Raw genomic sequence first — 41,671 nt, forward strand, 5'->3', positions numbered from 1 at the left:
GGCAAAAGGTGAGGTCGTCATCCTCGACAATCTTGGCAGTCACAAGGGCAAGTCCGCTCGCAATGCGATCCGCGCCACCGGAGCGCACCTGCTCTTCCTGCCGCCCTACAGTCCCGATCTCAATCCGATCGAACAGGTCTTCGCCAAGCTCAAACATCTGATGCGAGCCGCAGAACCGCGCGATGTCGAGGCAACCTGGCGCAAGGTCGGCGAACTCCTCGACCTCTTTTCTGCACAAGAGTGCGCCAACTATCTCAAAAACTCAGGCTATGTTTCCGTATAAAAACAGCGTGCTCTAAGGGCGAGCCTTAGGCCCATCTAATTCGGACAGTGCAGCAAGCACAGTTTCGGTCGTCGCTCCCGTGATGGCGTCCGGCCCGACACACGCTCGACGGATGATCCCTCGTTGGTCAAGGACGTAGGTGGCCGGCATTGGCAACATCCAAAAGGAGAAGCCATAGGGAGCGGAGAGATCAAGGCCGCGCCGCAAGAGACGGCTCTTTATCTCCGCCGGCACCACGGACACCAGGCCGAACGAAAGGCTCACCCCAAGATCTAGGTCGGAGAGGATTTCCAGATCCAGTCGGTGATCGCGTTTGAAATTGCGTGGCAAGTCTCCAGTCTCGGGCGTTATGACAATTGCTCTGGCTCCGGCAGCGCGGATACTGGGGGTGGCCCCGTGAAGAGCGAGTAGTCCAGCTGCGCACAATGGGGACCAGGTCCCGTAAACGAAGGTGACGATCAACGGTGCAGTTTGTCGCAATTCCAAAGATGAAATGAGCTTTCCATTTGCCTCAGCGAGAACGAAATCGGGGGCAGGTTCGTTCGTCTTCAGGGCGCCGTCAGGAACGCCCGCCTCTCGCAGCCATGATGAAAGCAGCCGGTCGGTTCGGATGTCCAGCAAGCGAAAGCCGCTCAAGGTCTCCGCGGAGGCTTCAATCGGCGTACTGGCCGGGCGCCCCTTCGAAGCTTCGTCGTCCATTCTAGCTCTCCCCCAATGGCGCCCCTCGCCGGAATCTGTCCGCGTATGTTTCTTGCATGGTGCCCGTGCGTTCTGCGAAACTAAAATTCAACTTTGGAATGGAAGTCGTTGACGAATTATCTTTAGGAATAGTCAGGCGAGCGCCGATTCAAAGTCCTGTTCCCGCAGTTGTCGGACCCGTCCGCCTCGGCCAATAGATCGGTTCCCGGCAGATTTGAAACACTTCCGGTGTCGATCCGCATGGCATCGTTTCGATAGCCAGAGGTGATTGGACGGCCGACCACCTGGTGCCTACCTTCAATGCTGAACAAAATGGAGTACGGCGAATGGCGACCTACAGGAAAAACCCCGAAGCCGTCTCGAAGTTGACTCCCGAGCAGTACCGCGTCACGCAGACTGCCGGGACCGAGCGCCCCTTCGCCAACGAATACTGGGACAACAAGGAGCCTGGCCTCTACGTCGACGTGGTTTCCGGCGAGCCGCTCTTCGCATCCTTCGACAAGTTCGACAGCGGGACGGGATGGCCGAGTTTCACGCGGCCCCTCGAGGCCGCAAACGTCGTCGAGAACGTTGACAGATCGCACGGCATGGCACGGACGGAGGTTCGCTCCAAGCACGGGGACAGCCACCTTGGCCACGTTTTCCCGGATGGACCGCGCGACAAGGGCGGGTTGAGGTACTGCATGAACTCGGCCTCCTTGAGGTTCATCCACCGCGACCAATTGGAGGGCGAGGGGTACGGCCAGTACGCAAAACTCTTCGCAAAGCAGGAGGCTTGACGATGGCAGCGACTACGGAACGCGCAATCCTGGCAGGGGGTTGCTTTTGGGGAATGCAGCAACTGGTGCGACGCCTGCCCGGTGTCGTCTCAACGCGGGTTGGGTACTCGGGCGGCGACGTCAAGAACGCCACTTACAGGAACCACGGCACGCACGCAGAAGCGATCGAGATCACGTTCGACCCGAGTCAGACGAGCTTCCGTGACCTGCTGGAGTTCTTCTTCCAGATCCACGACCCGACGACGCCTAACCGGCAGGGAAACGACCGAGGCGCAAGCTACAGGTCGGCGATTTTCTACACGAGCGAGGAACAACGCAGCGTTGCCGAGGACACCATCGCCGACGTCGAGGCCTCGGGGCTGTGGCCGGGTAAGGTGGTGACGGCGGTTTCGCCCGCTGGCGACTTCTGGGACGCCGAGCCCGAACACCAGGACTACCTGGAACGCCACCCGAATGGCTACACCTGCCACTTCGTCCGCCCGCAATGGAAGCTTCCGCGCAGAAGCGCCGCCTGAGGGTGGCGGAGGGACGTGGGGACGGCGGCGGACACAGCCTTAATTCGCTTCTGTGAAACGAGGGTTGACGCATCCTTCCAATACCCGCGCTTCCGCGCGGTCGGCGAGTACAACGGCAAAATTCATGTTCGGGCAGTTCGTGCTGCGGGGCGGTGCTTGCGTCACACCGCCGGGACACGTCCGCGCGAGCTACCGGAATTTTTCCCCGGCGCACACGCGTTGGCAAATCGCGGGACTCCGGCTGGGCGGAGTACGCTTAGCTTCGCCCCAGTCGGCGAAACCACAAGGAGAGACGAGATGACCACGAACAAGATCGTCCAGAACATGGAAGTGATCGGCGCGGACGGCGTTCACGTCGGCACCGTCGACGGTGTCGCCAACGGTCGCATCAGGCTCGCCAAGCGAGACAGCGGCGAGGGCCGGCACAAGGACCACACGCATTTCGTCGACCTCGGGCTGGTCGCCGACGTCGAGGGGCAAAGGGTTCGCCTCTCGGCAAACGCTGCGGTAGCGGTGACGTTCGAAGAGGAGCAGTCGGGAACGCCCGTCTGACGAAGGAAGAGCCGACGACCCTGGCCAGCGAGGCATACAAAAGCGCGAACCGACGACAGGAAATCGGTTTCGCAGGCATGGCGCATGCACGGCTTGAGTCAAAATCGAGAGGAAAAGGCCTTGGCGTCGAAGCTGGATCAACTACGCGCAATGACAACGGTGGTCGCCGACACGGGCGATCTTGGTGCGGTGGCGCGTCTCAAGCCGGTAGACTGCACGACGAATCCCGCGATCGTCCTAAAGCTATCGACAATCCCGAGTACAGGGATGTTGTCGAAGAAGCGTTGACATGGGGACGGAAACGGAGCGGCGACGCTGCACGCATCGCCGCCGCAACTGCCGACCGGCTTGCAGTCTCCGTCGGCGTCGAGCTCTTGCGACTTGCGCCAGGCTTTGTGTCCACCGAGGTAGACGCCAACCTGTCGTTCAATTTCGGAGCATTGGTCGCGAGGGCGCGCCAGATTATTGACGCCTACAAGCAGCGCGGCGTCGGACCCGAGCGCCTGCTCATCAAGCTCGCATCGACGTGGGAGGGAATACGCGCTGCAGATATCCTCCAAAGCGAGGGTGTGAAGTGCAACATGACGTTGCTGCTGAACCGGGCGCAGGCGATTGCCAGCGCCGAAGCTGGCGCCTTCCTGATCTCGCCGTTCGTGGGCAGCATCTACGACTGGCACAAGAAATCTGGCGGAAAGGACTTCGCCGCCGCCGAGGATCCAGGGGTCAGGTCCGTGCGGGACATCTACGGATACTACAAGTCGAACGGCATCGAGACGATCGTCATGGGCGCGTCGTTTTGCAACACCGGCCAGATCGAGGCGCTGGCCGGATGCGATCGGCTGGCGATCGCGCCAGCCCTCATGGACGCGCTTGCATCCGAGGGGGGCGAGCTCAAACGCGTCTTGGCGCCGACCACCGCAGAGCCACGCTCCCTTCGGACGGTGGAAGACGGGATCTGCCACTGGTTCGTGAGCGAAGACGCCGTCGACATAAAACACTTGGACCCCGCGGGTCCGATGGACGAAATAACCTTCCGATGGATCATGAACGAGGACGCGATCGCGACCGAGAAGCTGTCCGAGGGCATTCGCGTGCTCGCGAACGACCTGAGGACGCTCCGCCGCAGGACCGCAGAACGCCTCCTGTGAGTCCGCGACGTTGCCACGGCCGACAGCGAACGCAGAGCCGGTGATGATCGTGGTGCACCACCTGAACAACTCGAGGTCTCAACGCGTCCCATGGCTGCTCGAGGAGCTGGGGCTGCAGGTGCGTCAAGCATATCTTTCCGCGGTCGAGCGCGGCCGCGCCGACGCTCTCGCGGAGTGAAGGGCGGCGTCAGGCTGCATCGGATTCCTCGATCGCGTCTTCGGTCGGCGTGGTCGCCATACGACAGACCTATCTCCTTAGCGAAATCTTCGGCAATGCAAACGTTCTTTGCTTCTAGCGTTGCGACCACCGAAACTCTCGAGGGGTCTTACCGAGCAAATGACGGAAATGACGTGCTAGATGACCTTGGTCGAAAAAGCCCACGGCGAACGCAATTTCCGCTAACGGAAGGTCCGTCTGAGCCAACATCTCCTGGGCGCGCTCAACGCGCTTTTGCGTGAGGTAGACATGCGGCGTCACCCCGGCAGATTGCTTAAATTGTCGTGCAAAATGATGTACTGATAGTCCGGCAACTCCAGCTAGCATCGACAGATCGATACTTTCTCCCAAATGCACTTCCACGTATTCCCGCACCCGACGCATTGCGCCCGGCGACAATCCGCCCCATGCTTGCGGTGCTGGCGGCAGGGTCGAAACATCAATCGAGCCCAGGCGCGGCCGCGTGTGCAGGTCATGGCTCGTTGGATTGTTCGAGGCAGTCATAGGGCGATCGGGTGGAGTGACAAGCGCGGGCCGACTATCATTGCTGCCGGCGATCAGTAACCGCACAGAGAAATCGGTCCGGTCCAGGTGCCGGAAAATGTCGACGTTTCGCTCGAAGATCGACCACAAGCTGGTACCTGCTTGGAGACCACGGTCATCGAGCATAAGGGACGTGCGCGCGAACCGGTTTGCGCCCATGATGCGTTGGTTGCCGTCAATCGCCAGCAACATGCCTGGAGCGCCTCCCTCCGGCGGGGCTATCGCGACGATCCACTCTCGACGGAAGTGCTCACGAAAAAATCGCTCTTCTATCGCGCATGCCGATCGCAGTGTGAGCGCACCAGTGAGCGCGTGCGCTCGTTCCGAGAGTTCAGGATCGATGGCAGAGACGTCCAACACTGCTATCAATTGCCCATCAACCCCGAAGACCGGCGCACCAGAGCAGCTCAAGTTAATGTGTCTGGACCTAAAATGCTGGCTTCTGTGGACCGTGACAGGCCGCTCTTCTATGATGCAGGTGCCGATGCCGTTTGTGCCTTCCAACTCCTCGGACCACACCCCACCAAGCCAAGTTCCCCAATATTTGAACTCGCTTGCCCGCGCATCATCACCGCGATGCGCAACTACGACGCCCGAGCTATCACAGAGCAAGATGGCATAACCAGCTTCACGAACCACCTTATATAACTCATCTATCTCCTCTTGGGCACTAAAGGTGAACTTATCGAGCGGTTCGCGACAGTGCTTCAATTCAGTAGGCGTGAGGATGCGCGGCGCCCTGCTATCGACTGGATCGAGTCCGTATTTTTTTGCTGATCTTAGCCAGGAGCTTGATACTACTTCCACCCCGGACGGAGGCGCTGCCCCCTGAGCAACCGAACAAACGTGTTCGACATGTCCAGCGAAAGTGTCGAGCGAGCTTGCAGACCGCTTCGGGAGTCCCATCATCGCACCTGGTTCACGATGGACAGGTTTGTAGTGACGGCGCGCCGTCCATCTTCTGCCCGTGGCAAAGCGCGCTATCGCGGCACAGGGCGCCGCGAGTCCAATAGACACCGCGGACGCCCAAAAAAGCCTCGTCGAAGCGGCATCACGGTATACCACGCGGAGTACCCTCGCAATCGCCGCAGGGGCAGCTGACGGTACTGCTTTCGGCTGTGGAACAGCGAGCCTGACGGTGCGCCGCAAGCCAAAATTCCGCGTAAAAAAGCAAGGGCCTCCGGTCCGGATCAAATTCCTCCAAGAGTGGCTAGATCATTTGTTGGATGCTCAGCCAGCGGACAGACCTTTCGCAGTCTAGTGCTCCGCTCCGAACATCCAAAGGAGAACGCCATGACCGACACTGGACATTTGGACGCCGCGTCGGACAATATGGCTGAAGCGACGCAGCGCATCGCGACGATAGTCGCTAACGCTCGGGCCGCTCGGCACCTTCTGGATCATCGGCCGCCGGACCTAGACGAGGTACGACAAGCGCTCGAGTGCATCGTGAGGGACGCTTATCGAGCCAGTGACGTAATCTACCGGATCCGCGGGCTGCGGCCTCTTCAAGGAGGCACCACCGAAGAAGGAGCGCGTGGAGATCACTGGAGCGATCTGCGACGTGCTCAAGCAGACGCGTGACGAGGTGGCGAAAAACGGCGTATCAGTGCTGACGCACTTCGCAGGGCCCTCGCCGACTGTCCAAGCAGATCGGTGCAACTACAGCAAGTAGTCCTCAATTTGATTATCAACGCTGTGGAGGCAATGAGCGGCATGCGCGAAGAAGCACGCGAGTTGCCGATTTGCACGGAGAAAGAGGAATCAACGGCGCGCCGGTGGCGGTAAGATATTCGGGTCCGGGATTGGATCTGAAGAGTGTGGACCGCCTATTCGAGGCCTTCTATACCACCGTTTGCACAAATACAACATCGAGCAGCAGCATCGCCCGATTGTCTATCAACCGACAGCGGATTGGATTTACGATAGGGACGGGGACACCGTAGTCAGACGTAGGCCGCCGCCTTCATTTCACCGGCGAGTTCATTGTAGCAGACCGTCCATGCCTCACGGACGGCGGGCGTGAGATCTTCTCCAAGCGCCTGTTCGAGGGTCCAGAGCAGCGCTTCCCGCATCGCGTCGTAGTCGGCGAGCTTGACGCCATACTCGACATGACGGATGGCGAGATCACGCAACACAGTCGAAATCTGATCCGGCTCGGGCAAATTGTAGACGACCATAGCGAGCATGCTCATCAGCTTGATGCCCTGAATGCGCATGTTGTTGTTGAACAGCGGCCGGAAACTCGGATTCTTGGTGAGTAGCCGCTCGTAGAACAACGCCCCGGCGACCTCCGGCATCACCGCCAGCCTGGCGAAGGTGGTCTGGACAAGTTCCCGTTGCGCCGTATTCACGATGTATTTCTCCGCCCGTGGGGCCCCTCACTCGTCTATACGCAACGCTACACTCGGCATGGCGGATGCATAATCCCAGCGTACAAGCGTCACATGACCTGGCAGAACGGTTTATCTCCTAGGCCCGCCAATTCCCATGGGCCGCAGCATCATTCACATAGAAGCGGCTGCGAGGTCGTCCCATCTAGCGCCATGAAACGTCTCACTCAGCGCCAAGGGGGATAGCTAGTCAAACGCCGGCCGCCGCCTCATTTCACCGGCGAGTTCATCGTAGTAGACCGTTCACGCCTCGTGGATGGCGGGCGTGAGACTCTTCTCCAAGCGCCTGTTCGAGGGTTCAGAGCAGCGCTTCCCGCAGCGCGACGTAGTCGGCGAGCTCGACGCCATGCTCGACATGACGGACGGCAAAACCACGGCTCGCTGGCACTTACCCGGCTGATGCAAATTGTAAGCGACAGTTGAGAGCATGGACATCAGTCTGCCGACCTGAATGCGAATGCCCTTCTTGAATGGTGGCCGGAAACTCGGGTTGGTGGCGAATAGCCGCTCGTAGAACCAAGCTCTGGCGGCCTGTGGCTCACCGCCGGCCCGGCGAAGGCGGTCTGGACAAGTTCCTGCTGCGCAGCGTTCACGATGTTTCTTGCCCTGTCGTGCGCAGGCCGCTCGCTCGTTCTTGCGAGACCGCGCGTAGCATAGTGGGCGGGCTACCAAACTCGCTTACGAACGCGCGATAAAATGTTGCCATACTGTTGAACCCCCAGCCAAAAGCGATGTCGACCACCGACCGGCCAGTTCCCGTCGCCCCGGCGATCGCTTCGCGGCACCGGAGCAGTCGCTGGCGCGAAACGTATCGGGCGAAACTAACATTGTTCGGCTCGAACAGCCGGTACAACTGGCGCGCCGACATGCCGAGTGCGACGGCGGCGCTGGCGGGCGTCAGGGTGGGATCGGCGAGATGCAGATCGATATAGCGCTTGACTGCCGCGAGCCGCGCCGAGTGGGGCGAATCCCGCCCGCGATTGGTGCCCTCGTCGGAGGCGTTACAGGTCAGTGCCACGAGGCCGCAGAGATTGCGCATCACGGCTTCACTAAGTGCCTCGGGAAGCAGCGGCGCTTGCACCTTCGCCGCCTCGATAGCTGCGCCTAGCAGCAAGCCGAGCGGCGACGCGCCGGGCAGCCGAAAGGGACACTCCAGTCGGCCCCCGGTTATAATCGGCGAGAGCGCGGCCCGCGGGATGATCAGCATGTCGTACGAGGCCGGGCCTTTCGATTCCGCGTCGAATTGCCATTCGGTTGAGCTTATGCAGAAATCGCCGGCTTCATGAATGAGGTCGACCGGCGTGCTGCGCGGGGCGGCCCTCCAGATCACCGGCACTCGAAATCGGCGAACGAAGAACGCTTCGGACTTGTCCTTGGCAACATCGGCCGCTGTGCGTTGGACCCTCTCGAGTTCCGATTTGATATCTAGCAGCGCAAATTCGCCGGCAATCGATCCGCTCGCTTCCGCGCGAAAGGCGCCGGGATCCGGGACCTCGCCCGGCGTTATGCTATGGGCCTGCTTCGCGAAGTAGTCGCACCAGCACCTCACGCGATCGCGCGGCGCTATATGTTCCGTGGAAAAAGAGACTTGCATGACGACACCTATGGAACCGACCGAACGTCCAAGGTTCCCAATCTTAAACTGATCGCATGGGTAAAGCGAGGGTGCGAGACTCCCACTGTCGGAGGCGGTCATCCGACACGGTGTGGTCCCTTCGCGTCTCGGTTTCGGCGGCCGAGATGGCCGCCGCATTCTCCCGTTCGAGGAAGACCCAGATGGCCCACTAAACAGCAACCGAAGTCCGATCGGCGGAGAATGAGACATCGCGCGGCGCTCACTGAGACGACGGCGGTGATGTGCGGCCCTACAGTCATTGAGGTCGAGGTAAGGCCGAGGTTGCAAATTTTCTTGCAGGGAGATCGTGATGACCGATGCCCGCATCAGGAGACCGTCACTGATCGATCTCAGGAGGGAGATCATCGAGGGCAAACTGATCGACACGCTCATGCGCACGGCGATCGAATACGCGGGTGCAGAGCGAGGCCTGTTGATTCTTGCGCGGAATGATGAGTATCGGGTTGAGCCGGAAGTCACGACCAGCGATGATACGGTGACCGTCGGTCAGCGACAACCAAGTGTAACCGCTGCAGGTCTGCCGGAGTCTATCCTACACTACGTGATGCGGACGAAAGAGAGTGTTCTTCTCCACGATGTCGTAGACGGCGATCTCCAAGAACGGGAGGCGAGGATACGGCGGCTGGTTGATTCCAACATCATCGGCATCTTCGTCTGGGATCTTGACGATCGGATCATCGATGCCAATGAGGCTTTTCTCCGCATCGTCGGATACAGCCGCGAAGATCTCGTCTCCGGTCGACTGCGCTGGCGGGATCTGACGCCCACCGAATGGCGCGATGCCGACGACCGACGTGTGGCGGCGCTAGAGGCGACCGGAACCGCGCAACCCTATGAGAAGGAGTATTTCCTGAAAAGCGGCGGGCGCGTGCCGGTGCTGGTCGGGGCAGCGACGTTCGGCGGGCGACACGACCAGGGCATGGCCTTCGTAGTGGACTTAACCGAGCGCAAGCGGGCGGAGGAGGAAATTCGCGAAAGCGAGCGGCGTTTCAGCAAGGTGCAGATGGAGCTCGCGCACGTCAATCGCGTCACAACGATGGGAGAGCTGTCGGGCTCGATTGCCCATGAAGTCATGCAGCCAGTCGCGGCGACAGTTAACAATGCAAAAGCTGCCTTGAACTGGCTAAACGCGCAGCCGCCAAATCTGGAGGAGGCCCGGGAGGCGCTCGGTGAGACCGTCAAGGAATGCAACCGAACCACTGACGTCATATGCCGGATCCGTGCCCTAATCAAGAAGGCACCCCCACGGAAGGATGCCTTGGAGATCAACGGAGCAATCCTTGAGTGCATTGCCTTGACCCGTTGCGAAATAGTGAAGAACGGCGTTTCGGTGGAGACACAACTCGCGGAGGGCTTGCCGGTCATTCAAGGAGATCGAGTCCAACTGCAACAAGTGATCCTCAACTTGATCATCAACGCCGTCGAAGCACTAAGCTCGGTTCGCGAGGGGGCGCGAGAGTTGTTGATCACCACTGGTAAGGGCGAGCCGGACGGCGTGCTCGTCGTAGTGCGGGATTCGGGTCCAGGTCTGAGTTCAGCGGGTCTCGATCGCATCTTTGAGGCCTTCTACACGACAAAGCCCGGCGGCTTGGGGATGGGTCTATCGATCTGCCGCACCATCATTGAAGCGCATGGGGGCCGACTGTGGGCCACCGCCGCCCAACCTGACGGCGCGACTTTTCAATTCATGCTGCCTGCACAGTCAAATCAGGCCGCGTGAATTGAACATCCTGGAGCGGGCCAACAGCGGAGCAGATGGCTACCGACGTTACGAATCTTGATATGTCGCTTGGAGTTTTTCGATTTCAAGCACGCGCCCATCGCCCCCATGACCGATTCGGGGCGACTTCGGCATGTGGCCCATCGCGACATATTGCGCTGCCGCACGAACATGGTCGCTTGAGGGGCAAAGCAGACGTAGCCTCGTCGCATCTGGCTACCGGGGGTACACGGCCTAAAAGCCGCCTTGCCCTGCTCCACACGCAGGTGCCGCAAGAGCTGCCCGGCCAAGGGTACGGATCGCGGCTGGCGCATGGCGTTTTCGAAGCGTTGCGACGCGATGAAAAAGGGTGATCGCGAAGTGCCCTTCATGTCTTCCTGCGCCGCCCGACACCTCGAGTACGGCGCGCCCCTCGATGGCTGATCGAAGACGAACGGGATGCACGCGCGCACAGCGCTTTTGGACGATACCTCACGCCTATCGAATGCATGACCAAAGGTAATTTCTAATTTCATCGGCTGCGTCCGATCTTTGGGTCTGCTGGAGCCGAGCATACGCGGTCGCCTCCACAGGGATTGAAACACCGGTTGAAGGCGTTGTGGCGAGTCACCGTCCCGCGCGTGAGCAGCAAAGGAGCCCCATGAAATTACCGAGGACTGTTGGGCTGGCTGTTGCCGCCTCCCTGCTCGCCACCACTGTGGCGGCGCTAGCGGAGATCAGCGGAGCGGCTCCCATCGGCCCGACCGCGAACGCGTGTCAGGCAAACTGAACTCCGCATGAGGCGACCCGTGCTTCCGCCGCACAGAGCGACGCCTCGCACATGGATGATCACGCGATTATGCCGCGGTGAAAAAGTGGACTGCAACTCCGATGACCAATGACCAAAGCGACAAAATCTTCCATCCGAACCGTCGAGGCTTTCTCGGCGTTGCCGCTGCCACGGGCGCCGCTTCGCTGGCTCCGGGTGTCCTGATAGGAACCGCGGGGCTCGTGGAAGCATCCGAACCGGCCCCCTCCCAATCCGTGGATGCTTCCGCGAGTACTATCGCTGCCAAGTTGCCGTCGCCAGTGCCCGGCTATCTGTCATTCGGGCCGGACGAAGCCAGCCTCGTCGAGGTAATGGTCAACGTGATGTGCCCTGCGGATGCGTTGACACCCGGCGGCGTCGATTGCGGGCTTGCAGCCTACATCGACCGACAACTGGCAGGCGGTTTCGGTAAGGGCGCGCGCCTCTATATGCGCGGCCCCTGGCGCGAGGGTAAGCCTGAACTGGGCTATCAATTGCCGCTCACACCCGAGCAGTTCTTCAAGGCGGGACTCGCCGCCGCGGATGCGGCCTGCCGGAAACACAATGGCAAGGCCTTTAGTGAATTAGATGAGAGTGGCGCCGACCGATTTCTCCATGAAATTGCCGACGGCAAGGTGACGGACGAGCGCGTCCAGCTCGCCTCATGGTTCAACGAGCTCGTCTATCCGTTATTTGAGCAAGCTTGTTTCGCCGATCCCATTTACGGCGGCAATGTCTGCAAGGTGTTTTGGAAGGCGATCGGCTATCCAGGCCTCCCCGCGGTTCATTCCCAGGACATGGTCGATTTCCGTGGCAAGCCCTTCCCGGGTGCCGCCGATCCCAAATCCATCGCCGACTTCGCCTAAGGGAAGAAATCATGGCTACACGCTTGAAACATCGCACCGTCGTTTTCGTTGGCGGCGGATTTACAGCGGCGCTGGCTGCTCGCCAGCTGACAGCCAAGGGCGTCGATGTCGTCATCCTTGAACGTGGAATCGACCGCACCCACACTGCCGCAACAAGCCTGCCATCGCAGCGCGACGAACTGCGCTGGGACGTACATGGTGATCTCTTTCAGGATTGGTCCGTCCAGACCTACACGCTTCGCCATAATGAGGGCGAAACGGCACTGCCGATACGACGTCTCCAGGCCTTCAAACCCGGTGAGGGAATGGGCGGTGCGGCCAATCACTGGAACGGGCAGACCTGGCGCTGGAGCGAGTCTGACCCTGTTTTGCGTACCCACCTTGAGAATCGGTATGGAAAGAAGGCCATTCCAGCTGAAATGGCGATGCAGGATTGGGGCGTCACCTATGCAGAGATGGAGTCCTATCACGATCAGTTCGAAAAGCTGTTCGGCATTGCCGGCAAGGCAGGAAATCTGCGTGGCAAAGTGCAGGAGGGCGGAAATCCGTTCGAGGCACCGCGGCAGAACGAGTTTCCGCAAAAACCTCTGCCTATCACCGAAGCCGGCGTGATCTTCAGCGAGGCAGCCAAGAAGCTAGGCTACAAACCTTTTCCCTTGCCGGCCGCAAATTCGCCGGAGGCCTACACCAATCCCGATGGTATGCAGCTTGGTCAGTGCCAGTTCTGCGGCCATTGCGAGCGCTTCATCTGCGAAGCCAATGCCAAGGCCAGCCCCGAAGTTCTCCTCTATCCAATGCTAAGAAGGCGCAAGAGCTTCGAATTGCGTCTGCAAACGCATGTTCTCGATATTCTTTATGATCGCAAGGCCAAGCGCGTAACCGGCGTTCGCTACATTGATCGCGTAACAGGCGAGGAGTACGAACAGCCGGCGGACGTTGTCGTGCTTTCTTCTTTCACGATGTCGAATACCAAGTTTCTGCTGATGGCGGAGATCGGGACGCCTTACAATCCGAAGACCGGCCACGGGGTCGTCGGCAAGAATTTTTGCCACCAGACAATGTCCGGCACGCGTGTCTTTTTCAAGGATCGCTGGATCAATCCGTTCCTGGCGTCCGGTGCCTCACAGACGGTGATCGACGAATTTAACGGCGACAATTTCGACCACAGCGGTCTTGGCTTCTTTGGAGGGGGCTACATCTACGCCAACGTGACCAATGGACGGCCGATCACGAGCCGCGCCGTGCCGCCAGGAACCCCGAAATGGGGCTCGACCTGGAAGAAGGCCAACGCCGATTGGTATCCCCACAATTTCACCATATCCGCCCACGGAAGCTGGTATCCGCATCGGGAGAATTATGTCGACCTCGACCCGACCTATGTCGATGCCTATGGTCAGCCGCTTCTGCGGATGACGTTCGACATTCGCGAGAACGAGCGCAAGATGTCTGTCTATCTGTCGAAGAAGATCGACGAGATCGCCAAAGCGACAGGTGCTGACATCGCACCGCCGACAGCCCCCCGCAAGGGGCCGTACGATAGTCGCGTCTATCAGACCACCCATGTCACCGGTGGCACGATCATGGGAAGCGACCCTGCGACGAGCGTCGTCTCCCCTCACCTGCAGCACTGGGACGCGCAAAACCTGTTTGTCGTCGGTGCATCCGTCTACCCCTTCAATGCAGGCTACAACCCGACAGGCCCGCTAGGGGCTCTCGCGCTTCGACTCGGCGACGACCTCAACGATTATGTTGCGCAGCCGCGCCAGCTCTAATCCCGATGAAAAAAGGACGTTCCCAATGAAAGGCGCCGGAAAGATTGGCGCGTTTATTGCGCTGCTCGTAGTGGCGGGGGCAACCGCGAATCGCGGCTACGCACAGGACGCCGAGCACGGAAAAACCATCTTCAAGGCTTGCGCGGCTTGCCATGCGACGGATCATGCCAATCGCCTCGGGCCGGGCCTGGGGGAAATCATCGGCAGGAAGGCGGGTACGGTTCCCGGCTTCAGCTATAGTAACGCGATGAAGAAGTCCGACATTGTCTGGGATACGAAGATCCTCGATGCGTATCTGGAATCGCCACAGCAGGTGGTTCCCGGAAACAGGATGCCCTACGCAGGGCTGAAGAACCCGACGGACCGGACGGACCTCGTTGCCTATCTTGCTACGTTGAAGTAACGGCTCGTTGAGCGTGGCGTCAGCAAGACGTCATCCATTCGCACGCTAAACATCGATGCCGCCGACCAATGTGTGCAGGCGTCGGATTGCGAGATGCTCCGTCCGAAATCCTCACCGCCAGGCGTTACGAGCGTGCTGCCTGTGCGCTTCGAGAGCAGCGGCAGTTACGCGATGCGTTTCACTGCCTAGACCGACTGGGCGCACGCGCACAGCGCTTTTAGGCAACGATACCCCGCGCTTATCGAATGCATGACCAAACGGAATTTGTAATTTCGCCGACTGCGTCCGATCTTCAGGCCCACTGGGTCGGCCGAACACGCGGTCGCCTCGACATCGCATGAAGCCCTTGCGCCGTGCCACCGCGCCGCGCGGTGCAACAAAGGAGACCCCCGTGAAATCACCGAAGACCGTCGGCCCAGCTGTTGCGGTCTCCCTGGTCGCGGCCACCGCGGCGGCGCTCGAGTAGATGAGCGAAGCGACTCGCGACCGGTCCGACAGCGAACGCGGTAAACGCTGATGTGGTCAGGCCGTCGCCCTACACCGAGCAGTTCTGGAAGCAAGATCACACTGTTCTGCCTTGCTTTCGCGAAACTACCCATGGCCCAGGCACTAGATGTCGAACGGGCCCCATCGCCGCAGTATTTTCAGCAAGAGAGCGAAAGCACTCTCATACCTCAACCTACCCCTCACCCATAGGCATCACCATGACCGACGGAATCACCATGGCTAACGACGTCATCGATTGCATCCTGAGCCGCAGCGCCACCAAGTACTTCGACCCTGCCGCCACCCTGAGCGACGACCAAATCCGCGAGCTGGTGCGAATCGGCACCACCGCGCCGACGTCCTTCCACTTGCAGAACTGGCGCTTCATCGCCGTGCGCACGCCTGAAGCCAAGGCTCGGTTGCGCCCGATCGCTTGGGATCAGCCCGCGATCACCGAAGCAGCCGTTACCTTCATCGTCTGCGGCCAGTTGGCCGATTCCAGCGTAGTACCAGAGCGTCTGGCACCGCTGGTCGAAGCGGGCATCATGCCGGCAAACATGGTGCCAGAATGGGAAATCCCCGCGCGCGATCTGTACATGGAGTACCCGCAGCGCCAGCGCGACGAGGCAGTACGCACCGGCACGTTCGGCGCGGCGGCGATGATCTACGCGGCCCGCTCCCTAGGCCTGGGTTCGACGCCGATGATCGGTTTCGACGCCGAAGCGGTGCACCGCGAGTTCGGGCTGGCCGAGAACGAAGTTCCAGTCATGTTGTTGTCCGTGGGGCCGGAGCGTCCGGGAAACTGGGCGCAGAAGCCGCGCCGACCGGTCGCCGACGTGCTGGATCTCGTATGAGTAATAGTAAAGCAAACTTACGGAAGACTACGATGCCAAGAAGCGCAGCTCTAAAGCCGGAACAAGTGCCGGCCGATTCGAAATCGACCCTCGATGCGATCACAAAGAATATCGGGTTCACCCCAAATATGATGGCGACCTTCGCGCAGAGCCCGATCGCGTTCAACGCGTGGGCCGCCCTGCTCGGCGCTTTGAACAAGGCGCTCGACGTGAAGACGCGTGACAGCATCGGCCTCGCTGTCTCCGAAGTGAATGGCTGCAACTATTGCCTGACCGTTCATAGCTTTGCTGCCGAGCATATGACCAAGCTGCCGGCCAATGAAATCACTCTCGCTCGGAAGGGCCATGCCAGCGACCCGAAGCGGGACGCCGCCGTCCAGTTTGCGCGCAAAGTCATTGAGACCCGCGGCAAGGTCAGTGACGCCGATCTGAAAGCCGTTCGGGATGCAGGCTACACGGATGCGAACGTCATAGAGATCGTCGCGCTGGTGGCTATGTACTCCCTGACGAATTTCTTCAACAACGTGTTCGATCCCGAGAAGGACTTTCCCGCCGTTACACGGCTTGGCTCGATCTGAACACTATCCGGTCGCGTCGACCTTCTCCGAGATGTGCGGGGAGGCGTCGTATGATGCGAGCGTCACGTCAAAGCGCAGATGCACCCAGGTTCGACTCTCGGGAACGCGTCTGGGCTTTTCGGATGTACCGGCAAGGCTGGGATAACTTAGCATCACATCGGGATTCCATGACTATCTCCGCGGCCGAGAATGCAAAACCATATGCATCGGCGGAGGATCGAATGGCGAAATCAACTCCTCCCGTGGAGATTTTTCCAAGCCAACGGTGACGAGCGCTCGATCATCATTATGACGGCTGGCCCTTTGGCGTGAGAAGCAGATGTCTGTTGCGCACCGTTGATTTTGCACACCGAGTCGGTGGCATCGATTCCATCACCGAAGGTCATTGGACCATCGATTTTCGCCGTTCTATTTTCGCTCATCTGCAAAGAAATTCGGAAAATGACGACATCCCACAGATCGGGAGATAGTTGATGAAGGCGATCGTGGTAGCGGACCAGGATGCGGGAACGGCCGGGATGAAGCTGGCGGACCGGCCCGAGCCGCAGGCGGCGATAAACGACGTCGTCGTTCAGGTTCATGCGTCGGGATTCACCTGGGATGAGCTGACGTGGCCTCCAACCTGGACCGATCGCCTCGATCGTGACCGAACACCGTCGATCCCTGGGCACGAACTGGCCGGAGTGGTCACCGCCCTCGGCTATGGCACGACGGGGCTGTCGGTCGGACAGCGGGTGTTCGGCCTAACGGACTGGACTCGCGACGGCACCCTGGCCGAGTATGTGGCAGTCGAGGCGCGCAACCTCGCGCCGCTGCCGGGCGACATCGACTTTACGCTGGGCGCGAGCCTGCCGATGCCGGGCCTGACCGCGTGGCAGGGACTGTTTCAGCACGGCCGCCTTCAGGCGGGGCAGAGCGTCATCGCGCACGGCGTGGCCGGCGTAGTCGGTTCGATGGTAACCCAACTTGCACGCGAGGCCGGCGCCTACGTCATCGGCACTGGACGCGCCGCCGACCGTCGGGCGGTGCTCGACTTTGGCGCGCAAGAGTTCGTCGATCTCCAGAACGAAGCCCTGGAAGACGTCGGTGGAGTCGATCTAGTGTTTGATGTCTTCGGCGGCGACATCGGGAAGCGGTCCGCAGCCCTGATTCGAGCCGGAGGAACGCTGGTGACCATTGCCGGCCCGCCCGAGGCACAGCCCGCCAACGGCTTGGCGGTCGATTTCGTCGTCGAGTCCGATCGTGCCCAACTGAGTGAGATCGTCCAGCGGGTGCGGGACGGACGACTGCGGACGAACATCGGCAACGTCTCGACTCTCGAAGATGCCGTCGCCACCTTTAACCGGACCGAGCGACGCAATGGGAAGACGATCATCCGCATTCGTCCGTGACCGACAAGCGCCCATCGATGCAACGCCTCCATCAAGAAGCCAAATGACCGAGGAGACAATTCCCATGAAAGCAATTGTTGTGACGGACCAGACTGCGGGAACGGCCGGGATGAAGCTGGTGGAACAGCCGGTGCCGCAGGCAGCCATAAACGACGTCGTCGTTCAGGTTCATGCGTCGGGTTTCGTCCCGACTGAACTGGCGTGGCCCTCGACCTGGACCGATCGCCGCGATCGTGACCGAACACCGTCGACCCCTGGGCACGAACTGGCCGGAGTTGTCACCGCCCTCGGCTACGGCACGACGGGTCTGTCGGTGGGACAGCGGGTGTTCGGCCTCGCGGACTGGTATCGTGACGGCACCTTGGCGGAGTATGTAGCTATGGAGGCACGCAATCTCGCGCCACTGCCGGGCGACGTCGACTTCACCGTCGGCGCGAGCCTGCCAATCTCCGGCCTGACCGCATGGCAGGGACTTTTTCAGCATGGCCGCCTACAGGCGGGGCAGAGCGTCCTCGCGCACGGCGCGGCTGGCGCGGTCGGTTCGATGGTGACGCAACTGGCACGAGAGGCCGGCGCCTATGTCATCGGCACCGGACGTGCCGCCGACCGTCAGAAGGCGCTCGACTTCGGCGCGAACGAGTTCGTCGACCTCGAGAACGACGCCCTTGAAAGCGTCGGCGGAGTCGATCTGGTGTTTGATGTCATCGGCGGCGACATCCAGAAGCGGTCCGCAGGCCTGATTCGAGCCGGAGGAACGCTGGTGACCATCGTCGGACCGACCGAGGCGCGGCCCGCCAAGGGCCTGGCGGTCGACTTCGTTGTCGAGTCCGATCGTGCCGAACTGAGTGAGATCGTCCAGCGGGTGCGGGACGGACGACTGCGGACGAACATCGGTAACGTCTCGGCCCTCGACGATGCCGTCGCCACCTTCAACGCGACCGAGCGACGCGCGGGGAAGACGGTCATTCGCGTTCGTCCGTGACCGACACGCGCCCATTGATCGTGCAGCCGGACGATTGCGATCCAGGTCGGCTGGCTGCGTCCTATCAGCTCCAGCCGCCGAGAGGCATGCATGGCTTTCATGTTAAAGATCAACGGCACACCTCATGAGGTCGATGTCGACGGCGACACTTCGCTCTTGTGGGTGTTGCGCGACGTGCTTGGCATGACCGGGACCAAGTTTGGTTGCGGCCAGGGGCTGTGCGGCGCCTGCACTGTGCATCTTGACGGCCAGCCGGTTCGCTCCTGCCAAACTCCGGTCGACAACGTCGGCGCTAGTGCAATTACCACGATCGAAGCGATCGGCCAGACGCCGCAGGGCGCGGCCTTGCAGAAGGCATGGCTGGAGCTGGAAGTGGTGCAGTGCGGCTACTGCCAGTCCGGCCAGATCATGTCGGCGGCGGCGCTGCTGAAGGACACGCCGAAGCCGAACGATGACGACATCGACGCCGCCATGTCCGGCAACGTCTGCCGATGCGGCACCTATCAGCGGATCCGCGCTGCCATTAAGCAGGCTGTGGGAGTTTGAGATCATGGGTGATCATATTCTGAGAGACCAGATTGCCCATGGAAGTGCGATGTCGCGGCGCACCGTTCTTCAGGGCACAGGTTTGCTGCTTGGTTTTGCGCTGACCGGCGCAGGTACGGAGTCCGTTTTCGCGGAGCCTGCTTCGAAGGTGGTCGAAAACGAGGTCGCGGGTACTTTCGCGCCGAATGGATTTATACGGATCAACCCAACCGGCGCCGTGACCCTGGTCATGCCGATGGCCGAGATGGGACAGGGGGTTTACACGGCGCTCTCGATGCTTCTGGCTGAAGAACTGGAAGTGGAGCTTGACCGGATTCAGGTTCAGCATGCGCCGGCAAACGATGCGCTTTACGCCAACTCGTTCCTGCACATTCAAACTACAGGTGCTTCCTCCTCTGTACGTGCCTTCTGGACGCCGCTGCGTCAGGCAGGGGCAGTGGGTCGTAATCTGCTGATTGCGGCTGCTGCCAAGCAGTGGAATGTCGATCCAGCGACTTGCCATGCCAAGAACGGCGTCGTTTTCGATGCGTCCGGCTCGAAGCATCTGAGCTACGGTGAACTTGCGAAGGTTGCGGCGAAATTGCCTGTGCCGTCTGCAGCAAACGTCAAATTGAAGAATCCGAAGGATTTCACACTGATCGGCACGCGTGCCAAGCGCGTAGATTCATCGATAAAGGTCGATGGGCGCGCGCTCTACGGCATCGATACGCGATTGCCGGGAATGAAGGTTGCCGCGGTTGCTATTTCGCCTGTGCTCGGTGGCAAGGCGAGAACGGTGGACGAGAAGGCCGCACTGGCAGTGAAGGGCGTCCGGCAGGTGGTCAATATCGATGAAGCTGTTGCCGTGGTGGCGGATCACATGGGTGCGGCGAAAAAGGGACTCTCTGCTGCCGCCGTCATGTGGGACGACGGGCCAAATGGCAAGGTCGGCAACGCCGATATCGTCAAGCAATTGGAGGAAGAATCCCAAAAGCCGGGCGCGGTTGCCCGTAAAGATGGCGATGCAGGGAAGGCTCTTGCTCAAGCGGCGCAACGGCTCGAAGCCGTCTATCAGGTGCCTTTCCTGGCCCATGCGGCTATGGAGCCGATGAACTGCACCGTTCATCTGCAGAAGGATCGTTGCGACGTTTGGGTCGGGACGCAGGCCTTGTCGCTCACGCGGTCTCTGGTGGTCGAACTCACCGGTCTGCCAAGGGATGCAATCAAAATTCACAATCATCTGATTGGCGGTGGCTTCGGCCGAAGGCTGGAGGCCGATGGCACGGTGCTGGCCGTCAAGATCGCCAAGCACGTCGATGGCCCGGTGAAGGTGATCTGGAGTCGCGAGGAAGACATCCAGCACGACATGTATCGGCCGTACTACTTCGATCGTCTGTCGGCCGGACTTGATGCGGCCGGCAAGCCGGTTGCTTGGACGCATCGGATCGCCGGCTCCTCAATCGCCGCTCGCTATATTCCCTATTGGTTCAAGGACGGATTAGATCTTGATGCAGTAGAAGCGGCGGCCAAGCCGCCCTATGCGCTACCCAATATCCACGTCGACTATGTCCGGGTCGAGCCCCCTGGTGTCCGGACGGCTTTCTGGCGCGGCGTCGGACCGACTCACAATGTTTTTGTGGTCGAAAGCTTCATGGATGAGCTCGCACATGCCGCGAAGCAAGATCCTGTCGCTTATCGCAAAGGATTGCTCGGTCACAATCCGCGAGCGCTTGCTGTTTTGTCCCTTGCCGCGGAAAAAGGACGGTGGGGATCACCACTTCCCGCACGGCATGGCCGCGGCATTTCGGTACAATTCGCATTCGGAAGTTACCTGTCTCAGGTCGCCGAGGTCGAAGTGGCGGCCGATGGCTCTGTCAAGGTCAAGCGGATCGTTTGTGCGGTTGATTGCGGCATCTACGTCAATCCCGATACGATCGAAGCACAGGTCGAGGGTGGAACGCTTTTCGGGCTGACCGCTGCGCTCCATGGGTCGATCACTTTCAAGGATGGACGCGTCGAGCAGAGCAATTTCGACAGCTATCTGCCGATGCGTATCGACGAGGTGCCGGTGTTGGAGACGCACTTGATTAAGAACGCAGAAGCTCCAGGTGGCATTGGTGAAGCTCCGACAGCCATTGTCAGTGCCGCAGTGACAAATGCAATCTTCGCCGCCACCGGCAAGCGCCTGCGCAGCCTGCCGATCGATACGAGTTCGCTGAAGTCGTCGTCCTAGCCCTTGCCCATCATCCCGTGCGCGTCGCAGCGCGCACGGGATAACGGTCCGGAGCCGACTGGCCCGAATGGGACGATTCCGCGAGACGTACCACTCGAGGAAGTGGCCTCAGATAGTATGGCGCTGCAAGGGTTGTCACTGGGAGTTGCTCCGGGAGTGCTAAATGGCCGACGGCGCGATCCGAGAGTCTCTGCAGATGCGGCTGGTGACATTCCTCGCCATGGCGTCACGTGGCGCGTCAGCAATAACGATCGTCTATCGACTCTATGGCGAAAGGTGATTTCCCTCGCCGGCGCTGCAAGGTCATTCTCCGAAGCATCGTCGTACCGAAACTTTCAGTGCCGCCACCGAGACGCGATGCCAGATTGAGAAGCCAGGACGCTCGATATGCAAAGCAACGACGTAAACGCAGCCGCAGTGAATGGTAAAGAGGCCGCCTATTTCGGTGTGCCCTGGGAAGATGCCTACGGATACGCACAGGCGATCAAGGTTGGTGACACGATCCATGTCTCCGGCCAGCTCAGCCACGACGAGAAGGGAAACCTGATCGCGCCTGCTTCTCTCGATCAATCCGGCAAGCCGGCCGAGTTCTCGATGATGGAACAGCAGATGCGGGCGACCTACGCCAATGCCGTCAAGCTTTTGGCGCGCTTCGCGGCAACCCTGGACAACGTCGTCGAGGAGACGCTCTATGTCCTCGATGTCGACGCCGCATTCGCCGCTGCGGGCAAGGTGCGCAAGGAGGTCTACGGCACGACCTCAGTGCGCCAGCAACCTGATCGGTGTGCCGAGACCGGCCGACAGCTCATCGAAATCACCTTCAAGGCTATGCTGTCGGGCGCAGAAGCGAAGCCGCGGTGATAAATCCCCGACGTCCGGAGTAACGAAATCATGACACAAGGACCTGGAACCGCGAGGGCAATGCCCGACATCCTGATCGAGCCGAAGGATTGCGCCTTGGTGCTGGTCGATCAGCAAGCCGGACTTGCTTTCGGCGTGGGGTCGATCGATCGCCAAGTGCTTCTGAACAACGTGATCGCTCTAGCGCGCACTGCCACGGTTTTCGGCATGCCGATCGTGGCGTCCACGTCCGCCACCAAGGTCTACAGCGGTCCCCTGATGCCCGCGATTCACGCCGCGATTCCCGACGTGGTCACGATCGACCGCCGCAACATGAACATGTGGGAGGACGACGCCGCGCGCGGTGCGATCGTGGCGACCGGACGGCGGAAGCCGATCTTTTCGGGGCTATTGACGGAAGCGTGCGTGACTTTTCCGGTGCTCTCCGCTCGTGCGGCGGGGTATGAGGTACACGTCGTCGGCGACGCTTGCGGCGGGCTCACTCCGGTTAGTCACGATCTGGCGATGCGACGGATGGAAGCGGCGGGGGCGAAGCCGACGTCGTGGATCCAGGTCCTTCTTGAACTCCAGCGCGACTGGACCCGGCATGAGACCTATGACGGGGCGCGAGCGATCGTGGAAGCTCACGGCGGCGGATACGGTATCGGCCTGGCCTATGCACGGGATATGATCAAGCCCGTTTAAGAAACGAGGCGAATATCCATCGGAGTTGTCCTACGCCCCGGACGCTGGCGCATGGGGTAGGTTCCTGGCCTGGCGAATCGTACTGCAAATATTTCACTTTTTGAAAGAACTCTACAATGACCGATGTGAACGCTAATGCTATCGACAGAGTGTAGGTTCGCGGCTCCTGTTTTCGTTGTTCGTTGTGGTGCTGTTGTCGTTCGGTGCGTACGCGACTTTCGTCTCCGCTCCCGCGACACGGGCCAACGCGAAAATCCAACTTGATCGCGAGATTGCAGCTGAAAACCTCGCATTCTGTGAAAAGTTCGGTATACGCGCTAACACCAGCGACTTTGGTGTGTGCAGCCAACAGCTCGCGATTGTTCGACAAAAGCAAGGCGACCGGGATAGTGCCGCAGCTGCAGGTCTTCTCTAGCTAACACCCGCGACGCTCTAAGCGGACGCTTGGTTGTCAGCATCACCCGCTTGGTTTCCTCGACTCTCAAGTCGGAAAGATATTTGTGCGGAGCCACATCGGTGGCTGGCCTTGAGAATACGGTAGATGATGGGGGCGCGCAGGTTGAGGTTCGCTGACGCCATGTCAGTTTTCGCGCGGAGAACCCGCTTGCCATTCCTGAACTCGCCTGCGCGCATCCGCGCGAACAACTCAGCATTTTCCTTCACGCTGCGGTCACGGAACGGGCTGTTCCGGCCAGGGCTCGTCAACGTCCCCCTGCCCTCTCTGATATCGTGCGCGGACTGGACGTCCACGTAGGCCTTGCCGATGCGAACGAAATGGTAGGCCCACGCGTAGAGCTGCTCGAAGTCGTCGGAGGCGAAGTGGAGGCCCTGCGCCCAATCGAATCCGAGCCACTGGACGTCGCGCTTTGATCGCGTCGATGTACTCCATCCTCTCCTTTGCGGGTTTGTATCGTCGAGACGCAAGTTGCAGCGGCCGCCGAATTCCTTCGCAAGCTCATAATTTAGCACGATCGACTTCGCGTGCCCCGGGTGGAGGACGCCGTTCGGCTCGGGTGGAAAGCGCGTGACCAAGACACGCGTGCGGCCGGTCTCGACGTCAGACGCTATGGTGCTGTGAATGAAATTTCTGGGGCTCGCGCCCGCTTCTCCGACGTCGTTCTGTTGAGGCACCTTCCGCCTCACGCCTGGAGTTCGTCAGGCGGCTGCGCGCCGAAGCCGTGCATCCTGAGCGCCCATTGCAGCGCCACGACGGCGCCCTTGACCGGCTGCAGGAGAACTATCGAGGCCAAGGCCGTGATCGGAAGATAGAGACCAAGCTGAAACGCCAGCGACAGCATAGTCCACCTCGATCCGGAGAATTACCGGAACCAAGACGTGTCCGACCATTACGATCACCAAGTAGGCCGGCAGGTGGTCGGCCCGGTGGCCGGTGAAATCGAGACGGCAGACAGAGCAGTGGTCGTCGACCTTCCGAAACGCAGAAAACAGGCGACCGCGCCCGCAACGCGGGGACCTTCCTCGAATGCTCCTTCAGAGAGAGAGGCCAACGTTGCGCCCGTCGGCAGTCTCTGCAGACGTCCAGTCATTGTCGTGACTTCCAACATTACCTTCAACCGTCGTGGCCATCGCCCGCCCTCCTGCCTCATACGGCAGCATGAGTTGTTCCTGGTTCATCGCGCATCGGCGTCACCACAACTCACTCCGCCGCGATCGCCGTCGTCTGGGTCGGCTTCCCCTCGTTCTTGCCTTCCGCGAGATTGCGCACCACCATGTAGAAGATCGGCGTGAAGATCAGCCCAAACAGCGTGACGCCGAGCATACCGAAGAACACGGCGACGCCGACCGCCTGGCGTATTTCCGATCCGGAGCCGGTGGAGATCACGAGCGGCAGTACGCCGAGGATGAAGGCGAACGAGGTCATCAGGATCGGCCGCAGTCGCAGGCGGCAAGCCTCGATTACCGCCTCCAGGCGCGGCTTACCCTCGAGCTCGATGTCCCGCGCGAACTCGACGATCAGGATCGCGTTCTTGGCCGCCAATCCCACCAGCACAATGAAGCCGATCTGGGTGAGGATGTTGACGTCCTGACCCATGATGCGTACCCCGATAGTGGCGGCAAGCAAGCACATCGGCACGATCAGGATGACGGAAAACGGCAAGCTCCAGCTCCCGTATTGCGCGGCCAGAACTAGGTAGACGAACAGCACGCAAATCGGGAACACGAACAATCCGGTGTTGCCGCCAGTAACCTGCTGATAGGACAGGTCGGTCCATTCGAAGGAAAAGCCACTCGGCAGTTTATCCTCGGCGAGCTTCTTCATAGCGGCGATCACTGCCGCCGAACTCGTCCCCGGCAAGCCTTCGCCTTGTAGCTCGGCCGCCGGATAGAGGTTGTAGCGGGCGACGCGATCGGGGCCCGAAACGTCCTTGAACTCTACTACGCTGCCAAGCATCACCGTGTCGGCATTGGCGTTGCGGGTCCGTAGTCGCGCAAAATCAGGACGCTCCTTCCGGAACGGCAGGTCGGCCTGCGCGGTGACATGATAGGTGCGGCCGAACAGGTTGAAGTCGTTGACATAGGTCGAGCCGAAATAGGTCTGGATCGTGTCGGTGATGTTCTGGATGGGAACGCCGAGCTTCAGCGCTTTGACCTGATCGATGTCGACGAAGACCTGCGGGGTGTTCGCGGAGAACGGCGAGAACACCGTGGGGGCGAGGAGCACTGACGACTTGCGCGCCGCTGCGACGAGTTCGTCAGTCGCATCCGCCAACAGCTTGGGACCTCGGCCTTGCCGGTCCTGGATGCGCATGGTGAAGCCGCCGCCGGTGCCGATGCCGGGGATCGGCGGTGGCGGGATCACGATGATAAACGCACCTTCGATGGCCGACAGCCGCTTGCGCAGATTTGCGGTTATCACCTGCGCGTTCAGGCCCTTCTTGAGGCGCACCTCCGGTTCTTCGAACACTGGAAACAGCGCCGCCGAGTTGCCTGCCTGTGTGCGGGTCGCTCCCGACAGACCTGCAAAGACCGCGATATGCGAAATTCCGGGCGTGTCGAGCGCGATGCTCTCGATCCTGCGAACGATCTCAGTGGTCCGCGCCAGCGAGGCCGCGCCCGGCAGTTGGGCAGATATGATCACGTAGCCGCGATCCTGTGCCGGAATGTAGCCCTGGGGCGTGGTGACAAGCAGCCAGCCTGCGCTGCCGATCAGAACCACATAGACGAGTAGCATCACCACGCGATGGCGGATCACGAAGCCTGCGACGTCAGCATAAAAATGCGACAGCCAGTCAAAGCCGCGGTTGAACAGCCTGGTGAACCGTTCCCAGCCGCGCGCGATCAGATTCCAAGCGGCCGGCGGCCGCTTCTCCTCGCGCGGAAGGAGGATCTGCGAAGCCAGTGCCGGCGACAGGGTCAGCGAACAGAAGCAGGAGATAGCTGTCGCGACCGCGATGGTGACCGCGAACTGCTGGAAGAATTGCCCGGTAATGCCACCGAGAAACGCGGTCGGCACGAACACCGCGCACAGCACCAGCGCAATAGAGATCAGTGCGCCGCCGACTTCTTCCATGGTCTTCAGCGCGGCTTCGCGCCGGCTCAAGCCGAGCGCGAGATGCCGCTCGACATTTTCGACTACGACAATGGCGTCGTCGACCACGATGCCCACCGCGAGCACGAGGCCGAACAGCGTGAGATTGTTGATGCCGTAGCCTAGGGCTGCCATCGCCGCAAAGGTACCAACCAGCGACACCGGGATCGCCACGATCGGGATGATCGCCGGACGCCAGCCCTGCAGGAACACCAGCACCACGACGACAACCAGTGCCATCGCTTCATAGATCGTCTTGATCAACTCGCTGATGGACTGCCGGATGAACTCGGTCGGGTTGTAGCCGATATTGTAGTCGAGCCCCTTGGGGAAGCCGACCTTCAGCTTCTCCATCGTGTCCTTGATGCCCTTGGCGGTCGCAAGCGCGTTCGATCCTGGCCGCTGCGTCACCCGCAACGCCACCGCTGACTTGCGCAACAGGAAGCTGTTGGTGGAATAGTCGAGCGCGCCGAGCTCGATCCGCGCAACGTCGCGCAGGCGAACTATGCGGCCGTCCTGGCCCGATTTGACGACAATGTCCTCGAATTGGGATGGATCCTTCAGTCGGCCAACGAAGGTGAGGTTTGGCTGGAAGGCACGGTCGGCAATCGGCGGGCTCGCAAGCTGGCCGCCCGCGATCTGCAGGTTTTGGGCGCGGACCGCCGCAACAACGTCGTTCGAAGTCAGGCCGAGATTGGCGATCTTGTCGGGATCGAGCCACAGCCGCATCGAATAATCGCGCGCGCCGAAGATCTGGATGTCGCCGATGCCGTCAAGCCGCAGCAACTGGTCGCGCACCTGCAGCAACGCATAGTTGGAGATGTAGAGCTGGTCGAGCGAGTCGTCGGGCGACAGCATGAACACGACCATGAGGATGTCGGGCGAGTCCTTCTTGGTGACCACGCCGTTGCGCTGCACCTCCTCCGGCAATTGCGCCTGCGCGATTGCGACGCGGTTCTGCACCAGCACCTGCGCCTTGTCGAGGTCAGTGCCGAGCTTGAAGGTGATCGTGATGGTGAGCTGGCCATTCGAGGTCGCCTGGCTGTACATATACAGCATGTCCTCGACGCCGTTGATCTGTTGCTCGATGGGAGCGGCAACAGTATCCGAGATGGTCTGCGCGGAGGCGCCCGGATATTGCGCGGTTATCACCACTGTCGGCGGCACCACTTCCGGATATTCGGCGACCGGTAGCGTTCGATAGGCGATCGCGCCCACGATCAGGAGCACGATCGACAGCACCATAGCCAGGATGGGCTGGTTGACGGAAAGACGCCCGAGATTCATGTCCTGCTCCCGCCCATTTCGGTCATGTGCGGGTTAACCTTGGCGTCGATGCGGGCACGCTGGATGCCGTCGATGATGACGCGGTCTTCGGGTTTGAGGCCCGTGCGGATCACGCGCAGGCCCTCGTTGATCGGTCCGAGCTCGACTGCGCGCGCTTCCACCGTGTCGTCATCCTTCACCACGAATACGATCTTGCGCGACTGGTCAGTCGCGATAGCCGCATCCGGCAACAGCAGCGCTTCATAGGGTGAGGAGCCGATCAGCCGCACGCGACCGAATTGTCCGGGCAGAATGGACAGATCGTGGTTGGGGATGATCGCGCGGCTGCGCAGCGTGCCGGTCGACGCGTCCAGCCGGTTGTCGAGGAAATCCATCTTTCCTTCATGCGAGGGTTTTGTCTCGCCGGTGAGCGTCACCTGCACGGGGTTGGCCGTGTCGCGCGAGCTCGGCCGCCTGCCCTCGAACCACAGCCTGTTGTTCTTCAGATAGGTCGCCTCGTCCACGTCGAAATAGATGTAGATCGGATCGAGCGATACGATCGAGGTCAATAGCGTCGCGCTGCCCTCGCTGCCCTGCACGAGATTGCCCGCGGTCACCAGATGGCGGCTGACGCGGCCGGTGATCGGCGCCACCACATGGGTGAATTCGACATTGAGCTGAGCGGCCTTCAACGCGCCGTCGGCCTGGGTCTCGGCGGCACGCGCCGCCTGCAGCTGCTGGCGGCGCTGATCGACGACTTGTTCGGAGACCGCGCTGGTCTGCACGAGAGTCAGGCCGCGCTCGAGATCGCGCTTGGCAAGCTCCCCTTTGGCACGCGCGTCGGCGAGTTGCCCTTCGGCTTGCAGCTTAACCGCCTCGAACGGGCGCGGATCGATGATATAAAGCAGATCGCCAGCGCGGACGGTCGCACCATCCTTGAACTCTACACTATTGACGAAGCCGCCGACGCGGGCGCGGACCTGAACCTCCTGGATCGCCTCGAAGCGGCCGGTGAACTCGTCCCAGTCGGTGACGGTCCGTTTGACTGGCTGTGCCACCGTCACCCGCGGCGGCGGAGGCGCGGCGGCCTGCGCCTGCGCCCTCTCGTGGCAGCCAGCAAGCGCGAGCGCGAACAGCAGACCGATCGGGGCGCCGCCGCATCGTCCAACGCGGCGAAGCGAACTGCGATCGAGCCGGGGCGCCGGAGCCCGATACTCCGTTTTGTCAGTCGCACTCACTTCCGTCTCCCCGAATACCTAGAATGTTGCAATTGAAGGCAGATCGACGGGTTGGAAACTGCCAGCGCCGTTGCCGGCTTGCGCCGGAGCTCCCCAAGACCGGTTCATATCCTCGACCAGCATTGCCGCGGCGTGGCGCGCGAGCGCCTGGGTCGGGGCGTTCGTGTTGCCGCTAGTGATGTTCGGCATGATAGAGGCGTCAATCACCCGGAGACCCTCGGCCCCGCGAACCCTGAGCCTTGCGTCAACCACCGCTCGCGCATCCTGGCCCATCCGGCACGTGCCCACCGGGTGAAACATAGTCGTGACGGCACGCTTCACCCATTCGCCGATCTCGGCATCCGACTGGATGCGCGGGCCGGGTTCGATCTCTTCCGTGATCACCAGCGCCAGCGACTCCTGCGCCATTACCTTGCGGATCGCGCGCACCGATTCCACCGCGGCCCTCAAGTCTTCTTCCTCGCCGACGAAGTTCGGGTTGATGAGCGGCATCGACGTGGGGTCGCTGTCGGCCAGCCGCACCCAGCCACGGCTCTTGGGCTGAAGCACCACGAGTTCGAAAGTGATGCCCGAGCGGTCGCCCGTCGGGCTGATTCCATCTGCCGCGATGATTGGCACGTGATAGCATTGGATCGTGGGTTCGGCGGTGAAGTCGGACGGGTTCCAGTGAGAAACCGTCTCGATGCCGTTGCCCGACGCCGGGCCATCCTTGGTGACGAAATAGCGCAGGCCCGCCTTCACGCTGCCGAGGCCGTGCGCGGCAGCCTGATAGCCGAGATCGCCCTTCACATAGGCACGGACTGGCACGATCGCGTGGTCGTGGAGATTTTCGCCGACCTCAGGAGAATCGATAATCACCGCGATACCGTGCTGGCGAAGCTGCTCGGCTGGCCCGATGCCCGAGTGCATGAGGATCGTCGGGCTATGGACCGTGCCGGCCGACAGCACAACCTCGCCGGCCATGATCCTCTGCAGACCGTTGTCCACGAGCTCGACGCCGACAGCCCGCTTGTTCTCGACGAGAATGCGAAGGACTGTCTTGCCGGTGAGAAGAGTGACGCGGCCCGAGGCGAGGTGTGGACGCAGATAAGCGTCGACCGCGCTGCACCGCCGCTGGTTCCCGACTGTCGATTGCACCGGCGAGACGCCGATCTGGCTCTTGCCGTTATAGTCGGGATTATAGGGGATCCCATATTCCTGGAAGGCCTTGAGGCAATATTGGTTCAGCTCGTTGATGCCCTTGGGCAACTGAACCGCCAGACCACCATTGATGCCGTGATATTCGTCGTGGAAGGTGTCGTTGTCTTCCTGCGCCATGAAGACGGGAAGCAGGTCTTCATACGACCACTTGCCAGTATCGCCGACCGCGTCCTGCCACGCGGCGTAGTCGCGCATCTGACCACGGACGTAGGCCATCGCGTTGATCGAGGAGCCGCCGCCGAGCACCTTGCCTGAGCGATATGCTCGCTTGGTGCCGTGCTGGGGAACCGTCTCATATTTCCAGACATGCCGGTCGTGGGCCAGTATTTTGGCGAAGCCGGCAGGAATGTGGATGAACGGATCGCGATCCGTGTCGCCCGCTTCGATCAGCGCGATCGAAACATCGGTGTGTACGGCGAGATAACTCGCAACGACGCAGCCGGCCGCGCCCGCGCCAACAATGACGATGTCGTATTGTTCCTGGGACATCAATTTCTTTCTGTTTCGCGCTATTTGTATCTTTCAATCAACAACCGGAGCTGGCGCAGCACAATCGCGGCGCCGGATGTTGAGATTAGTTGGACCACCTTTTGGAAAATGACTTTGCAATGCGGGCAAGGGAAATCACCTCTCGCCATCGAGTCGATAGAGGCTTGTTATTGCCGCTTGCCACGCTGCGTGATACGCGAAGCAACTTTTCAAACCCGCCTTGGAAGTCGTCTCGCACGCCGGTTTCTTTGTTGTGGCTTTATAGGTGTCTATGATGGAAGCATTCGTTCGCCCGCAGAACCGCAGAAGTTTTCTTGAGAAGCATGTTGACTACGTGGCTCTGGTTCCCGCAGCGGCGGCGATTTGTTATCCATTTCTGCTCGATGCTTTTCATGCCATCGTCGGCACGCAGGCCGTAAGCCTGCCACCGCTCGCAATCGCCAGCGCGACCGCCATCCTGGTCGTTGCGTTCATCGTGCCGTTTCTTGGGATCGCTCTGGCTTGTCGTCCGACGTCCAATCCCGGTTCAAGACGCCTCGCCTATGCCAGCGTGGTGTCGCCAACGCTGTATGTCTTTCTCGGCGTTGTCCAGACCTTGGTCAAAAGCCCCATTCCCGACGAGGTCGTCTGGTGCGCGATTTGGCTCGCAATTGCGATCTGGTCGCAGTCTGCCCGAGATCCGGTCGCTGCAGCTGCGCCTGCAGTCGGGGCCTGGCGCGTGGTCCACGGGGTAACGGCTGTGGTCCTGTCCCTATATGTGGTGTTTCATCTCACCAATCATCTGTTCGGCTTGATAGGGCCGGATGCGCATGCGGCCGTTATGAAAATCGGACGCGTGGTTTATCGCTCTGCCATAGGTGAACCGTTGTTGGTGGCGGCCATGCTTTTCCAGATCGGCAGTGGCCTCTTTCTGGCATGGCGTTGGAGCGCCGCAGCGCATGACTTCCAGCGGACCTATCAGGTCGCTTCGGGAGCCTATCTCTCAGTGTACATTCTCGGCCACATGAACTCGGTCTTCGTCTACGCCCGAAGCTTCCTCGGCATACCGACAGATTGGAATTTCGCGATCGGAGCCCCGACTGGGCTCATTCATGACGCATGGAATATCCGTCTGCTGCCTCACTACGCGCTCGGCGCCTTCTTCGTCCTGAGCCACCTTGCTTCAGGGCTGAGAGTGGTGCTGATCACGCACGGTGTCGATCAACGTAATGCCGCTCGCCTTTGGGGTGTCTGCGTCGCGATGAGCGCCATCGTCGCGGCCGCGATCATCGCGGGAATGTGCGGCGTCAGGATCGGTGCATCGGCTTCGTGACTTGCGAACGTGTTTATCGTCGTCGCATACGCCGTTCCGCGCATGGCGCGCTGGCTTCCCCCACTTGGGTGGCGCGCGGTCTGAGATTTTTTCTTTTTTTGGTTTCCTGTCGGACGCTCTCGCAATCGTCGTGATCGGCGGCACCAGCCTGATTGGCTGGAAAAGCGTCGCCATTCTGCGTCTGGGCCGCCAACGAGGTGATCGCTGCTTTGCCGAAATCCGGCGTCAATACGATTCCGCAGATGGGCTCAAAGAAGCCGTGGCCGACGCCAAGTGGCGATTGACCTCTCCGATTCACTCTCATTGACCTCAAGGCGGTTTGTACGGAGCGCTCCTCGATGGCTGATCGGAAGACGGACGGGCCGCCGACGCGCACAGCACTTTTGAGCGACGATAGCCCACGCTCATCGAAAGCATGTTCAACGGGAATTTCAAATTTCGTCCGCTGCATCCGATCCTGAACTCTACTATGCTGGCCGAACACGCGGCCGCCTTGACATCGATTGAAGCCATTGCGCCAGGTTGCCGTGCCGGGCGCGGGCAGCAAAGGAGACCCCCATGAAATTATCGAAGACTGTCGGCTTGGCCGTCGCCGTCTCGCTGGCCGCCGGCACCGTGGCGGCGCTTGCTCAGTATAGCGGCGCGGCTCCGGCTGTCCCTACCGCGAACGTGGTGGACGCTGCCGGACACCTTCGCGTGCCAGCCGACTACCGAACCCTCTACCAAGCGCTCGGGAGCTGGGCGATTGCCGCCGACAACGGCCAAGGCTCGAAGGAAATGCACGCCGTCTACGCTTCCCCGGCAGCGATCGACGCCTACCGGAAGACGGGGCACTTCCCGGACGGCGCCGTTCTGGTGAAAGAGGTCTTCGCGACCTCGACGAACGAGATGACCACCGGCACAGTAAGCCACGCCGACAAACTCAAGGGCTGGTTCGTCATGGTGAAAGACAGCAAAGGAGCGCATCCCGGCAATCCGCTGTGGGGCGACGGGTGGGGATGGTCGTGGTTCGACGCGGACAAACCGCTCAAGACTACCTCGACCGACTACCACACCGATTGCCAAGGATGCCACGTGCCCGCCAAGGACACCGACTGGATTTACGTGAACGGATATCCCGTCCTGCGTCACTAGGCGGCTGCATGCGCAGGCATTCTCCTCTTGACGCGGTTTCGCGGAGACAAGTGTCGTGTCTGGCGAGCTGGTGCGGCAAGTCGGAAGATTGAAGAGCCTATTGTGACGATTCGCTTCGGTTCGCGACCTTTCGGGTCCGTCCTACGTTCAAATTACAAACGAGCGCATGGAGGTCGGCATGTCCTTCTCGGTATATGACATTACAGTCCCTGTCATGCTGCATGGACTGAACGTGATGGACGATTATCTTGATCACGCCCAAGGGCTCGAGCAGACCAAGGGATTTGAGCCTGGGAGGATCCTTGCTGAACGGCTCGCCCTCGACATGCTCACTTTTGGAGAACAGTTCTCCGTAAGCTGCAACAAGGTCGAGGCGCACATGGCGAAGTTGATGCAGCGCGACCCGTCAGCCCCCCGCAATACCCCGATGATGTATCCTGCGTTGAAGGGACGGCTCCTCGAAACTCGCGATTTCCTGCAAAATGTACAGCTGGACGAGATCGCCGGCGCGCAGTCCCACACATACGAGCTGACCCCGCCTATTGTGCGCGGGTGGTTCGGCGGCGACGACTACATCCGGCACTTGGTGCTGCCCGACTTCTTCTTCCATCTCTCGGTTGCGCACGCGATCCTCCGGCACCTTGGAGCGAAGATCGGAAAGCGCGACTACCTCGGCAACCTCACTCAGCAAAGCGGCGGTGACTACTCGTGAGAGCCGGGCGCGGTGCGCGGCACGGGCCGAAACCTTCAAAACAGGAAAGCAAGCTCAGAGGATGACAATTGTGAGCGATTTTAGAGAGGTCGTTGGCGCGCTGCAAAGTGAAGTTGAATTCGAGGCTGCTGTAAGAGAGTTGGGAGCCGCGGGGATTGACCGCGCTCGCATAAGCTTCCTGGCGCAGGAGGAGATCGCAGCGTCCTGTGCGGGCGCTGTTGGCTGCGACATCAAGCAGCTGTCTCGCATCGAGATCGGCTTGAGCGATGACCGCCAGCAGGTTCGCACGCTTGCGACTTCGCTCGCCGCCACTGTCGCGTCGTTCGCCGGCGCCGGTGCCGTCTTGGCAACAACGGGCGGAACGGCCGCGCCGGTTATGCTAGCCGGGTTGGCTGCCGGGGCTGGTGTGGGCGGGCTCGCGGCCTTGTTCGGGCGGCGACACGAAGCCCACGTGCATGAGTGGTCCGAGAGCCAGATCCTCAACGGCGGCATCGTGGTGATCGTCCACCCCGCCAGTGCAGAACAGTTCGAGGCCGCCACCGCTATTATGCGCCGGCACTGCGGAGCCGATATCTTCGCGACGCCATCAGCCTAGCAGCGAGCGTCGCCCCTGACTCACCATCGCCGCTAGTTGCAGGTCAGTTTCCGTCGGTTCGCGACTTCTGGAATGCTTGACCTGACGGCAGTCGCCAATTAGGTCGGAAGAAGTGGCAGCTGTAGCCGCCCGGGTGTCGTTGCAGATAGTCCTGATGCTCGGGCTCCGCCTGCCAGAACAGCTCCTCCGGGTTGATTTCCGTCACCAAGGGACCGGGCCACAAACCAGAGGCTTCGATTTCGTCAATCGTCGCGAGCGCCGTGTCCTTCTGCTGCTCGTCCGTATAGAAGATGGCGGAACGGTAGCCCGGCCCAAAGTCACTCCCCTGCTGCTCGTACGTTGTCGGGTCGTGGACCTGGAAGAAGCATTCAAGGATGGCCCAGTAGGTTACGACGGTGGGATCGAAGACGATCTCGATTGCCTCGGCGTGCCCCTGGTGGTCGCAGTAGTTCGGATTGGGGAGATCGCCGCCGGTATAGCCGACTCGCGTCGAGACCACGCCTCGCAGTCGGCGGAACATGTCTTGCATGCCCCAGAAGCATCCGCCGGCCAACACCGCCTTCTCAGTCGTCATGTTAGGATTCCTCCGACCGGCCGAATGCCGCTGCGCGAGAGTAGCGGCTGCCAATTCTGTTGAGGCACCTTCCCCCTCAGGCCTGGAATTCGTCGGACGGATGCTCGTCGAAGCCGTGCATCCTGAGTGACCATTGCAGGGCCACGACGGCGCCCTTGACCGGCTGCAAGAGAGCTATCGAGGCCAAGGCCGTAATCGGAAGGTAGACGCCAAGCTGAAACGCTAGCGACGGTGCATAGTCCACCTCGATCCAGAGTATTACCGGAACCAAGACGTGTCCCACGATGACGATCACCAGGTAGGCCGGTAGGTCGTCTGCCCGGTGTCCGGTGAAATCGAGGCCGCAGACAGAGCAGTGGTCGTCGACCTTGAGAAACGCGCAAAACAGACGACCGCGCCCGCAGCGCGGGCACCTTCCTCGAACGCCCCTCCAAAGGGAGAGGCCGACGTTGCGCCCGGCAGCAGTCTCTGCAGACCTCCAGTCGTTGTTGCTTCCAGCGGGGCCTGCAACTGTCGTGGCCATCGCCTGTCCTCCTGCTTCACACCGCAACACAGTATTCGGCGACGGCGCGCAAACGTCATGAAGATAGGGCATGTAGTCGATAGCCCGGCGTGATCGTGATGGCGCGCGGGTCGTGCGTCAACTGCGCGCGGCGCGATTGACGGCGCGCCGCGCGATTGGAATAGAAACAATAATGACCAGGCATTTCTAATGGTTGGCGTGTCGGCATAGCCTTTCTGTGCGTTCAGCCGGGCTGACTCGTGGCGGTCGTACGGAGTGCTTTGCCAGCAAAGGACGACGTGGTCGTCCTCTTGGGTAGCTGGGCCTCCGCGTCGCAAGGATCCGTTCGAACAATCAAGCACATGGGAGTATCGCCGATGTCGTTCCGCTTCATCACCAAGTCCATCCACGCCTACCTGATCGATTATCCCGTCGCGATCGTTTTGATCGCAGCGCCGTTCGCGCTGAAGCTCGGCCAGAGCGGACCAGTCGCAATGTGGCTTTCGGTTGTTGTCGGTGTCGCGGCGCTACTCTTGGCCGCCGTGACCGACCATCCCACCGGGCTCGTCCGCATCATTCCCTACTGGCTGCACCTTTGGGTCGATCGCGCGGTCGGGGTGGTGTTTGTCGTCGCCCCGTTTGCCTTCAAATTCTTCGGACTCGACGCCTGGTATTACTGGGTCCTCGCTGCCGCTGTCCTACTCACGACGTCGGTTTTCAACGCGCCTGAGAAGCCATTCGCGATGCGTTCGGGATTGGACACGCGCACGGCGGGTTGAAGGCGGCAAAGAGCTCGTCGGCTTCGACCGCTTTCTTCACGTGCAGGCCTGCCTCAACCGTGGTGTCGCGCGTCCGGCGGCGCGGCGCGGGCTGGAAGTGACGGTCGCTTAGCGAGAGTCTGCTTGAGGTTAAAATGATGTTGCGAGGAGTGTTCCGCGAACGGACACGGCGGCGTGGCTTGAGGCTGCTGGCCAATGAGCGCGCGCGCCGCGAATCGCGCGACCTGACCTGAGAGATTAGGACGTGAGCAGCACGGTCTCTTATCCTGACCGACCGCAGCCTGGCGCTCTCCGAGCCTAAGGCCGTCGGCGCGCAGGGCAGCACAAAGGTGCTCGCCGCGTCGAGTCTGGACAGCGGCCTCGTGTTCGTCAGCAGCGCCGTCGTCACAGTCGCGCTCGCGGCGATTGGCCGAGACATGCGCCTTTCGCCGCTCGACCTGCAGTGGGTGATGAACGCCGAACTCCTGCCGCTCGCGGCTTCGACCTTGGTCGCCGGCGCTCTGGGTGACCGGTTCGGACAGAAGCGGATCTTCCTCGCAGGGATCGCTCTCTTCGGCCTGGGAGCGACCGAGATTGGTTTCGCGCCGAGCTTCGCCCCGCTCATCGTCGGCCGGTTCCTGCAAGGCTTAGGCGAAGCCTTGATCCTGCCCAATGGCCTTTCCGTGCTCGGGCGGGCCTTTCCCTCAGAAAGGAAAGCCCGTGCGGTCGGCATCTGGTCCGCCGCCGCGGCTGTCGCCAGCGGCGTCGCGCCCGCGATCGCCGGCGCGATCCTCGATCACGGGTCTTGGCGGACGACCTTTCTGATGCTCCTGCCCGTAGTCGCCGGCGCGCTGGCCGCCGGCACTGTGTGGATACCCACGGACTCCCCGACCAGCCACGCCCGGGTCGACGTCGGCGGCGCGGTCTTTTCGACAGCCGGCCTCGAGAAGGAAAAAGCCCATGAAGATCCGAACCATCATCTCCGCCACCTGCGCCGCGCTCACCTTCCCGATGGCCAGCCCCATGCTCGCCCATGAAAGTGACGCCGAAACCGTCACGAAGAACTTCGGGGCGGCCATTCCCAATATCGCTGGCAAGTCGCTGATCGCCGTGGAAGTCGATTACGCGCCCGGCGCGGCCTCCGTGCCCCACACCCACGCGAAGTCGGCTTTCATCTACGCCTTTGTGATTTCGGGCGCGATCGAGTCGAAGGTGAATGACGGCGAGACGCGCATCTACCGGGCAGGCGAGAGCTGGTCCGAACCGCCGGGCGCTATCCATTCGATCAGCCGCAACGCGAGCAAGACCGAGTCCGCAAAGCTGCTCGCTGTCTTCGTACTCGACACCAATGACGACCCTCTGACCACGCCCATCAAACAATAGACTGTAAGGAACGACTAATCTCTCGGGGCGCAGAAAGTTGGCATCGGTTGTCGCCAGACCCGGCAATGCTCCCTCGCGCGGACTGGCGGTGCCTGGGCGGCCGGCGGCAGCAGCCTTCGGACCAGACCTTCCTAGCGTGGCAACGCAACTGATCAAGCTCTGGCGTTGATGGCGTTCGAGCCGACATAGAACCCCTGCCGATAGCTCGGCCGCGACACGGAATTGTACGCCGGGCGGCAAGTTCGCTTTGGGCGACAAGCGGAATCATGCCCGCAGCAAACCCACCTACTAACCTCATCTGCGCAGGCGGGATAATGCGCCATAAAGGTGGCGCGACCTTCTCATCAGTCGCAAGGCCCTCGTGGGAGGGCCTAAACCTTGGTGTGCTCTTCTCAGCCAACCGTCCGGTGATGATCAACCTCTGTGCAATGGCTTGGCCCATCTCTAGGAGGCTACGCTTGGGCATAACGGCCCGATGTGTTGAGCGGGAAGAGATATAGGAGAGGTTCATATGACAACAATGGGTGCAACCGCATTTTCGGGTTTTGCTCGCAGGACGGCTGAGTTTGCCTCCGACTTCGCCAGTGTCATTCACAACCTGATTATGGACGTGCGCGACAGCTACCGACGCGGGCTGCACTACATGCGTGGCCCCCGCCCGAAATGGCGCGCCAGGCATCAGTGTTGGCTGAGATTCGATTCGGGAGCTGTATCCGGGCAGCGCCAGCTGTCGCCGGTGCATATGCGCGGTCGTAACGCGGCTAACACTACCCGAGGTTAGGGAACCATGCTCGCTCACTGGGCGACCACCCGAGCTTGGATGTTGCTCAGCGCCGCCCGTTGCATGGCATTGCTTGGCCTGGTGGCCATGCTTGGTTGCTCGGCGCATGCTGGCATCGCCCTCGAACAACGCCAATTGCCGATGAAATTCAGCTGGGTCGCTTGCCAGCCGAATTGCCGAGGCTGGATCAGCGCAGTCGGCATTGTCACCGCCGAGACCCCAAACGACTTCGATGCTTTCGCGCGCGATCATCAGCTCAAGGGCGAAACTATCGTGCTGGATTCCAGCGGCGGCTCGGTCAACGACGCGATCGCGCTCGGACGGCGGTTCCGGGCGCTCGAAATGTTCACGACGGTCGGGGTGAGCGTGCTTACCCTCGACTCACGTGACGAGCGCGCCCACGTGTCGCCGGAGGCCTACTGCGAATCAATGTGCGTTTTTCTTCTGCTGTCGGGCAAATCGCGTTACGTGCCTGAACAGGCGCATGTCCGCGTGCATCAGATCTGGATGGGCGACCGCGCTGACAATGCGCGGGCCGCGAGCTACAGCGCATATGATCTCACGACCATTGAGCGCGATATCGGAAGTCTCGCCAAATACACGTTCGACATGGGCGGCGCGGGTGATCTGTTGTCGCTGTCGCTAAACGTTCCGCCTTGGGAAGATTTACATGAACTGTCTCGCGAGGAATTGCGAGTGACTAATCTCATCACTACCGAAAAAATTGCTCAACTGGGCAGCCCCGACGCGGCGGTGCTCGCGCGGACGCCCAAATCGCTACAGGATCTCTTCGTGAGCACTGCGGCGGTAGCCTCCACTGGGGCTGTAACCGAGCGCTAGGGCGGCTTCTTCGTAGGAGTTGTGAACGGCACCTACGCCACATCGGAACGTTTCGACGTGCGACATTCCCATCACTGGGAAGGGCCCGGGTGGTCAATTGTAAACCTAGGTATGGTCGTCTCAGACAAATGCAGTGCACAGGTCGACCTCCGTGCAATGGCCCGGTCCATCTTTCCTGACTACGTTCGGGTAAGGACGAGACAGTCGTCTGGAACCGCCATACGGGAAAGCGCCAAAAAAGCAAGGAACGAGTGATGGACTGGATGTTCGATAACGTCGAACGTTTGATTGCCCGGCTGCAGAAGCCGGCCAATCACTGTGAGCCGCTCATCTCGGATGATGCGGCGAAGGCCTTACGCGACACGCTTCGACCCGGCGACGTCCTGCTAGTCGAAGGCAAAGGTCGTATTTCCGGCGGCATCAAGTATCTCACTCAATCGACCTGGTCGCATTCGGCGCTGTACGTCGGGCCGATAGCGGGCGCCACAAGCGGCGGCGAACCCCACGTCCTGATTGAAGCCAATGTTGACGAAGGTGTCGTGTCGGCGCCTCTGTCGAAGTATTTGCATTGTCAAACCCGCATCTGCCGCCCAGTTGGCCTGAGCGAAGCGGACTGCGAACAGGTCTGTCGCTACGCATTCGAACGCATTGGTCTCGGATACGATTTCAAGAACATCATCGACCTCATGCGCTATCTATTCCCATGTCCGCTGACGCGGCGTTGGCGTCGCCGAACCATCGCGCTCGGCTCCGGCGATGCGAGCCGAATCATCTGTTCGTCGCTCATTGCGCAGGCATTCGAGGCCGTGCGTTACCCGGTCCTGCCCAAGATCACGTACATCGAGAATCAGTCCGCGCGGCGCGAAGTCGCCGCGATCCGTCACTCATCACTCTACGCGCCACGCGACTTCGATGTATCGCCCTACTTCATGGTGGTGAAGCCCACGCTCGCGCGCAGCTTCAACTATAAAGACATGCAGTGGGCCGATCTTCTCCAGGTTCACGCCGAGCAAGCCACACCTGCGCCGGAGAGAGAACGCGCGATCGCGGCAGTGGCATAGTCCGAATTTCCGGTGAAGTGAGGCCAGACTATTAAATGCGAAACCAGTTGTGCTGACGTCCGTTTAGGATTCACATCCCTATGCATTGCGGCACTCGAGCATCGTGCGCGGACTTCGAAAGGGTCTGCCCATTCAACAGGTCGCCAAACTGCACAACACCTCAGTCAAAATGATCGAGCGGCACTACGCGAAGTACATTGCAAGCGCCTTGGAGGACCTCGCGAGGGCGGCAGTCGTGGCCCTCATGCCGCGGAGTGATGGAAACGTGGTGCCGATGGGAAAACGCGCGTAAGGGATCATCCTGCATGATCGAACTCATTCATCTGATGGCGCCGGTACCCCACGCGTTCGATGCGGTTGCTGCCTTCTCGAATACGGCAGTGGCTCGAGCTCTGCGCGCCACGTGTTCTTCAACGCGAAATCCGTCCTCCGACCCTACGCCCGGAAGCTACGGTTTGCGCGGTGACTAGGGGTAACATCGCGGAACTACCCCACATCAGCCTTTGTCGCGCTACTCGCTGTTTTGCTGTCGGTTCGAACCATCGGATACAAAGGAGAACAGTGCAGCGGCGGAGAGAGTGTCAGTCAACCTCCATTGAAACATAAAGCATTTTCGACCTCCCGGGGCCAATATCCACAATTTGAGCTACGGTCAGAAAGTGGGCTCTGTCGCCTACCTAGCAGGGTCGAGTAGAGGCGTCGATCGCTCGACGCCTCCCTCACAGATCCGGACGTGCAGCTTTCCCGCATCCGGCTCCTCGGACGAGTAGCTTGATCAGACCATTTGGTGACGCCAGTCGCGTACATGCCCGATCGGTATCGGGAAGACCTTCAGGATCGCGTTGAACCGCTCCCACGACAGCTTCGGCCGTTGGCTTCGCCGTAGTAGGACCCGCCGCCATGCCTTCATTACCTGAAGACGGAAGCGACCAAGGCAGGTGCTGTTGCCAGGGATGCCGAAGTAGGCGTAGTGCCCGCGCAGCACCGCAGCCAGCCACCTGTGCTGGTCGCGGAGCCGTTGGTGCATCCGTCGCCTCATCTCCTGGCGCAGCTCCTTCAGTTTGCGGATCATCTGCGTGTTTCGGCAATTTCCGGACAGCAATTTCGCTAATTCGCGGACAGCGATTTCAGTAATTCCGGGACAGGGATTCCGCTAAATCGCGGACAGTTGCGGGAGGTTGGTTTTCGGGAGCGCCGTTCAGGCAATGTTCTCTCTCAAGCTGAGTTTGAGAGGGGCAATGCCGAGACGGAAGCAAGCGAAACGAACCACTGTGAAGGACCTACGATCGATCCTGAGGCTGACGTACGAGCAGGACCTGTCGGTTCGGGAGATCTCGGAACGGCTGCAGATCAGCAAGAGTTCGGTTGC

39 protein-coding genes and 4 pseudogenes are annotated in these 41,671 nt (G+C 60.8%); 31 read left to right on the top strand and 12 right to left on the bottom strand.

Features of this window, described 5'->3' with window-relative positions; translation table 11 throughout:
• A partial coding sequence (locus J6525_RS38595) for a transposase (protein WP_225646681.1) occupies nt 1–283 on the top strand: 283 nt, incomplete at its 5' end.
• A 12-nt stretch (nt 284–295) separates the two neighbouring features.
• Here J6525_RS38595 and J6525_RS38600 read toward each other — a convergent pair.
• Nucleotides 296–982, bottom strand: a complete 687-nt coding sequence (locus J6525_RS38600; protein ID WP_225648555.1) for a peroxiredoxin-like family protein — start codon at nt 980–982, stop codon at nt 296–298.
• 326 nt (nt 983–1,308) lie between these two features.
• On the opposite strand from J6525_RS38600, the gene msrB reads away from it, so the two are divergent.
• From msrB to J6525_RS38630, 5 genes and pseudogenes are all read left to right on the top strand, one after another.
• The gene (gene msrB, locus J6525_RS38605; RefSeq protein ID WP_225648556.1) at nt 1,309–1,761 is read left to right on the top strand and encodes a peptide-methionine (R)-S-oxide reductase MsrB; all 453 of its coding nucleotides are present in this window, start codon (nt 1,309–1,311) and stop codon (nt 1,759–1,761) included.
• 2 nt (nt 1,762–1,763) lie between these two features.
• A complete protein-coding gene (msrA, locus tag J6525_RS38610; protein ID WP_225648557.1) occupies nt 1,764–2,276 on the top strand; it encodes a peptide-methionine (S)-S-oxide reductase MsrA in 513 nt (170 codons plus the stop codon).
• Nucleotides 2,277–2,573: 297 nt separating this feature from the next.
• Nucleotides 2,574–2,828: a DUF2171 domain-containing protein gene (locus J6525_RS38620; protein WP_225648558.1), complete on the top strand. Its 255-nt coding sequence runs from the start codon at nt 2,574–2,576 to the stop codon at nt 2,826–2,828.
• A gap of 120 nt (nt 2,829–2,948) precedes the next feature.
• Nucleotides 2,949–3,976, top strand: a pseudogene (locus J6525_RS38625) (transaldolase).
• 43 nt (nt 3,977–4,019) lie between these two features.
• Nucleotides 4,020–4,091, top strand: a pseudogene (locus tag J6525_RS38630) (glutathione S-transferase); the annotation flags it as partial.
• A gap of 177 nt (nt 4,092–4,268) precedes the next feature.
• On the opposite strand, the gene J6525_RS38635 reads toward J6525_RS38630, so the two are convergent.
• Together J6525_RS38635 and J6525_RS38640 are read right to left on the bottom strand one after the other, a co-directional pair.
• The gene (locus tag J6525_RS38635) at nt 4,269–5,642 is read right to left on the bottom strand and encodes a helix-turn-helix domain-containing protein (RefSeq protein ID WP_225648559.1); all 1,374 of its coding nucleotides are present in this window, start codon (nt 5,640–5,642) and stop codon (nt 4,269–4,271) included.
• Between the two features lie 1,040 nt (nt 5,643–6,682).
• A complete protein-coding gene (locus J6525_RS38640) occupies nt 6,683–7,090 on the bottom strand; it encodes a globin domain-containing protein (protein ID WP_225648561.1) in 408 nt (135 codons plus the stop codon).
• A 304-nt stretch (nt 7,091–7,394) separates the two neighbouring features.
• Here J6525_RS38640 and J6525_RS47090 point away from each other — a divergent pair, with 304 nt between their 5' ends.
• A complete protein-coding gene (locus J6525_RS47090; RefSeq protein ID WP_283848672.1) occupies nt 7,395–7,529 on the top strand; it encodes a hypothetical protein in 135 nt (44 codons plus the stop codon).
• Nucleotides 7,530–7,718: 189 nt separating this feature from the next.
• Here J6525_RS47090 and J6525_RS38645 read toward each other — a convergent pair whose 3' ends face one another.
• Complete coding sequence (locus tag J6525_RS38645) at nt 7,719–8,723, bottom strand: helix-turn-helix domain-containing protein (RefSeq protein WP_225648562.1); 1,005 nt, start codon at nt 8,721–8,723, stop codon at nt 7,719–7,721.
• A 331-nt stretch (nt 8,724–9,054) separates the two neighbouring features.
• On the opposite strand from J6525_RS38645, the gene J6525_RS38650 reads away from it, so the two are divergent.
• From J6525_RS38650 to J6525_RS38705, 12 genes are all read left to right on the top strand, one after another.
• Nucleotides 9,055–10,485: an ATP-binding protein gene (locus J6525_RS38650; RefSeq protein ID WP_225648564.1), complete on the top strand. Its 1,431-nt coding sequence runs from the start codon at nt 9,055–9,057 to the stop codon at nt 10,483–10,485.
• Nucleotides 10,486–11,355: 870 nt separating this feature from the next.
• Complete coding sequence (locus J6525_RS38655) at nt 11,356–12,138, top strand: gluconate 2-dehydrogenase subunit 3 family protein (RefSeq protein ID WP_225648566.1); 783 nt, start codon at nt 11,356–11,358, stop codon at nt 12,136–12,138.
• 11 nt (nt 12,139–12,149) lie between these two features.
• Entirely contained in the window at nt 12,150–13,910 is a 1,761-nt protein-coding gene (locus tag J6525_RS38660) for a GMC family oxidoreductase (RefSeq protein WP_225648567.1), read from the top strand.
• A 25-nt stretch (nt 13,911–13,935) separates the two neighbouring features.
• Nucleotides 13,936–14,313, top strand: a complete 378-nt coding sequence (locus J6525_RS38665) for a c-type cytochrome (RefSeq protein WP_225648568.1) — start codon at nt 13,936–13,938, stop codon at nt 14,311–14,313.
• 704 nt (nt 14,314–15,017) lie between these two features.
• Complete coding sequence (locus tag J6525_RS38670) at nt 15,018–15,653, top strand: nitroreductase family protein (protein ID WP_225648569.1); 636 nt, start codon at nt 15,018–15,020, stop codon at nt 15,651–15,653.
• Nucleotides 15,654–15,685: 32 nt separating this feature from the next.
• Nucleotides 15,686–16,231, top strand: coding sequence for a carboxymuconolactone decarboxylase family protein (locus tag J6525_RS38675; RefSeq protein ID WP_225648570.1), 546 nt, complete (start codon nt 15,686–15,688; stop codon nt 16,229–16,231).
• 473 nt (nt 16,232–16,704) lie between these two features.
• Nucleotides 16,705–17,622, top strand: a complete 918-nt coding sequence (locus tag J6525_RS38680; protein ID WP_225648571.1) for an NADP-dependent oxidoreductase — start codon at nt 16,705–16,707, stop codon at nt 17,620–17,622.
• Between the two features lie 64 nt (nt 17,623–17,686).
• Complete coding sequence (locus J6525_RS38685) at nt 17,687–18,604, top strand: NADP-dependent oxidoreductase (protein WP_225648572.1); 918 nt, start codon at nt 17,687–17,689, stop codon at nt 18,602–18,604.
• Nucleotides 18,605–18,694: 90 nt separating this feature from the next.
• Complete coding sequence (locus J6525_RS38690) at nt 18,695–19,150, top strand: (2Fe-2S)-binding protein (protein ID WP_225648573.1); 456 nt, start codon at nt 18,695–18,697, stop codon at nt 19,148–19,150.
• Nucleotides 19,151–19,154: 4 nt separating this feature from the next.
• Nucleotides 19,155–21,362, top strand: a complete 2,208-nt coding sequence (locus J6525_RS38695; protein WP_225648574.1) for a xanthine dehydrogenase family protein molybdopterin-binding subunit — start codon at nt 19,155–19,157, stop codon at nt 21,360–21,362.
• 387 nt (nt 21,363–21,749) lie between these two features.
• Entirely contained in the window at nt 21,750–22,223 is a 474-nt protein-coding gene (locus J6525_RS38700; RefSeq protein WP_312010039.1) for a RidA family protein, read from the top strand.
• A 60-nt stretch (nt 22,224–22,283) separates the two neighbouring features.
• The gene (locus J6525_RS38705) at nt 22,284–22,907 is read left to right on the top strand and encodes a hydrolase (protein ID WP_225648575.1); all 624 of its coding nucleotides are present in this window, start codon (nt 22,284–22,286) and stop codon (nt 22,905–22,907) included.
• A 432-nt stretch (nt 22,908–23,339) separates the two neighbouring features.
• Here the strand turns inward: J6525_RS38705 and J6525_RS38710 are convergent, their stop codons facing one another.
• From J6525_RS38710 to J6525_RS38730, 5 genes and pseudogenes are all read right to left on the bottom strand, one after another.
• Nucleotides 23,340–24,038, bottom strand: a complete 699-nt coding sequence (locus J6525_RS38710; RefSeq protein WP_376708621.1) for a glutamate--tRNA ligase family protein — start codon at nt 24,036–24,038, stop codon at nt 23,340–23,342.
• Between the two features lie 8 nt (nt 24,039–24,046).
• Nucleotides 24,047–24,398 (bottom strand): annotated as a pseudogene (locus J6525_RS38715) (DUF983 domain-containing protein); the annotation flags it as partial.
• Between the two features lie 166 nt (nt 24,399–24,564).
• A complete protein-coding gene (locus tag J6525_RS38720; protein ID WP_225648576.1) occupies nt 24,565–27,744 on the bottom strand; it encodes an efflux RND transporter permease subunit in 3,180 nt (1,059 codons plus the stop codon).
• Nucleotides 27,741–28,868, bottom strand: a complete 1,128-nt coding sequence (locus J6525_RS38725; protein WP_225648592.1) for an efflux RND transporter periplasmic adaptor subunit — start codon at nt 28,866–28,868, stop codon at nt 27,741–27,743. Before J6525_RS38725 ends, J6525_RS38720 begins: the two co-directional genes overlap by 4 nt.
• Before the next feature lie 111 nt (nt 28,869–28,979).
• Nucleotides 28,980–30,650, bottom strand: coding sequence for a GMC family oxidoreductase (locus J6525_RS38730; RefSeq protein WP_225648577.1), 1,671 nt, complete (start codon nt 30,648–30,650; stop codon nt 28,980–28,982).
• A gap of 274 nt (nt 30,651–30,924) precedes the next feature.
• On the opposite strand from J6525_RS38730, the gene J6525_RS38735 reads away from it, so the two are divergent.
• From J6525_RS38735 to J6525_RS38755, 5 genes are all read left to right on the top strand, one after another.
• Entirely contained in the window at nt 30,925–31,962 is a 1,038-nt protein-coding gene (locus J6525_RS38735) for a hypothetical protein (protein ID WP_225648578.1), read from the top strand.
• A gap of 64 nt (nt 31,963–32,026) precedes the next feature.
• On the top strand, nt 32,027–32,269 hold the full coding sequence (locus J6525_RS38740; RefSeq protein ID WP_225648579.1) for a hypothetical protein: 243 nt from the start codon (nt 32,027–32,029) through the stop codon (nt 32,267–32,269).
• A 251-nt stretch (nt 32,270–32,520) separates the two neighbouring features.
• On the top strand, nt 32,521–33,096 hold the full coding sequence (locus J6525_RS38745; RefSeq protein WP_225648580.1) for a cytochrome P460 family protein: 576 nt from the start codon (nt 32,521–32,523) through the stop codon (nt 33,094–33,096).
• Between the two features lie 178 nt (nt 33,097–33,274).
• Nucleotides 33,275–33,808 carry a DUF1993 domain-containing protein gene (locus tag J6525_RS38750; RefSeq protein WP_225648581.1) on the top strand — a complete coding sequence of 178 codons (534 nt, stop codon included), beginning with the start codon at nt 33,275–33,277 and terminating at the stop codon, nt 33,806–33,808.
• A gap of 70 nt (nt 33,809–33,878) precedes the next feature.
• Nucleotides 33,879–34,403, top strand: coding sequence for a hypothetical protein (locus J6525_RS38755; RefSeq protein ID WP_225648582.1), 525 nt, complete (start codon nt 33,879–33,881; stop codon nt 34,401–34,403).
• A 43-nt stretch (nt 34,404–34,446) separates the two neighbouring features.
• Here the strand turns inward: J6525_RS38755 and msrA (J6525_RS38760) are convergent, their stop codons facing one another.
• Both msrA (J6525_RS38760) and J6525_RS38765 read right to left on the bottom strand, forming a co-directional pair.
• A complete protein-coding gene (msrA, locus tag J6525_RS38760) occupies nt 34,447–34,977 on the bottom strand; it encodes a peptide-methionine (S)-S-oxide reductase MsrA (protein WP_225648584.1) in 531 nt (176 codons plus the stop codon).
• A gap of 76 nt (nt 34,978–35,053) precedes the next feature.
• Entirely contained in the window at nt 35,054–35,500 is a 447-nt protein-coding gene (locus J6525_RS38765; protein ID WP_225648585.1) for a DUF983 domain-containing protein, read from the bottom strand.
• Nucleotides 35,501–35,856: 356 nt separating this feature from the next.
• Here J6525_RS38765 and J6525_RS38770 point away from each other — a divergent pair, with 356 nt between their 5' ends.
• The 6 genes and pseudogenes from J6525_RS38770 to J6525_RS38800 all read left to right on the top strand — a co-directional run.
• Nucleotides 35,857–36,258, top strand: a complete 402-nt coding sequence (locus J6525_RS38770; protein WP_225648586.1) for an SPW repeat domain-containing protein — start codon at nt 35,857–35,859, stop codon at nt 36,256–36,258.
• A gap of 329 nt (nt 36,259–36,587) precedes the next feature.
• Nucleotides 36,588–37,274 carry an MFS transporter gene (locus tag J6525_RS38780; protein ID WP_225648587.1) on the top strand — a complete coding sequence of 229 codons (687 nt, stop codon included), beginning with the start codon at nt 36,588–36,590 and terminating at the stop codon, nt 37,272–37,274.
• Complete coding sequence (locus J6525_RS38785) at nt 37,198–37,620, top strand: cupin domain-containing protein (protein WP_225648588.1); 423 nt, start codon at nt 37,198–37,200, stop codon at nt 37,618–37,620. Before J6525_RS38780 ends, J6525_RS38785 begins: the two co-directional genes overlap by 77 nt.
• Before the next feature lie 820 nt (nt 37,621–38,440).
• Entirely contained in the window at nt 38,441–39,241 is an 801-nt protein-coding gene (locus J6525_RS38790) for a COG3904 family protein (protein ID WP_225648589.1), read from the top strand.
• 254 nt (nt 39,242–39,495) lie between these two features.
• Complete coding sequence (locus tag J6525_RS38795; protein ID WP_225648590.1) at nt 39,496–40,302, top strand: YiiX/YebB-like N1pC/P60 family cysteine hydrolase; 807 nt, start codon at nt 39,496–39,498, stop codon at nt 40,300–40,302.
• A gap of 76 nt (nt 40,303–40,378) precedes the next feature.
• Nucleotides 40,379–40,594: pseudogene (locus J6525_RS38800) on the top strand (tyrosine-type recombinase/integrase); the annotation flags it as partial.
• Nucleotides 40,595–41,077: 483 nt separating this feature from the next.
• Here the strand turns inward: J6525_RS38800 and J6525_RS38805 are convergent.
• Nucleotides 41,078–41,374 (bottom strand): hypothetical protein, encoded by a 297-nt coding sequence (locus tag J6525_RS38805; RefSeq protein ID WP_225648591.1) that lies wholly within the window; start codon nt 41,372–41,374, stop codon nt 41,078–41,080.
• A 166-nt stretch (nt 41,375–41,540) separates the two neighbouring features.
• On the opposite strand from J6525_RS38805, the gene J6525_RS47095 reads away from it, so the two are divergent.
• Nucleotides 41,541–41,671, top strand: a 131-nt coding sequence (locus tag J6525_RS47095) for a sigma factor-like helix-turn-helix DNA-binding protein (protein WP_283848607.1), incomplete at its 3' end; no start/stop codon positions are given.

This window comes from Bradyrhizobium australafricanum, assembly GCF_020329495.1.
Taxonomy (GTDB): Bacteria; Pseudomonadota; Alphaproteobacteria; order Rhizobiales; family Xanthobacteraceae; genus Bradyrhizobium; species Bradyrhizobium australafricanum.

Bases quoted from the DNA above. Each gene is read 5' to 3' on its own strand.
- J6525_RS38600 (WP_225648555.1), bottom strand. From the start codon at position 982: ATGGACGACGAAGCTTCGAAGGGGCGCCCGGCCAGTACGCCGATTGAA.
- msrB (WP_225648556.1), top strand. From the start codon at position 1,309: ATGGCGACCTACAGGAAAAACCCCGAAGCCGTCTCGAAGTTGACTCCC.
- msrA (WP_225648557.1), top strand. From the start codon at position 1,764: ATGGCAGCGACTACGGAACGCGCAATCCTGGCAGGGGGTTGCTTTTGG.
- J6525_RS38620 (WP_225648558.1), top strand. From the start codon at position 2,574: ATGACCACGAACAAGATCGTCCAGAACATGGAAGTGATCGGCGCGGAC.
- J6525_RS38635 (WP_225648559.1), bottom strand. From the start codon at position 5,642: ATGGGACTCCCGAAGCGGTCTGCAAGCTCGCTCGACACTTTCGCTGGA.
- J6525_RS38645 (WP_225648562.1), bottom strand. From the start codon at position 8,723: ATGCAAGTCTCTTTTTCCACGGAACATATAGCGCCGCGCGATCGCGTG.
- J6525_RS38650 (WP_225648564.1), top strand. From the start codon at position 9,055: ATGACCGATGCCCGCATCAGGAGACCGTCACTGATCGATCTCAGGAGG.
- J6525_RS38655 (WP_225648566.1), top strand. From the start codon at position 11,356: ATGACCAATGACCAAAGCGACAAAATCTTCCATCCGAACCGTCGAGGC.
- J6525_RS38660 (WP_225648567.1), top strand. From the start codon at position 12,150: ATGGCTACACGCTTGAAACATCGCACCGTCGTTTTCGTTGGCGGCGGA.
- J6525_RS38665 (WP_225648568.1), top strand. From the start codon at position 13,936: ATGAAAGGCGCCGGAAAGATTGGCGCGTTTATTGCGCTGCTCGTAGTG.
- J6525_RS38670 (WP_225648569.1), top strand. From the start codon at position 15,018: ATGACCGACGGAATCACCATGGCTAACGACGTCATCGATTGCATCCTG.
- J6525_RS38675 (WP_225648570.1), top strand. From the start codon at position 15,686: ATGCCAAGAAGCGCAGCTCTAAAGCCGGAACAAGTGCCGGCCGATTCG.
- J6525_RS38680 (WP_225648571.1), top strand. From the start codon at position 16,705: ATGAAGGCGATCGTGGTAGCGGACCAGGATGCGGGAACGGCCGGGATG.
- J6525_RS38685 (WP_225648572.1), top strand. From the start codon at position 17,687: ATGAAAGCAATTGTTGTGACGGACCAGACTGCGGGAACGGCCGGGATG.
- J6525_RS38690 (WP_225648573.1), top strand. From the start codon at position 18,695: ATGGCTTTCATGTTAAAGATCAACGGCACACCTCATGAGGTCGATGTC.
- J6525_RS38695 (WP_225648574.1), top strand. From the start codon at position 19,155: ATGGGTGATCATATTCTGAGAGACCAGATTGCCCATGGAAGTGCGATG.
- J6525_RS38700 (WP_312010039.1), top strand. From the start codon at position 21,750: ATGCAAAGCAACGACGTAAACGCAGCCGCAGTGAATGGTAAAGAGGCC.
- J6525_RS38705 (WP_225648575.1), top strand. From the start codon at position 22,284: ATGCCCGACATCCTGATCGAGCCGAAGGATTGCGCCTTGGTGCTGGTC.
- J6525_RS38720 (WP_225648576.1), bottom strand. From the start codon at position 27,744: ATGAATCTCGGGCGTCTTTCCGTCAACCAGCCCATCCTGGCTATGGTG.
- J6525_RS38730 (WP_225648577.1), bottom strand. From the start codon at position 30,650: ATGTCCCAGGAACAATACGACATCGTCATTGTTGGCGCGGGCGCGGCC.
- J6525_RS38735 (WP_225648578.1), top strand. From the start codon at position 30,925: ATGGAAGCATTCGTTCGCCCGCAGAACCGCAGAAGTTTTCTTGAGAAG.
- J6525_RS38745 (WP_225648580.1), top strand. From the start codon at position 32,521: ATGAAATTATCGAAGACTGTCGGCTTGGCCGTCGCCGTCTCGCTGGCC.
- J6525_RS38750 (WP_225648581.1), top strand. From the start codon at position 33,275: ATGTCCTTCTCGGTATATGACATTACAGTCCCTGTCATGCTGCATGGA.
- msrA (WP_225648584.1), bottom strand. From the start codon at position 34,977: ATGACGACTGAGAAGGCGGTGTTGGCCGGCGGATGCTTCTGGGGCATG.
- J6525_RS38765 (WP_225648585.1), bottom strand. From the start codon at position 35,500: ATGGCCACGACAGTTGCAGGCCCCGCTGGAAGCAACAACGACTGGAGG.
- J6525_RS38770 (WP_225648586.1), top strand. From the start codon at position 35,857: ATGTCGTTCCGCTTCATCACCAAGTCCATCCACGCCTACCTGATCGAT.
- J6525_RS38785 (WP_225648588.1), top strand. From the start codon at position 37,198: ATGAAGATCCGAACCATCATCTCCGCCACCTGCGCCGCGCTCACCTTC.
- J6525_RS38790 (WP_225648589.1), top strand. From the start codon at position 38,441: ATGTTGCTCAGCGCCGCCCGTTGCATGGCATTGCTTGGCCTGGTGGCC.
- J6525_RS38795 (WP_225648590.1), top strand. From the start codon at position 39,496: ATGGACTGGATGTTCGATAACGTCGAACGTTTGATTGCCCGGCTGCAG.
- J6525_RS38805 (WP_225648591.1), bottom strand. From the start codon at position 41,374: ATGATCCGCAAACTGAAGGAGCTGCGCCAGGAGATGAGGCGACGGATG.